Below are 42,728 nucleotides of genomic sequence, written 5' to 3' on the forward strand. Positions count from 1 at the left end.
ATTTACAAAGCAGCTGAAGAAGAATACGGAGTCCCGTGGAATTTGATTGCAGCGCATCACAGAGTAGAAACGGTTTTTTCAACGATTGATCCGATGGTTTCCCCTGTTGGAGCTGAAGGACATATGCAATTTATGCCGTGTACGTGGACCGGTTGGAATCATCCGACATGTGGAGGATTAGGAGCCGGAAACATCCCTGATGGTGAAAAAATGGATCCGGCAGTCATTGCACGATACGGAGGGTACGGGGTTGATGCTAATGGTGATGGAAAAGCTGATCCTTGGGACATAGAAGATGCGATTTATTCTGCAGCAAACTATTTAGCTGCAAGTGGCGCAGCTGATGGACGTATCCGGGATGCCATCTTTGCTTACAATCGGGCTGATTGGTACGTAGAAGAAGTGTTAGGCTTTGCGGATTCCTATGTGGAAGGCTATGTGGCCATTGGTGGCGGCACCGGTGGAAACACAGGTGTTGAGGTTGTAGACGTAGGTAATCAGTGGATCGGCAATTCCGTTTATGTTTTTGGCGGTGGAAGAAATCAAGCTGATATTGCGGCAGGGCGTTTCGACTGTTCCAGTTTTGTTCATTGGGCATTTGCTCAAGTAGGTATGGACTTAGGTCCTCTTACTTCTACCAGTACGGAAACGCTCAAGCACCTTGGGCAGCCGGTTTCTCCGAATGATATGCAGCCAGGGGACCTTGTATTTTTTGATACGTACAAGATCGATGGCCATGTTGGGATTTACGTGGGTGACGGAAAATTCATAGGAGCCCAAACGAATACGGGTGTAGCAATTGCTGATCTATCACAAGGGTATTGGCTACAGCATTTTAATGGTCGTGTGAAGCGTCTTTAAATTACTCTTTGATGTTACAGACTTGGGAAGTTTAACGCTTCCCTTTCTTTTAGCTTCAGCTAGGAGGTTGAGAATGGAAACAAAGCGACGTTATTTTACCGCCAGTGAGATTAACCAGTTTACTTTTTGTAAGGAAAGTTGGCGTTTAACAAAGCTCAAAAAAGAAGGGAAAATTCGTTTGCGAGATCAGGATTATCAAATCCTCAATAATCGCTTCAGAAAAGGAAATGAGCATCACAAAGAATACCATGCAAAACGTGCTTATCAACCGAAATCCTCAAGCGTTGGCCGTGTCCTACTCTATGTCTTTGTATTGGTGGTGATCCTTTGGATAGTACAACATTACTGGTTCTAGTTGCAGCTGCAGCTGCAGCCGTTCTCCTTTATTTTCTTTTTCGTAACGGGAAAAATCTTGTTGTGTATGAGGATCTTAATGGAGCTGAAATCTTGATTGATGATGAGTTCAGAATCAAAGGGAAGCCAGATCAGGTACTGAAAAATTGAAGATACGCTATGGTTATTGAGGTAAAGTCAAAGTTCATTCCAAAAAATCAACGATCTCCCTACCCGGGAGATCGTATGCAGCTTGCAGCTAGTATGAAACTTGCTGAACGTCATTTCGGGAGAGTAAAAGGCGGTTACGTTTCGTATAAGAATCGATCCTTTTATGTCCGGTGGAATTGGTTTTTAAAGAGGGAATTACTGAAGACCATTCAGTTAATGGAACGTGCGGAAGAAGGAGAACAATTAAAGGTGCATGCGAAAAAAATAAGTGTTTTTCTTGTGTGTACCGGGACCGTATTTGTAAAGTAGCAAAATAGTGGCTCGCTGAAGAATATACTATGAAAATATTAAATGGTATAATTGACTTTATTTGTATAAGGAGGAATTTGTTTGAGGTCTAGAAATCATTATGAGTCGCAGCTTAGATTTAATAAAAGAACCAAATCGAGACCATGTGATGGTAAAAGTGTAACAGATGATCCTCAATTGATTTTGGATTATTTGAGTAGAAATACAGAGTTTGATACGTTTATCCGAGGGTGGAAATTAGATGAAGGAATTAAGTGGATTTTAGGATATGATCGTTATATTTTGGATAAAAAATCTCAATTAAATGCCCCATTTATTAATCAAACCTTACCCCCCGGAACAATTGTTTTATGTGATTTTTATGGACATATGGGGACGGAACTTACTTTTGAACATCCTGCTATAGTTTTAACTGAAGTTTATGGTGGAATAGTAATTTGTCCTATAAGTTCTAAGAGTTATCAGGATGGTGTATCATCTCACATTGATCTTCCGCAAGGTGTTCCTACGATGGGTGATTTGCCATATGCTAGTGGAATAAAGTTAGAACAAACGAGATTTATCTCTAAGAGTAGAGTCTTAAAGAAATTTAAGCGAGTATCTGACAATGCTAAACTTATGGAAATAAATTTAAAGTTAACTAAAGAGCTAATGCCTTTCTTCTATAGCGAAATTTTAAAAGATACAGAAAGTAATAATGATATCTTGCATTGGAAGGAACAAGAAATAAGAGCTTTAAAAGAGGAAAAGGTTCTGCTTGAAGAGGAACTTCGGTTAAAATCGGAGAAAATTTTGGAGTTAGAGAAAGCTCATTAATAGTTACCCCTTGAACCAACTCCTAAAGTGTTGTATATTATAAATACAAACAATATTAACGGGTCTTGAACCCATCAAAAAATTAACGGACTATAAGTCCAAACCCCCATTGATTTAATCAGTGGGGGTTATATTTTTGTCTTACCGAAAAGTCCTTTCTGCAAAGTTTCTGCACATTATTTGGGTAGATTAAACGTGAATCAAAATTTTGGAGGGATGATTGTGAAGAAAAATAAGTTATTAATGGGCGCCCTGGCTTTTACTCTTAGCGCAATGCTTGCAGCATGTGGCGGCAACGACGATGAAATGGGTTCAGGTGACATGAATGAGAACATGGATGAAAACATGGAAGAGAACATGGATGATATGGATCATATGGACGAAAGTGACTCAATGGAGGGAATGGACCATTCAGGCATGGAGATGTCTGGATCAGGTGAAATACCTGAAGGGTTAGAAGAAGCAGAAAACCCAACTTTTGAAGTAGGGGATACGGCCATTATCACTGAAGCTCACATGGAAGGGATGGAGGGCGCTGAAGCAACGATTGTAGGTGCATATGATACGGTTACTTACAGTATTTCATATGATCCGACTAATGGAGGTGAACGTGTAGAGGATCACAAGTGGATCATTCATGAAGAAATTACAGACGCTGCAGATGAGCCTTATGTAGAAGGTGATGAAGTGCAAGTAGAAGCTGATCATATGGAGGGAATGGACGGGGCAACTGCTACCATTGACTCTGTAGAAGAAACCACTGTATATATGATCGATTTCACTTTGGAATCAGGCGAAGAAGTGACGAATCATAAATGGGTGACAGAAAGAGAATTGTCTGCTGAATAATCAAAAGCTGAGAGTGAAACTCTCAGCTTTATTTAGTGTTCAGTTATTTTTGTTATTCTGATGGAATGATTTCTTCTGTCAACCAGTTCATTCCGCCATCTTCAGTAACAGCAGCCGTTCCGTCACCAGTTACTGCATAAATCTGATCAGGGTTTGAAGGATTCACTGCAAGATAAAGCACTGATTCCTCTAAAGGGATACCTCCAAGTTCCCCCTCATGGGAGAAAAAAATTTGGTTTTTGACGTGGTAAAATTGATTCTCTGTATATAAAGCGGCACTAGTACCTTCTGTTTTCTCTAATAAGGTGACGGTGTCGCCCGCATCGTTCGATTCAAAAATTCCACGATTAGTCAGAATGGCTAGCTGATCCTGATTTTCAGGGTGAACAGTCAGTCCAAAAACGGATTCTGCCTCCAGTCCTGAAAGTTGGGTAGGTACCCAGTCACGACCCTCATTCTCTGTATAATAAAAGCCAGCATCAAGTTCACTATTGCTCTCCATCAGGATGGTGTAGAGACGTCCGGTGTTTTTGCTGGCTGACATATAGTGATAGTCGGTTTCACCAGAGAAAACAAGTTGTTCAAGCGTTTCGCCTTGATCTGTACTTTTAATCAGACCGAGTGGATTTTCAAGGTCACTTGATGGTTCGGGATGACCGCTTGCATAAAACCCTTCCTTAGTTGCGGTAAACCCCATATAATCATGGTTGTTTGAAGTGGAATGGAGCCATTGCTCACCTTCTTTTTTTAAAAGACCGTAATGTGTTGCGATTAAAAGGTCTTCATCAACGAAGCCCATTCCATGTACGTGGGCGTGAGCTGTATCTGTATTTACTTCTTCGTAAAATGCTTCTTCTTCTGTTGAACATGCTGTTAAAAGTAAAATAGCACTTACAAGACTTACTTTTATTTTATCCATTTATAACCTACTCCCCAAATTGTATGCAAATGTTTTTCGATAGGAAAACCTATCTTTCTAAGCTTGTCCCGAAGATTTCTTACATGTGAATCCACTGTTCGCCCATCTGTCCAGGCCTCATATCCCCAGATGATGGATAGCAGCTGCTCTCTTGAATAAGCCCGTCCTGGATTCTTTAGCAAATGGCCAAGAATCGAAAATTCTTTTGGTGTAACGTTTACAGTCATTTCATTATAAGATAATTCATGAGAAAACTCGTCCCAGACCAGTCCCTTATGTTCAATTCTTCTGGAGAAATCATCAGAAGTACGTCTGAAAATAGCATGAATCCTTGCTACTAGCTCTTCCTCGTCAAATGGCTTGACGATGTAATCATCTGCACCGTCCTGCAATCCTCTAATAATATCTTCTTTTTCATAAAGTGCAGTTAAAAGGATAATCGGAACATCTGAGAATCTTCGAATAATCCGACATGCCTCGAAACCGTCCATACTAGGCATCATGACATCTAGTAAAATAAGGTCTGGCTCTTCATCCTTTACCAGTCTAATCGCATCCTCCCCACTACGAAGTTTAATGCAGTCATAGCCGAGGGGTTTTAAGTAGAGTTCAAGTAAATCAAGCATTCGCTGTTCGTCATCTACAAGTGCTATTCTTTTCATGAGGAAACTCCTTTCAAATCAATGACGATACTTAAGCCGGAACCAGTATTTTCAGCCCAAATCTTTCCCCCATGTGCTTCAGTAATTTCTTTAGCGATTGCAAGACCAATTCCAGTCCCACCCGTTTTTCTATTTCTAGATGTATCAACCCTGTAGAAGCGATCGAACAGAAAAGGCAACGCATCTTCTTTAACTCCGGGACCTTCATCTGTAAGTACGATCTGTTCTTTAGTAACTGCAATTTGAACTTTTTTTCCTGAAGGGGTGTATTTTAAAGAATTGTCCATTAAGTTAGTAATAACCTGTTCAAATCGACGTTGATCTATCTGTTTGTAGAAGGGGATAGATGCATGTATTAGAAGGTGAATTTGTTTTTCATTAAAGACAAGCTGCAACCTCTCTGTAATTCCCATGATAAATGATGTCATTTCCGTTCGTTCAGGTTCTATTGTAAAGCTATGCTCTTCCAGTCGGGCAAGTTCAAATAGATCCTCAATTAGCTTATGAAGCCGTTGTGATTCGTCATAGATAATCTCTCCATATGCTGAATCTTCTTTTTTAAAAAGTCCAGCGTACCCCTTGATATACGTAATGGGTGTTCTTAATTCGTGAGCAATTGAGGTTAAAAATGCTTTTCTTGTTCTTTGTATCTGATGCAGGTCTCCGGATATTTTTGTAATCGCTCGAGCGAGTTCTCCAATTTCATCACTTCTTTTTGTCTCTGGTACGGTGATGACTAACCCTTCACTCAATTTTCCAGCGGCCAGTCTGATCGAGAGAAGTGGTTTTATAATCAAATGACTCAGAAAATAAAGGCTAAGGACTAAAAAACAACCTAACAGCAATGCTGCAATCAAAAAGTGTCGATTTAATTTACTAATCAGGGATTGAACTTGAGCAGTCGGTTCGAGCATAATGACACTTCCGCCCCCATCAATCAGACTGATACTGGCGAGGAAGGGTTCGTTTCGCCAATCGTCTTCTGCCACTCCTTCTTCTGTGATTTCCCATCCCTCAGATAGATGTTCATCTGCCTGATTGGAAGCACCTGCAACTTGTCCATTTTTATTAATAATAACGACATCAGTCATCGCTTTTTCTTCCATCATGACAACATGATCGATTGTTTGCTGATCCATGCTTTCAGACAGGACATCACGATGGCTATCACCACGCTGGTGAAGGTTTTCAAGCTTATTATTCACTTGTTGATCTACAAGTAGATTGTGCATGATAAATAAACACACGACCAGAATGATCGTAATGCCGAATAAATAATAGAGACTGATCTTTAAAGATAACTTACTCATACCCGCACCCCATCTCATATAAAGAGTATACGATCATTTTGTGCAGAAAATATGCAGAAATACGGGTTTTTTTATGAATATCATGAATTTTGTTTACCAGAAAACCCATCGGGAAAAATTGACTAGAACATACTTAAAGGAGGAAGTAAACATGAACCAACAATACCAGGATTGTTTGGAAGCTTGTAAGAGATGTTTGGAGGCGTGTAACCATTGTTTTGATGCCTGTCTTAATGAAGAGGATGTAAAGATGATGGCACATTGTGTCCGTTTAGACCGTGAATGTGCAGATGCATGTGCGCTGGCGATCACTGCGATGCAGACTAACAGCCCACACGTACACGAAATATGCGAGTTATGTGCAAAAATTTGTGAATCATGTGCAGAGGAGTGTGCAAAGCATAATCATGATCATTGTCAACAATGTGCGGATGCGTGTCGTCAATGTGCTGAGGAATGCCGAAAGATGGTTTTAAGTTAATTTTTAAAGAAACTTGGAACAACTAGGGATCTAAATACAAGGCTTTTATTCTCCTGGAAGATGAAAAATTACTCTTTCAGAAGATTTTAATATGTAGAAAGAATGCTTATGGCAGTTTTCTGCGTAGTGTATGTTATCATAGTGAACCGAAAAAGCATCCATTCTTATTATGATGTACTTAACTCACAATGGAATTCTAATAAAAGTAAGAGTTTTTTTAAGCAGCAAAGCTGGCTAGTATGTAACTGGTTTAAACCAGTTACATACTAGCCAGCTTTTGTTAATGATGAAAAATCAATAAAGTGCATGATTAATCTCATAAAATAACATTTTTTAGTTCATCGTTAGCTTTCAACTATCACTGATTTTGTTCTTGGCCAGGTATCGTCGCCGACTTCTACTTGATTGCTAAAATAAAATGGCGATGAGAGAATAATAATAGCCATAATAGCAATTACTAGCTTTTTCAATGTGATTCACCACCTTATGGTTTATATAACATATCACTTATTATTAATAATGTTATATAATTAATAATACATAACAAATATATAGTTTTTTTGAACTTTTTGTCAATAAAAGATTTAGGAGTGACTAGAATGAACTCAGTTGGGGTCAAATTAAAACAAATAAGAAAAGATCAAAACATTACGCAAGGAGCATTAGCTGAAGGCATTACCAATCGCAGTTATATTAGCCAGATTGAAAAAGGCATGGTGAAACCCTCAATAAAACTTTTAAGGAAGTTATGTGAGCGCTTGAATTGTGAGGTAGATGCCCTTTTTGCTGATCAGGAATCAAACGTCATTACATTGGATATAAAGAATAAATTGTCATCAATTGAAAACTATGTAATACACGGTGAAGCCATTGATGGATTAAAAGAAGACATTAAAATTGTAGAAGATAATATTGAATCCCTAAACAATTTGGATTTGGCATTATATTATTTTTGTAGAGGAAAGTATGAAAAACATTATAAAAAGAATAGAAAAGATGCAACTGAATACTTGATAAAGAGCATTGATTTATATAAAAAAAGCAGTTTACACCAAGAGAAAATTCGCAGTGTAAATGAATTAGTTGATATTTACGTCGAACATAATAACTTAAGTGAAGCTTTTGATTACTTAGATACCTCATATAAAGAACTACTTATTCAAAATGTTGGCGGTATTGAACGCATCAAGTTTTTGACTAATCTAGGTATTGCTCACGCCAAAATTGGTGAGTATCGGTCTTCAATTAGATTTTTGCAATCCGCTATTGATCTCAGTGACGGCATGAAAGTATATGTAATGACCGGTCAAGCACATATGGTACTAGGGTTGTGTTATAAAAGAGTTCAAGAATATAAACTAGCTCTGTCGTCATACGAGAAGGCAGTACATTATTTTAAAGGCGTTTCTGACAAATTAAATCTAGCAAACACTTTGACCAATATTGGAATTTTGCATAGGTACGAAAAAAGTTTTGACAATTCCCAAAATTATTTTGCGGAATCTCAACAAATCTACAAAGAATTAAATGACGGGTTTGGCCTTCTGAACTTAATATATGAAATGGCAGTAACTCAGTATTATAAAAATAATTTTAATAAGGTTCTCTTGCTAGCTAAAGATTTTAACGCCAAACTTTACGGAGGTTTCCCACCTAATATCACAATAAAATTCAATTTACTTCAGGGAGATGCCCATTTCTCAATGGGTGAAACAAAGAAAGGTTTAGAATTATATAGGAAAGCTTTTTCATCTAAAGAAAACACTCCGGAAAGCCAAAGAGATATTGCTTATTATGTGAGCCAAAAGGTAGGAAATCTTCCTGAATGGAACTCCATTGTTAGAAAATATTCTTTAGAATTTGAATTTAAATATTAAACCTATGTATATAGAGAATTTCATATTTAGACAGTGAGATATTCTACTTTGTTCAATGGGAAGGCAACACGATTAGCGATACTTCTATGGTCACCCCTAACGTTGTCTGTTTTGCTGTAATAAAAAAATTAGAGCGTTGTTAATGATAACAACGGTCTAATTCAATTTACACCGAAATTCAAAATAGTTTTCTAATTGCAGGTGTTTTTTTAAAGATGTTTTAAGAGAACAGCTGCAGGGATACACGTCAAAATAATAATAAAAACAAGGACCGATTTAATCGGGTCCTTGTTTTTATTAGGGATTGTACATTATAAGACTGTGCCATAAACAGACCAAGAGTTTAATTTAGCAATTCCTTTCATCAAAATAAAAATTCTCCTGTTTTTTTCAATAAAATTTTATGTCCATCCTCGAAATAAGTGATGGCGTTTAAAAGATTACCTTGATCAACCAATATGGTGCCTTTTAAAAGATAACATTCTGAAAGCCAGTATGGGTTTTTTTCTTTGAAGAATGAAATAGCCAATTCTAACTCTTGTATTGCTTTGCTAAATTCCTTCTTTTCAAGATATACCTTCGCTAAAATATATTTAAGCTTAGCCTGTATAAAGTCATCTTCTTTATTAATATCTTTTTCTACATAATCTAGGAGCATTCTAAAGTTTTGTTTATTAAACAAATTAAGTGCCATCTCGAAAGTAGCATTGTTTTTATAATCATTTAGTTCATGTTCATTGCATATCTTAATTGCTTCCTGTAAATATTCAATAGATTTATCGAAATTATCAATCTTTCTGTAACATATTGCTAAGTTGGTTAGACAAGCAACTATATTCGCATAATCCTGTTTTGCTTCAAAATGATTTAATGCATTAGTACTTACAGCTATACTTTTTCTGTAATTCCCTAAATACAAATGAGCTATACCCTCCAACATATCTAGAGAGCCTCCATATAAATATAAATCATATTCTGCGGATACTTTATTTACTTTTTCAATCATTAATAATCCATCTTCAAACTGATTAATGCGACAATAACAAACGGCAAGATTGTATGTGAACTTAATATATAAGAGAATATTATGATCAGATAAATTAAATTTCTCCAGCAAAAAAACCCCATAAACAGAGCCATTGATACTCTCCATGAATTTTCCTGTATATCGATAACTAAATACTAAATATGAATACACTTCTATATAATCGTTTATGTTGGTAGGGGTAATGTACTCTAATGCCTTTACAAGTTCTTGAATTGCTGCCTCATGATTTTTCATCGAGTAAAAAAGTATGCCGTATATTTTGTGGTACATCCCTTTATGCTCTGGAGTCAAATCCGTAAAACTTACGAGTTCAAGTGTTTCCTTAGCTTTTAAGTATTTCTTTTTCACGATAAAATTTTTTGAACGGTTTAACAAAATAACTTGGCTTACTTCTATATCTTCAACTTCTTCTATTAAATCAGATATTTTCACCCCTAAACTCGTAGCAATTTGCTTAAGAGTTTTCAATGAGGGATCAATCTTTCCACTTTCGATTTGGCTAATCACACTACGATTAAGGTTCGGTTTTGCAAGTTCTTCTTGCGTAATCCCTAAGGCAGTCCTATAATTTCTTATATTTTTCCCTAAATCCATCAAAAAAAATCCTTTCAGCATACAAAAGTTGTTATATTATTTATAACAATAAACACTAATGCGTTTTATGTGTAAATTATATTGCTATTTTACATAATTATAGTATAATTGTGGTAATAGAAATTTGATTATTCAAAAAATTCAATGCAGGGAGGGACCTATGTTTAGATGATAAAGCTTTTAATGCTTTCAGATCCTATATGGCCAGATGCTTGCCACGATATAATAGATATCATTTATAATCAATTTATTCATTATCATACCATATAATTAAACATCAAACAGGTTTATTTACATAGAGTTTTGTATGGTGTAATAAAATTTTTAAAAAGGACTAAGACAAATGGAAAATAATTATAAGCTACATATGGAGAAGCATGGAAAAGGCGAGAAGTATTTATTTCTTCCTGGAGTTGTAGGAACGATAAATTACTGGATTGAAAGCTTAAAACCTTATTTCTCAAAAGGAGAATTTATATTTGTGGACCCTCTAGGATTTGGACGGTCTCCAAAACCCAACATTATCTATACGGTTGATGAGCATATTAATGCTATTTATCAGAGAATTAAACTTGAAGGTCCCTTTGTACTAGTGGGGCACTCCATGGGGGGGATTCTCGCTCTAAAATTAGCAAGTCGATATCCAGACCTCGTAAAAAAAGTGATAGTTATTGGATTGCCAGTCTTTTCTGATGAGAATGAGGCCAAGGTTTATTTTCGAAGTCGGATGAGAGGTTCTATCACATATAATTATTTAGCAGCCCTATCATGTCTGTTTTCTCGTGGAATTCTTTCCGGAATTTCCCCATTATTAAAGAAAAGGAAAAAATTTTCACCTTTGTGGAGCCCAACAATGATTGATGAAATGTTGATGCACACTTGGAAATCATTCACATCGAGTCTGTGGGAAGTGGTTTACCGAGGGGATGTAAAAAAAATATCTGAACAAGTAGACAGTAAAATACCGATTGTTTGTTTGCATGGAACTAACGATAAAACTGCTCCAGTTTCTAATCTTCATTCTTTAATGAACCTTCACAAGGAATGGGAGATATTTACTGTTACAGGGGGAGACCATCATATCTTTCTTCATCACACTTCTTGGTGTATGAGATATATATTACAGGAAGAATAGGAAGTACTCCAAAATAAAAAATGAACTGTGTAAGTACTTTACTCTCACAGTTCATTCTCTATAAAAATTTATCTTCAGTTATTATTCAACCCTGCTAAAATTTCTAACTAAAAAAGAAGTAGGTTCAGTTGGGTAATCTGCATTGATCAGATCGCTTGAATTTATTTTCGTTTTTTTCGTAATCGGTAAGTTGGTATAGTTAATTTTAAAAACTATGCTACCGATTAATTTATCTCCCAACCCAAAAGAAAATTCAAATTCAGATTTAATCAATTTAATACTGGCTTTATTATCATTCCATCCTATAGAGTAAGATTCCCAGGCATCAACCCTGTACCGGATGGTTTTTAAAGATTCAAGTTCTAAATTATCTTTGATAACTAAAGTACCCTCAGGACTATAATATAAACAGACTAATGTTTGATTGTTTGTATCTAACAATTCTAATTGTACATTTCTTTTATTGTAATTTTTCACGTAAAATTCAAACTGAATCTTACCTTTATTTCTTCCACATTCCCATCTTTGAAGCATCAGCATTTCGTATGGATCTCGATTTATTGCGGAAATAGTTCCTTTATGATTATCAATTAACTTTATCTCTCCCCATTTTGGCTGAATAAACCCCCAATTTTCAAATTCATCTCTATTTGCAGATTCAAAAGAATGATTATTATATAAATCGACTTTACTTAGCCATATATCTTCTTTATTCATACTATACACAATCCATGTGTAATGGCCAGGAGGGGGATCACTCCCAGCCGTTAATCCGGTGGGATAGCTAGGGCCATAATATTTATGTAGCCCGAAATATTTTCGTGGAGAGACCCAGTTTGTCAGACAATTCATCCCATAATAATTTTTTCCATCATTACTAGTTGTTACTGCTAATGGCCATCTATGAGTATTATCATTCGTTGGATTATATACAAGAGCATACTTTGTATTTGTTATTTTCTCAGCCCAACATTTCCCACCAGCTGTAACGATAGAAGGTTGCTTAGTTAATGGCGCCCAGGTTAAACCTTTATCTTGGCTGATAGAAGCTTTTCCCCATTTCCAAAATCCGATGGTTTCTAAATCAGAAACTTGATAATAAGTAAATGCTTTCCCATCTTCTATAGAGTAAAACCCATCTTTACTTCGATCTTCCTCCCACCATTTTTGTGTAAGAAGTTTATTGCTTAATAATTCTTCGCAATCATTAATGAATTCCAGATCTTTAGAATTCAAATAATAAGGGTAAATTGTATTTTTCTCATCCCATCCTGCATGAAGGTTATAACGAATAAAATAAATTTCGCCTAATTGCCCATTAGGCTGAATTTCTCTAATAACCCTTCCAATACCTTTCCCGTTATTCGGGAATTCCTCAGTATTAAGACTTAATCCATAGAATCCTAAACCATAAAGTTTACGTCTTTTAGATATAAAAAAGCCCATACGATGATGCATATTTGCATATAAACAATATTTATTAAAAGAGACTTTATAAGGTGGAAACAATTCAATGGCTGAACTCCATTTTTCCCCATCTATCGATGTCTTTAATAGGGTTCTAGAAGGGGGGATAGTTTCACTAATCGGGTTATTGATATAAGATAAATAAAATTTATTAAAAATGTAGGCTAACATAGGAGAATGATTAAAAGTTCCTTTATCTCTCTCTGGTTTTTCTTTGTCACGTGAACATCTCGTTACTTGATAATGTTTAATTTTTGGTACAGTACTATATCCACCATCGTGTTGTTCATTACATTCCTTTTGACATACATGACAAATTATTTCACCCATTTTTTTCCTCGCTGATGAAATTTTTACTCCGCATTGAAAGGTGAGCATTAAAAAATGGGATAACATTCTCCCAAAAGTCAGGATCACTCTGTGAGTCTCTATGCCCGTCACTTTTTACATAGAAACTATTTATTTTTACTCTGCTTTTAATATATTCAAGTTCACTTGAAGGTACAAAGTTATCATTGATTGAATGGGTCATTAAAATTGGAGTTCGAGTATTCTCTAATGCTTTTATGCAATCTAAATCTTCTTTCGTTTCGCGCGTTGTAATATTAGCTCTCATAAAAATAAACTTAGTTAGAATGGGAACTAAAGGATATGTGGGAAGTTTTTTCTGTTTTAGAAATGATTCCATTATAGTAGTGAATTTTATCGGGCTAGAATCAATGACAATTGCCTTTGCCGTATTTCCTTTTGATAAAGATAGAATGCTGCCAAAACCACCAAATGAATGTCCAAGCAGACCAATGTTGTTTGTGTCTATATCTTTGCGAGATTTGGCGAATTTCACGGCTGAGATTATATCATCTCGAAACGTTTTTACGGTCAATGCTTTTACGCTACTGCTTTCACCATGGCCCCGAACATCGAATAGTAGAAGAGAATATCCTTCTTCATGCAATCGATCGACATATCTATAAACTGTATCTCGGCTGGAACCCCACCCATGGCATAAAATTATTAAAGGAGGGGTTTCTTCGAATTTAGAGGGTATAAACCAACCTCTTACAATACCTTCCTTGCTAGGAAATTCGATGTTTTCATAAGGAACTGAAGGAACGGAAGTTATTTGTCGTCTTAAGGGCTGTTGAATTTTTTTTGCCATATTCCAAAAAAACAAAAAAACGCCGCCAAATACACCTATGCTACTTATTATGAAAAATAGTAACTTTTTCAACCCTTTCATCCCTTCTCATTCCATATATATTTATCAGTAGATAATCTTTCCTTTAAGGTATTTATTACTTTAAATTCTTTTTCTTCACTATCCGCTTCAAATGTTACAGAAAAGCGTATAAAATTTCCTGCATCATCCCAAGGTACAGTTGAGATAAGTTTCTTTTTTATTAAATATTGTGAGAAGTCTTCGCCAGAATTAAATGTTTCCCCATCTGTTGTTCCTATAGGTGCTTCCACATACAAATAAAAAGATGCTTGAGGCTTTCTCACCTTAAAACCTAACCCCAATAATACATCTGTTAACATTTTATGACGTCTATCGTACTTTTTCCAAGTGCGATAAGTAATTTCGGGATTTCTTAAACAATGAATAGCTGCTTTTTGTATAGGAATGAATTGACCAGAATCGGAATTGTTTTTCACACTTGAAAAAGCTTTGATGGCTTTTTTGTTGCCTGCCAAGAATCCAATTCTCCAACCAGTCATATTAAAAGCTTTAGATAACGAATGCAGGGAGAGACCAACGTCCTTGGCGCCTGGTACGGATAGAAAAGATAGTCTATTTTCATTAGCGGTGAGGGGTGCATAAGCTTCGTCCGAAATTACAAGAATATTATTCTTTTTTGCAAACTTAACTACTGTCTCATAAAATTTCCTTGTAGCAGGTGCACCTGTAGGATTATTGGGGTAGTTGATATAAAGTAACTTTGCTCTATCTAATACTTCTTCATCTATATTATCTAAGTCTGGGTAGAATTCATTCTCTTCCTTTAAAGGTAAACCCACCACATCACCACGAAGCCAAGATGTATGGGTAGCTAGGACCGGGTAGCCAGGTACTGTTACTAGAGCAACATCGCCTGGATTAATAAAAGCATAAGGAAGCAAACTTAGTGCAGATTTCGCTCCAATACAGTGTACAATTTCTTCTTGAGGATCAAGTTTAGAATGTAATCTAAATTCTTTTTCTAAATATTCTGCAGCGGCGAATTTGAAATCCTCAATCCCATTGTCAGAATAACCACGGTTTTTACTTTTTTTAGCTTCCATGTATAAAATATCGATAACTTCACTTTCGGCCATCCAGTCTGGTTCGCCTAATCCCATGTCTATTAATAGCTTATCGGGGTTATTTTTTAAAGCTTCTTCTTTTGCTTCTTTGATCTTACCAAATTTATAGTCTTTATTTTCTTGGCCAAATGTTGCTCCTCCAATACGGTCTGAAAACAGATTATTTATATTGTATTCACTTAAAATTGAGCTCTTCATCTTTTTTCCTCCTTTAAAGTCATCGTTTCTAATTCTTTTAACAACAAATTACGTTTTACTTTTCCTACCCCACTTCTAGGTATTTGATTAATTTTTACGAATTTTTGCGGTATTTTAAAGGATGCTAATTGTTCTTTTACTAAAGGGATTAAATCTGTTTTCTCAACATTATTATTCGTCACATAAAAAGCTACTGGATACTCTGAAATACTTCCTGGACTCTTATAGCCGACTACTGCTGCATCTCGTATATCAAGATGTTTCTTTAAAACGTTTTCTATTTCTACAGGGTCCACTTTCTTGCCCCCTACATTGATACTGTCATCTTGCCTTCCGTACACATAAAGAAACCCTTTCCTCATTTCTGCTATGTCATAAGTATGATAATATCCATCCTCAGTAAGTAAGGAATTGAATTTATTTAAATCCTTATAATAACCTGTGCTCATTGAAGTAGATTTAATTTGAATGATTCCTTTTTCTCCGTCCCTACATAACTTTCCAGATTCGTTTATAATTCTTACACTTACCCCTTCAATTAATTTACCTAGTGAATTGGGAATGGTACCATCATTAAAGGTAGCCGGACCAGCTTCAACAATCCCATAGTAATCACAGATGGGTAGATGAAATCTAATTTTAAATTCTGACTTAGTTGAATTATGCAGGGGTGCAGAGGAAGAAAGACAAAGTCTTAGATTCTTAATTTTTGGCTGATAACTTGTTGAAAGTAAACTGTCATATACAAATGGAAAAGCAGTAATGATAGACACATTTTCTTCTTCAATTACTTTCCAAATATATTTTGGAGTTAATATTTTTTTGCAAATAATAATACAAGCACCGCTCAAAAATGTTGAAATAAACGAAGTATTAAAAGCAAGACCATTATGAAAGGAAGCGGTACATAATATCTTGTCCTCTTTTATTAAACTTGAAGCTTCTGCCCAGTTACGCCCTGCATTTAATACTGCACTCTCAGTAAACATTAAACATTTTGGTACGCCTGTCGTACCTGATGAAAACCTACATGTCATAGTATTCTTCAAATCATTGTTATCTTCTATGCTTTCTACTTTAAATTCTTTAAAAATAATTTGATCGCCTAAACCAAGCTTAATTACATAATTGATACTATACTTTTCGCACAAAGTATTAACTTCGGTATCAGTAAAAGTGTAATCGATTAACATTGGAATAGAACCAGCTTTAATTAAAGCGTAATAGATAAATATATATGTTGGATGGTTTTTCATTTGAATTCCAACTGGACCTTTTGAAGATAATTTCATATTTAATATTTTTTCATGCCTTTCAATTTCTTCCCACATTTGAGAATAAGAATAAGTTTGGTTACCATAACGTATTGCTGGGCGTTTATTATATAATTCGGAGCTTTCCTTTATTTCCTCAATAATCATCTTATTACTCCTTTTATCGATTTAAAAAATATCTATCTCTTTTCAAACCATTAGTTTTGTCCACTCCAATCACTCCTGCATAGAGTATTTCATCCAACGGATGAAGATTTAAAAACTCTTTGACTTCTTCGTCATAATAGCCACCGATGCATGAATAACCTAATCCTATTTCGTTAACTTTTAAATGGATCTCTTGGGCCAACATTCCAGATTCAATAAGAGATTTTTTCCAATGTAAATCCTCATCTTCCATTCCTAAATTAGCACTAAAAAATAAAGCAACCGAAGCATTTTCAAGAATTTCTTGATTGATACATAGTTCCTTTACTTTGACATTAAAATCACCAATTTTTTCTTTTTTTAGATGGCCGCTTTCTAATTTATAAATTCCTGATTCCAGTGAATTTACATTATTAATTACAAAAGTTGTTTCTAACGGAAAATCACAATGAGAGATGAATTCAACAATCTTATCGAAGTCTGATAAGGCTATCTTTTCTTTGTTGAAAGTAGAGGCGGATCTTCTGTATTTAATAAGATTTAATAGTTTATCAAAATTTTGGTTTTCATAACCTAACCGTGATTCAGAAAGCCAAGAAGCTTTTGGGATAAGGTTTTTGGCATATACTTCCTTTTGGAAGCTACTAATTGGTTCCCAATTAAACTGATTACTTTGATCAGGGTCATTTGTATAAGAGTTGCTTAGATGATCTTTACCTACAACCTTAGAATTACTAATTTCTCTACTTTGATTAAAGTTTTTAATTGATATTAAACCTACGGCTTCTTCAATGGCATCTAAATTCAATAGTTTACTTATACTTCTATTGTTACAAATCGTATAAGTGCTTGTATCCATGCCTAGAGTATTTGCTAAAAGTCGCATATTGGTTATCACGTGTCCCGCATCTAGATGACAAAATTGATATCCTCTGTAAGAATATTTCCAACAACTCTTCCAAAGAGCTGCTGTAAATACAATATATATATCATCGTCTGAATCTTGTTCGAGTAAGTTATCATGAAGGTGAATATTCTCGTTGTTAATCTTATATAAGGCCATATCATGAGGGGAATAATAAAATACCCCTTTCTCTAGGGGAGGAGCATTATTAATAACAACATATAGTTCAATGGGGTAACATGCACCAGCTGACGGGTACGACCATAACATTTCTGGTTGGTGGTCATAAAATTTAATAGAGTTCATTCCAAAACCACTTAAAAGAAGACGCTCCAATCGATCAATAGGGTCATTTTTGGGTTTTTGCTTCGCGTAACTTGTTTTTAATCTTATACTATAGCCTTTATATTTTTTATTGCGTTCTGGTCGATCAAATTCGTTAAATCTACTTCCCACGTATTCACGCCCGCGTACATTTTTGACAAACTCTAGTAGCTCCTGACTACCAGTTGTTTTCAAATTATCACTTAACATAAGGAATTCCTCCATTACTAAAATAATGGTCGACCCTTCTGCACCAGTATTTCCAATATTCTTCAATGGCGGTCTTACCAAAGATAATCTTACTCTTTACTTTTACTTCTGCTCCTTCTGTAAATGTATAGGGGGTATTAAATGATTCAGCCATTAATTGAAATTTACAAGCGTTTTCTAAAACAATCGCCCAACAAATGGTTTCAGGAATAGATTTTCCTACAGCTACTATTCCATGATTCTTCAGAAACAGCGTATTTCCTACAGAAAAGGAATCGGCAACCTTACTCCCTATTTTCTGATTAGTTACAGTGTTTGTAGTTAAGTCAAACTTTTTTGTATTCATTACTGGCGTGGCATCGTGAGTTACTGGTTTAAGCTCCAGGTTTGTAGCGCCAAAAAGCATAGAATAAGGGGGGTGGGAGTGTATTAGACAATTTACATCCTTTCTACTCTTATAGATTTCTGTATGGAGTGGCCATTCAGAAGGTATAGCACCCTCACCAACCAAACGATTCCCTTCTAAATCAATTAATATGAAATCGTTTTCCGTTGTTTCCTCCCAACCTAGAAAAGCTCTTCGTATCAAAATAGTATTTTCTGTTATGCGATATGAAATTTGGCCATTGTTGATATCATTGTGTCCTTCTAAAAAGAGAGTTTTTGATCCGTAAGTTAAATCTTTTAAAACAGTAGCATTAATCTCTTCAATTGAATTCAAAGTCATCAAACTCCTTCCAATTGTTCCTGCTTCCTGATAACGAATTGACTCAGCGTAGTTAAAGAATCAAACACTTGAGGTTCTATCTCTTCAATTTCTAAGTCAATATCAAATTTTTCTTCAATCAGTACGATTAAATTTATCTGAACCAATGAGTCAAGACCTAAGTTTCCAATATTATCTCCAACCTCAATTAAATCTTCTTCTGTAACATTATCTTCCGATGCTTCAAGCAGTAATTCCTTTATAATCTCCTTCAATTTCCACCCTCCTTTCACAAAAAATTCAAAAAATTGTAGAAATTATTATAATTTACAGTATAATTAACATTGTTATTATTTTCAACAAAAATTTAAAAAGGAGGAAAATTGTGACGAATAGAGTTGCTTTAGTAACTGGAGGCGCTAAAGGGATAGGTCGAGAGATTTGTCTTGGGCTTTCAAGATCTGGCATGGACGTTGTAGTAAATTACTCTGAAAGTTTTAGGGAAGCTGATCTTCTTTGTGAAGAAATAAAGGATTCCGGAAAGCGTGCTACGGCAATAAAAGCAAATATTCAACATGAAAAAGAAGTAAAGAATATGATAAGTGACATTATTCGAGAATATGGAAAACTTGATGTCTTAGTGAATAATGCTGGTATAACGAATGACAAGCTTATTATTCAAATGACTACACAAGATATTATGTCGGTCTTAAACGTAAATTTGATAGGGGCTATGAACTGCATTAAGTACAGTGTTAAACCTATGTTGAAAAATCGTTATGGGCGAGTTGTAAATATAGCCTCGGTAGTTGGCCTTTCGGGTAATCAAGGACAATCAAATTATGCAGCTTCAAAAGCTGGATTAATTGCGGTTACCAAATCAGCAGCAAAAGAATTCTCATCAAAGAACATTACATTCAATGCTGTCGCTCCAGGTTATATTGATACATCCATGACACAGAAGATGAGCGAAGAATCAAAAGCAAAAATGCTAAGTGAGATACCTTTAGGAAGAGCAGGTACTGGAGTTGATGTAGCAGAGGCCGTAGCATTTTTAAGTACGGATAAAGCAGCCTATATAACAGGACAAGTTCTACAAGTTGATGGAGGCATGTACATTTAATAAAACTAGGAGGGAATATTAATGAAAAATACTTTTGAAGAGGTTCAGAATCTTATAGCAGAGAGATTGGACATTGATAAATTAAGCATTAAAAAAGAATCATCATTTAAGAATGATTTAGGCGCAGATTCTCTGGATGTAGTAGAGATGGTTATGGAAATAGAAGATATTTTTGAAATTGAAATTGCAGATGAAGACTCTGAAAATTTAAAAACAGTACAGGATTTAGTGGAGTATATTGATCAAAAAAATAAAGTGAATCAAGGTTGAGAGGAATGGAGAAAAAGCGCGTTGTAATTACAGGGATGGGAGTAGTAACTGCATTAGGGGAGGAGTTAAACGAATTTTGGAATAACATAGTTTCGGGGCAATCAGGTATCTCACTTGTAGAATCATTTGATACGACAAATTATACGACAAAAATTGCAGGGGAGATAAAAGATTTTAATCCTTTGAATTATATGAGTGAGGAAGAGTCTTCAAATTATGATAGGTTTACTCAATTTGGTTTAGCAGGAACCAAAAAAGCACTTAAGGACGCGGGTTTTGACACACTAAGTGCAATTGATCCAAATCGTATAGGCGTTTTAGTAGGTTCAGGAATCGGTGGTGCTATTACATGGAACCAAGAAATTTATAATTTTAGAAAAAAAATTTCATACGGTTCTAATAAGACTTTTATGACAAAGTTTCAAATATCCCACTGTACAAGTGCGATTGCTCAATATTTAGGTGTGAATGGCCCGTCTGGTACTATGGTTACCGCCTGCGCAGCAGGAAATCATTCTATAGGAGAAGCATACCAGATAATTAAAAATAATAAGGCAGATATCATGATATGTGGTGGGACGGAAGCATCTATAAATCCAGCAGGTTTTGGTGGTTTTACTTCACTCCGAGCAATGTCTACCAGAAATTCCGACCCACAACAAGCTAGTAGGCCCTTTGATAGAGACCGTGACGGTTTTGTTATGGCAGAAGGTTCAGGGATATTAATACTAGAATCTTTAGAACATGCGTTAAATCGAAAAGCTCGTATTTACGCAGAAGTAGTTGGCTTCGGTATGAGTGGGGATGCTTATCATATCACTGAACCTAGACCAGATGGGGAAGGGGCTAAGCAATCAATAATAAGTGCAATGTTGGATGCTAACATCGAGTCAAATCAGATAGACTATGTAAACACTCATGGTACTTCCACACCCTTAGGAGATATAGCGGAAAGTAATGCTATTAAAAAAGCTCTAGGAGCCCATGCATATAAGGCTTCAATAAATTCATCTAAATCAATGACTGGTCACTTAGTGGCAGCAGCCGGTGGAGTAGAAGCCATCATTTCTACTATGGTACTCAATAAACAAATAGTACCACCAACTATTAATATTGATAACCAAGATCCAGAATGTGATTTGGATTATACGCCAAACAAAGCACGTGAAAGGGAAGTTAATTTTTCTTTATCTAATTCTTTTGGTTTTGGGGGGCACAATTCTACTCTAATTTTAAAGAAGTTTAATAAAACCGAGGTGAAATAAATATGAACACGAGTATTGTACCTGTACATGATGATGCTTATTCTTGTTTGGAGGATTTAATATATTCATTATGTGTTTGGAAAGATAACGATTTTCATGCTATGTTCGCCTCTTCTTGGAATTTCGACTTAGATCCATTTGACAGCAAAAGCCCTCTTTCTTTAGCTAAAAGAATTGGAACTGGAAATAAAGAATGGGATAAACTTCTCTCCATCTACCATGGGGTTAAGATATCTGATCAACAAAATAGGTTTTCTGCAAAAGAACTACTACAAAGAATAAAAGATAGATCCCTTGAATTACCACTAATAATAGCTTTTGATTACTATTATTGTCCTTGGAGTAAGGAATTCTATTATAAATATCATGGTGGCGGTGGAGGGTTGTCTCATACTATCTTGTTATCAAGTATCGAAAATGAAGGTTTCATGTGTATAGACCCCCTTTTTAGTACCAATGTAGAGTACCTCCCGTTTAATCATTTTATTAAAGGCTATGAAGGGTACAGAACAGTTTCTTTTACCAAAAATATCTATACAGAAATTGATTGTAACTGGTTGGAAGTTACAAGATACGGTGTTAATAAATCATTAACAAGTAAATTCTTCGACCAATTAACAACTCTTACAAAAGAAATTTCAAATTTAGATTTGGTGTTGGAATCAAAAGGTTTTGAGGATCGGCCAGGTTTATCTCCTATCATGTATCAATTAAAGCTTATTGGTATGGGCAGAAAAAAGTTTTCTAAACTCTTATATAGAACGTATCTTCAAACTAGAAATGAAAAATTTAATATTTTATCTAAGGAAGTTCATAAATTGGGAACTGATTGGGATTATCTAAGCAATCTGATGATGAAAGTCTTTTATACAAAGCATCCAGAAAGAGTACTAAAGAAGCTAGTAGCTAAAATTAATGAAATTAGAATACAAGAAGAAGATAAATTAGCTGAAATTTCTTCGTGTATTAGCAAAAATTTAATAAGCAAAGGGTGAACTCTTATGTACAATTCAGATGTAATTACCGAAGTATTACCCATGGGTAGAGAAGCAATATTACTAGATAGAGTCACTGAAGTGGAACCAGGAAAGATGGGAAGAGGCATAAAAAATATTACAATCACTGAATTACCATTCAAAGGAGATAAAAGAACAAAGCCAAATTATCCTGAAGCAATGCTTGCAGAAACAATAGGTCAACTTGGCGTTTTTATCCATTTAATCCATCCGGAAAATAGAGGGAAAAGTACTGTATTAGCAAAAATAAAAGATTTCGAATTTTTCAATCATGTGTACCCAGGCGACCAAGTGGAATTAACTTACGAGGTAATAAAAAAGCGAGAAACCTCAGGTTTAGGAATTGGAACAGCCAGTGTGAATGGTGTTTTAATCGCACAAGGTGAAATGATTCATTTTTGGGAATAGGTTTTATTTAGAGCTGAAAAGATGAGGTGAATTTTAATGGATAAAAAAAGGGTTGTAGTAACAGGTATGGGAATGGTATCTCCTTGTGGCGATAGTGTTGAAAAAGTATGGGATAAGATAATTAATGGCGATCATCTTTTTTCAAAACTTGATTCGAAGAGAGCTAAAGAAACCAGTATTTCATTAGCAGGAGAAATACCAGAGTTAAATACGGAAGAATATTTCTCCAAAAGAGAAGCAAGGAAGATGGATAAATTTGTCCAATACGCGATGATCGCATCTACTCAAGCAATTAAAGATGCTAAATTAAATCTCGATAGTATAGACAATCATAGGTTTGGGGTAATAATAGGTTCCCAATTTGGTGGTGTTCATACGTGGGAAGAACAAATGCATCTACTCTATGATAGAGGACCTAAAAAAGTTAGTCCCTTTTTTATTCCAATGATGATAGTTAATATGGCAACGGGACAAGTTTCCATGAATTTTGGTGCGAAAGGTCCTAATAACACTCCGGTTACTGGCATGTGTTCAGGTTCAAATGCCATCGGTGATGCTTATAATCAAATTTTAAATAATAGTGCAGATATTATGTTATGTGGTGGAAGTGATGCTGCTATATCCTCCCCATTATTGGGAGGATACATGAGTCAAGGTTTGGTTTCTAATAAAGAGAATGGCAACTATATTTGTCAACCATTTACTGAGGAATCAAGTGGGTTCGTTATGTCTGAAGGATCAGGGGTTTTACTTTTAGAGTCATTGGACCATGCAAAAGAAAGGAATGCAGATATTTATTGTGAAATTGTTGGGTATGGATCCTCAATTGGTTTAGATAAGGAATCTGCTACTCCTTCTGTCAAGGGAATGGTCACCTCTGTTGAGTCAGCATTAATGGACGCTCAATTGGATTTCAAATCAATACAATATATAAACGCTTCCGGTATTGGTGTGGCAAGCTTAGATTCTCGTGAATTAGATAGTCTGAAGAGTCTTTTAGAGAAGTATGAACATGATTTACATATCTCCTCCCTAAAATCAGTGATTGGAAACTTTATGGGAGCGTCAGGCGCTATTGATTCAATCATATCAATAAACACTCTTCATCACGATTTAATTCCTTGTGACGTATATCCTTCATATGAATCAATTGATTCACTTATTTTAGATCAAGAAATATCTGAAAGTTTAGAATATGTATTAAACAATACGATTGATCTAAGCGGATTTAATACCTCATTAATTTTTAAAAGGTGGAGAGATAATGAGTGAAAATACTATAAGTTTGATAAATTCAGAGGAGATCAAAAATTTATTACCTCAAGCGGACAATATGGTCTTAGTAGACGTAATTTGTCAGGTAAACACAGAAAGTATTCAGGGGATTAAAAATGTTGCGATGACTGAGCATTTTTTGGAGGGACACTTTCCCAATGAATCAATGATGCCCGGAGTTTTAATCTTAGAATCAATGATCCAACTGGCGAATCTATTAATTTTGATAAGAGACGATTCAAAAAAAGGATATTACAGTCATCTAAAAAAAGTGGTCGATATTAAGTTCAAAGAAAAAGTAAAACCGGGAGATCAATTATTAATTACTGTTACATCTCTTGAAAGGTTAAAAAGCGCGGAAAGATTTAAAGGAGTAGTCAAAGTAGATAATAAAATAGTAACGGCTGGAGTTTTCGAATTAATTGGTCACACAAAATAAAGGAGGAATTTAAATGAACCTTATCAACGGGAAAAACATTTTAGTAATGGGGGTTGCTAATGAGCGAAGTATTGCTTGGGCGATTGTAAAGTCATTAAATGATCATGGGCAAGTAAATTTTATTTTAACTTATGAAAATGAAAAGATTAAAAATAGAATATTAAAACTTACAAAAGAGATGGATAATGTCAATCTGTTTCAGTGTAATGTTACTGAAGAAATAGATTTAGATAATCTTAAAAATTATATGGAAGATAATTATGGGACTGTCCATGGGATAGTTCATAGTATAGCATTTGCAAATCGTGAAGATTTAGATGGGCGGTATGTTGAAACTAAAAAATCAGGGTACGATCTCGCTCAACATGTTAGTGCCTATTCTCTTTTAGCCGTTACGCAAAGAATATACCCACTTATGTCGGAAGGTGGGAGTATTGTAGCCATGACCTACATTGGATCACAGCGAGTAGTGAAAAATTATAATGTCATGGGAATTGCAAAAGCATCATTAGAGGCTAATGTTCGTTACTTAGCAAAAGATCTAGGCGAATTTGATATACGAGTAAATTCGATTTCTTCCGGTCCAATTCGCACTTTATCAGGTAAAGGTATAGCAGGTTTTAATACATTTATTAAAGCTGTAGAAGATCAAACCATTCTTGGTCGATCTGTAGATCCTGAAGAAGTTGGAAATACAGCTTTATTTTTAATAAGTGACCTTTCTAAGGGGATAACTGGCCAAACAATTTACGTTGATCATGGTTTTAACATTGTTGGTGTGTAATCATGAAGATCGGTACAGATATTGTTAATATTAAAAGGTTTGAATCTCTTTTAAACAATAGATTGTTTTTAGAAAAGGTTTACTCTAACCAAGAACTCAAAAATATTTATAGTCAAGGTAATCCCCAAAGGAAGTTAGAGCTACTAGCCGGTAGATTTTCGGCAAAGGAGGCATTTCTAAAAGCTATAGAGATTGGAATTATGAGTGGTATTCCTCTTAAAAATATAGAAGTCTTATCTACAGTAAGCGGAAAACCTTATATTAGTTTAGATAAATCTACTCTAATGTCATTAAAACAAAAAAATATTTTAATCAAAAATTTGGACTTGAGTATATCACATACTAAGGAAACAGCATTAGCAGTTGTTATATTAAATTTAGAAACGCAAAACCCGAAGGGAGCTGCTTAATGAAAATTGGAATAATTGCTTTTTCTGGTATTACTGTTTAAACTTTATAGGATTTCATGACATTCTTCTTCGAATTAAAGAAAAAGGATTCTTGATCATTATGAAATATGCAGTCGTGAAAAAATCTGTAAGACTTCTAACATAACTATCAGAATAGACAAGACAATCGATAGGTTGGATAAATTCGATTTATTATATGTACCTGGTAGCACAGTGGTTTGCTCTCTTAAGCAGGATGAAACCTTTATTAATTGGCTTCGTACCGGAAAGGAGGTCACCTACAAATTTTCTGCTTGTACTGGATCATTATTGTTGGGAGAAGCAGGATTCTTAATTGATAAGAAAGCAACCACTCACTATAAGCACCTCAGTAGCCTTACACCATATTGTAAAGTGGTTTCAAATGAAAAGATAGTTGAAGATGGTAATGTCGTGACTGTTGGGGGAGTTACTTTTTCAATTGACTTAGGCTATATTTTGCGGAGAAATTTTTCGGAAAAGGTTTAAGAGATGAAGTTCAGGAACATCTTGAGTATCATCCCACTTAAAGGAATTATACAATACTATAATTTCCTTTCCTAATCAACAGTCCGAGAACTTTAATCGGTTTTCGACCGCTAATCCTCAAGGGTTGCATAAAAATATCTAACTAGTTAGATATTTTTCAAAGCGCTGTTGATCCTTTTTGGTTGTGAAGGAATATACAAAAGAGCAACACGTCAAGGTGCTGCTCTTTTGTATTTTATAAATCTTTTCTTACTCTTGTTTGATAATCTAGGAGCCTCACGGGAAAATTTCTTGAACAGAGATAATACAAATTATAACTGTTCTTAAAAACATTTATTTTTTATCTTATTTATCTATAATAAGTGGGTTTTTTACCGAGTTTCTTCTATTATAAATAAACTTATTTTAATCCTTCTTTCTCATATTTCCTAACCAACTTATAAAAAGTAGTTTTCTTCAGGTTTAATTCATCCATCGCTTTGACTGCAGTCAATTCTCCAGTCTTCCAACGATCATATATATGCTTAAACTCTTCTGTGATTATGGCTTTTGGTCTTCCAAAGGCAACCCCGTTCTTTAATGCCATATCAATTCCTTCACGCTGCCTCTTTCGAATGCGTTCTCTTTCCTCTTCGGCCATCCAGGAAAGAATCTGTAATACAAGATCCGCGATAAATGTTCCTAAACTATCTTTGTATTGAGTTGTATCTAGTAAAGGCATATCCATTACGACGATATCAGCTTGAATATTTTTCGTCAGATCGTTCCACTCCTGGAGGATTTCTTCTTTATTTCGCCCAAATCGATCAAGTGAATGGATATAAAGAATATCCCCTTTTCGGATAATTCTTTTTAGCAACTGATAATGAACGCGTTCAAAATTTTTACCACTTTGTTTATCCATGAAGATATCTCGTTCATGAATTCCCATTTTTTTCATCGCTTCAAGTTGACGGCCTTCATTTTGATCTTTGCTGCTGACTCTAATATATCCAAATTTTTTATTATCCATTTATTTACTCCTCGTTTTATTGTTCTTTCTTTTATTCTACCAAAATAGTTCGTAAAAGTATTAACAAAAAGTTGAACGTTCGTAAAATGATTTAGTGTTTTTGCGAACTGAAAAAAAGATTAATTAGTATAAAATTAAATAGTTCGTAAAAGTACACTTTTATGAACGTTAATTTTAATTGAAAAGTTCAAATGTAATAATATTCAAAATATATTTGAGGATTTTGATATACATGTTAAAATTAAAGGAACAAGTGTTCTTTTAGGGGGGAGAGGAAATGAGTATTTCAATGTACAGAAAAAAGATTCAAAATTTAGAAAAAGTTTTGGCTGATTTTGATAAAGGAATAAGTAAAGAACAGAAAAATATAAGTGATGCTATGAAAGCCATCAGTAGGACCAAGAATCAAAGTACTATAAGGATTAAACAGAAAGCTGTTTTAAAAGCCCAAAAAAAGATTGGTGACTTGAGAGATGATAAAGCTAAAGCAATGAAAGCTTATAATGTCACTTTAGGGAATTTGCAGACTCTTGAAAAAAGAGAGAAGAAAAAGGTGAACCGTGAAGAACTAAAACACGTTAAGGCTATTACCTCTGAGCTCTCTAAACAAGAAAGAATAGGACAAAGTTTGAATAACACTATAAATGTCAATTTTCAGGATGTACCCGAACAGATTAATGTTCTTTTCTTAGCTTCAAACCCTGTCGGTGAAGGGCAGCTAAGATTAGATGTAGAAATACGTTCGATTCAAGAGAAAATTCGTGCTTCTCAATACCGTGACTCAATTACTTTACATTCTCGTTGGGCTGTAAGGTCTAGTGATCTTCTTCAAGCAATTAATGAAGTAAAGCCTCATATTATACATTTTAGTGGGCATGGGTCACCGGATCATGACATCATTTTAGAGACAACTGAGGGTGGGCTGAGTTTCTTATCTAAAGAAAAGGTAGCTCTATTGATGAAAACTATGTCTGCCTCAATTAAATTAGTGGTTTTTAATAATTGCTTTTCTAATGGACAGGCTGAAATGGTGACAGAGCATGTAGATTTTGCTATTGGAATGAATGAGGCGATCCTCGATAAAGCAGCTGAAGCATTTGCAGCACAATTCTATTCTGCTCTTGGATTTGGGTATTCTGTCCAAAAATCTTTTGAACAGGGTAAACTTGCTCTAAGCTTGGAAGGAATTGAAGGTCATGAAATACCCGAAATTTATTCAAAAAAAGGATTAAATGCTAATGAGTATATTTTGGTAAAACCTTAACATCATTATTAGAACAACATTAACATATATGTTGATGTTGTTTTTGTCTTATGTGTTAGTAATGTACGTTTAAGATATATAGTTTTTGAAATAAGTTTTGATAGAAAAATTAATTAAAAAGAAGAAGGTTTTCACCTTCTTCGATTTAAAATCAGAAACCATCGTTTTTGATAAACTAATTTCGATTACTATTAAGCTAGATGGTAATAATCATTAAGAGGAATATAATGTAATTATTTTTATGTATTCAATACACATAAAGAGTATAATTAACTATGTAGTAGATCCTTAGACACATAAAAATAATTTATTCCTAGAGGTGATTAAAAATTATGAATAAACGTGAAAAATTAGCACTCAGAAGTCATGATATAACAATTGGTTTAGGCAACAAACAAGTTCCTGAGTTTGAAATAATAACAGAGATAGGAAATATGATTAAACTGGCATTAAATATACGGGGGCTTCCAATGATCCCTTACGAGACTCTAAAAATGGCGGCATACCATTTTTTAGATATTACTCCTCATATGTGTAAGAGTATAGTGGAGAATCTAGGAGAGATTGAGTTTGTAAAGATATCTTCAGAAGGAAAAGAAATTAAAGGCGTTTTACCTACTGTCCCTTTTTATGATGATATATATGAGGGCGTGGGCGAATTTGCTGAAACAAAAAAAATTAATGAAACAGAACAACTCGCAGTAACTATACTTGAGAAGCTAACAACCTCTCCAGTGAGCTCTTCTACAATTTATGAACTTGGCGCTGAGAGAAAGTTAGTGCAACGTAATTTATATATTGGTGAACAAGGAAACTATATCATTAATAAGAGAAGTAGAGGAAAGGATATATTATTAAGCCCCGTATATTTTTCGGAAAATGCCGATTTATTCTCTGATCTTGTTGCAAAATCCGGTGCGAAGAGTGTCCAAAAGATATTAAAATTAATTAAACAGGCCCAGGGAATTCCTTTACATATTGTTGAACAGCAGAAAGAAATACAAGGAGTTAAACTTACTGAAGCTGAAATAAATCTTTTAAAGAGTTTGGCTCACGATAGTATTATAAAGCCACCATCGATAAAAACTTCTCATGCAGGTCAGAATTATTTCCTGTTTACTCCTAAGCCGGGGAATGCTCGTTTAAGTCCAACAAAAAGAGAAGTCTACGAAAGAGCAATGGCACTTGTGTCAGCAGTAAGACAAGGACAATACCTACCAAAGAAATTTGCTATTAGAAACCCTCCTGCTATACTCAGGAAATTAAAAAATGATTATGAAATTGGTGCAAGTACTGAAGCGCTTGAACAATATAGACAATTAACTGTATTAAGAGTAGGAAAACTTGTAACTACCCCATCTGGATGGCACAAATTTAAATTAATTGATACAGAAGAAAATATTGAAGCTATAAATTTGGCTTTAGAGCTAGTATCTGTGGGTGAAGGCCAAGGACTAGAAGTTGATGATCAAATGAGGCTGGCAATAAATCAAGGTCAGACATATGTTGAATCATTAATAAGTGCAGTTAAATTAAAAGAAAGTACGAATGTAGCACTTTCTGAAGAACATCAGGAAGAAGTAGATAATATATTTTTAGGTGGTGTTTAAAATTATTAAAGACAAGGGTTTGAAACTGAAATTGTTAAAGTACTATGTAGCAAATGAATGGTTCCCTCATATGGAAGCAGAAATTTATTTTGAAGAGGGTGTATCTTTCAAAAGGAAGGTAGTAACTGATCTCGATACAGTGGCATTAATACCATCTAACTTTGGAGAACTTAGTTTTTTAATAGGAGATTGTAAAACACTTAAAAATCAATCTCCTATTACTAGGTCTCTTTGGCTAAGTGGACTTATGGGATTACTAAATGCCGAAAAAGGGATAGTTCTTCTCACTAAAGAAATTGAAAGAGACCATAAACAATTATCTTCTAATATGAATGTGAATTTACTGTCCGAAAAGGATTTTGAAATTCTTTCAAATAAAACATCTCCAAATTATAAATTAGTAAACAGTGCCTTATGTGATGGTGATATTTGGGATAAATATTTTGATTTACATAAGAGGTACCCAAATCTAGAAAAAGCAATAAAATTTGTGAAAAATGAGTTTTGGAATATTTCAGATGACAAATTAAAACTTAGAAAGACACTGTACAAGATTAGGGAGATTCGAAGAGAACTTAATCCAGATAATTCTGAGCATGTAGCCCTTCTCATTGATTTGATTTCTCTATTTTCAATAGCTTTAAATAGGGTTACTTTGGATATTTTTAATCAATACCTTCTTCCGGAAACTAAGGAGAACTTATCGAGAGAATTAAAAATATGGCTATGGGGAGGGATGGATCAATATTTATATTGGAATAAGCTATACCAAATAGCTAGCAATAAAGGGAATGATGATGAAATTGAACTTCCAGAATGGGAGGTATTTGTCCAATTAATTAGGCAATTCTTAGAAGAACCTTATTCAACTTCAAGAGTCCCTTTGTTACTCAGAGAATTAGCCTTTGAAACAATGGCTACAGATAAAAGTACTTATGAATTGTCTAGACAATTAGCCAATAAATATAGTCAATCTGGTAAATTCGCCATAATGATTGCTTCATACGTGTGTAAGGCGGCATTGTTACCAAAGGATTTTGATTTAATTATAGGTGAAAAATTAATGAAACTTCAATCTGTTTAAATAAAGATTACAAACGAATTTTGCTGGCCGAAAAACCAATAACACACTTCTGATTTGCCTATCACATTACAAATATCTGAGCGATTTACTGTATATTCAGAATGAAACAACCATTCTCATTTAACATTACTAAAATATAAATTTAAATATATTTATTAGGAGAATCGTTAATGGCAAACCTTGTTGAGTTTGAAGCAATTAGAAAACAATTTATACTTGTTAAGTCTTTGGGAAGTGGCGGTACTGGGGATACATTTCTTTTAAAAGATGAAACAACCGAAATGCTTTTTGCATTTAAAAAATATGTTCCTAAGGATTCGAATTATATAGATGAATATTATGAACGCTTTGTTGATGAGATAAAAATATTATTCAGTCTATCTCACCCTAATGTAGTTCGAGTTTATAATTATTATCTGTATCCTCAAAAGAAGTCAGGCTATCTTCAAATGGAATTTATAGAAGGACAATCAATTGATGAATTTGCACCAGACCCATTTGGCGGCAAAACATGGTCAGAAATTTTCATTGAAACAATAGCTGCTTTTGAGTATTTAGAATTAAATCAAGTCCTACATAGGGATATTCGGCCTGCAAATATTATGATAGATAAAGATGAGAATGTTAAGGTTATTGATTTTGGGTTTGGTAAAAAGTTGGAAGGGTTATCTCAAGATGCTAAGAGTGTTCTTTTAAATTGGCCCGTAACTCAATTGCCAAATGAAACAGCAGATGAAAGTATATATAATCATAAAACTGAAATTTACTTTGTTGGTAAATTGCTTGACAATGTAATTGACCGGAGTATAACTGATTTCAAATTTGAACACATTATTGAAAAAATGATTCAACTGGATCCTAACAATAGATATGATTCATTCGAAGATATATCTATTGAGATTTCTCAAGGTGTTCTTGGGGAGATTGACTTTACAGAAGAACAAAAAGAAATATATGTAAACTTCGCGAACGCACTTTCTTGGTCTATTTTGTTTTTTCAGGAAAACTATTTTCCAATCCGTGACGATAACGAAGTATTAGGTAATCTTGCCAATTTAATAAGAATAAGTTCGTTAGAGAGGATTATTCAAGACAATGCACAATTAATAAGTTGTTTTGTTAATAACGGATACAGATACAGTAACAAAATGGATATTGAAGTAACAGTAATTGTAAATTTTTACCGTCTGATGGACAGCTTAAATTCATATAAGAGAAAAATTGTGTTAGATAACATAGATGCTAGATTATCTAATATAAAAGTAGAGATTAAAGAAGACGATTTACCTTTCTAATTTATAAAATATCATGGATACCTATTTAATTATTGTTTTGAAAGCGATATTTCATTAGCTAATTTCAGCTTATTGAAGTATCGCTTTTTGTCATACTTTATTTACTTTTAGAAAATAAAAATGCAGCGGTTAATAAAGGCGATTACAAAGGAAGATTTAATGGAATAAACAAAAATAGATGGTAAAGTATTACTTTAAATTGTTATAATATAACTAGTTCATAAAGAAAATAATCTGGGAATTAGTTGGTGATGTATGTTTTCTAAAGTAAGAATTTATTATGAAATTTTTCTGCTTGCCCTTATTGTTACCTCTACTATTCTTGTAGTTGTCAACATTGACTATAAAGTATTCGACCAACTCGTATGGGGGGTCCTTTTTTTGATGTTCTTCTACGACTCCTCTTTTTAAAGAATAAGAAAAAATATATAAAAAATAATCCATTTGATTTTATTGCCATCATTCCTCTGGACTCCGTTTTTCAATTTGCTCGATTTTTAAAAGTGCTTCGCCTAACGGTCCTCTTCAAAAAGACACCTGTATTTCATATTTTACAAACGAATGGGTTAAATAAGGTTATTACGATGATGGTTATCTTGATCATTTTTTCAGCTATCCCAATTACAGTTCTCGAACCTGGCATTCAAACCTTTACAGATGGCATATGGTGGGCTGTAGTGACTGCAACGACGGTGGGTTATGGTGATATATCGCCTATTACTACAACCGGAAGAGTTATAGCGGTTTTATTAATGATTTTTGGTATTGGTCTGATCGGTATGGTGACGAGTTCGATTGCTACCTACTTTATAAAAACGAACGATTCTAAGGAGATACAGCCCCCTAATCCTAATCCAACGGTGGATTATGTGAAAGGACAACTAGATAATTATCAAAACTTATCAGACCACGACTTCGAAAGGCTATTATTTCTCGTTAGTTCACTAAGAAATGAAAATAAACTTACTCAAAACAAGTCATGGGAAAGAGTACTAACTCATTAAAATTTAGGGGGAATACTATTGGCCATACGTTTTAGAAAGAGTGTAAAATTAGCGCCTGGCGTGCGTATGAACATTGGAAAGAAAGGTGTGGGCTTCTCTACAGGAGTAAAAGGTGCCAGCGTAAGTACAAGTGCAAGAGGCACAAACCTTAACGTTGGTATTCCGGGGACTGGTCTATCCAGTTCTCATAGGATTATGGGGAAGAAAACCACAAGACCACAGCGAGCAGAGTATGATCGTATTCAAGCACAAAAAGAAAAAGCAGCTGTCGCCGACCATGCAAGGCTTCAAGTTGAGGAATATCAGGCCCACGTGAACATGCTTACCTCTATGCATATTGATTCTACCGAGCCAATTGACTGGGAAAAACGAGCTCTTTCTCCTCTTCCGTTTTCTGAAAAAGAATCTGGACCTTCTTATACAAAAGCCCTTGAAACCATTAAACAATACAAACCAACCGTACGAGATCGCTTGTTTAACAGAATTGAACAAAGAAAAGAAGCTCTTCAAGCTCTTTTACTTGGAGCTGCAGCTGAAGATCAAAAGAGCCTAGACAATCATCATCAAGTGATTGGACAAGCTAAAAGAGTTTTAGCAAATGATCCGAATGAATGGTCTCATATTATAAACGTTCATCAGCCGTTTGAGGATATTGAGAAATTACATGGCAAAGTGACGTATCAAGTCATAAAACCAGGAATCATAGTGGCAAATTTAGAGATTGAATCTGAAGAGACCGTTCCTCAACATGTATTGAGCTTAACGAAAACTGGGAAATTATCAGAAAAGAAAATGGCTAAGGGTAAATACCTGCAACTCTATCAGGATTTTGTTGCTAGTGGAATGCTAAGAATTGCCCGAGAATTCTTTGCCCTCCTTCCTGTAGAAACGGTGATCGTTCATACGTATGGTTATAGCCAGGCTACAGAGCCGGCTGAATATGGTTGTCTTCTCTCCATGAAAGTACAAAGAGGAGAAGTAGAAAACATTGAATGGGAACGTATTGACTGTTCTGATACAGTAGAAAGATTTGAACACAACATGAAATTCTTAAAAACAAAAGGCTTCAAATTAGTACAGGAGGTTCATTTGCCATGACATGGGTGTTAATTATTGGTGCAATCGTGTTGCTCATTCTTTTGTTTCAATATCCACTCTTCATTATTGGTGTAGGAATTGCAATTTGGGCGGCATATGAGTGGAACGTCAATAAAAAGCTACAAGCAAAATCAAAGAAACCGGCAGCCATCCTATCCTTTGGGCTTGTCATGGCTTTAACCGGATGTATCATGACGGTTACTGAACCGGTCGAGGACATAGCCAGCACTGACCTTGAAACCACTGAAGCCTCAGCTGAAGTAGCAAATGCTGTGGATGAACAAGAAGAAGAGGCTAAACAGGAAGCTGAACGCTTAGAAGAAGAAAAGAAAAAAGAGGAAGAAGCGAAAGCAGTAGCTGCAAAGAAAGAGGAAGAACAAAAAGCTGCTGAAGAAAAAGCCAAGAAAGAGGAAGAGCAAAAGGCTGCTGAAGAAAAAGCCAAGAAAGAAGAAGAGCGAAAAGCTGCAGAACAAAAAGCCAAAGAAGAGGCTGAAGCAGCTAAAAAGGAAGAAGAGGAAAAAGAAGCTCTAAAAACTGCAGGTACGACCGACTTAATTCCAGTCACCCTTGTTCGAACAGTCGACGGGGACACCGCAGTGGTCAATTATGAGGGACAGGAACTTACAGTTAGATACCTGTTAATTGACACCCCTGAAACAAAGCATCCGCAAATGGGTGTGCAGCCTTTTGGACCTGAAGCGTCAGATCGAAATAAACAGTTAATTAATTCAGGCCAACTTTCCATTGAATTTGATGTAGGTGAGCGTACAGATAAATATGATAGGCTACTTACCTACGTTTACGTCGATGGAGTTTCTGTTCAAGAAACATTAATAAGGGAAGGTTTAGGCCGTGTAGCGTATGTTTATCCTCCCAATACTCGACACTTAGACGCTTATAAAGCTGCCGAAGCAGAAGCGAAAGCAGCAGGTCGAGGAATATGGTCAGTAGAAAATTATGCGACTTCAGAAGGTTTCAATAGTGATGTGGTAGTTGTAGAAGAACCAGTCGAAGAGGAGGCACCAGCTGAATCTTCTCCACCTCCAGCTCAAGAACAAGAGTATTTTCAAAATTGCACAGAATTAAGAACGGTTTATCCAAACGGAGTTGCATCTGATCACCCAGCTTATCAGCCTAAAATGGATCGTGATAAAGATGGCTGGGCGTGTGAAAGATAATATCATTTCTCGACGTAAACGATTAATACGTCCTTTGGATACTACGTATGTTAACAATAATTATGTTGTTATTATTAACATATGTTTTAATGTTAAATATTAATTTAAAAAAGAGATAATTCTTAAGCTATTTAAGGCTTCTGAATTGTCTCTTTTTTTTACATAAAAATTACTTGAAAAGAATTTCTCTATAAACTTGTGCCCCATTAATTAATCGACTGTAAGTAAAGATAAACTCCAAAGACCAAACCCTCCATTCCTTAAGACGGCAGCACTAACGGTCTGATCTAAAAGCAAAAAGCGCTTTTTGTCAGTCCGTAAGCGTCGCTGTGGTATTAAAGGGCTCGATAACCAAGGGCTGTACGGCTTATGCCTACAGTCCGTTGGTTCCTGATCCCTTTGCCTTCGGCCCATCCCCCACCAGCCGAAAACCGTCAATTCAAGATTAAATCCCATCAAACCCAATCGGAAACCAGCCTGACGGCTGCTATTGAAGAATAGTTGCCCTTTTGTCTTCCGAATCGTAAGACAGAGCAAGGGCTCTACTTTTCCAGCCGGTAGGACACCCGAACCTTTCCGGCAGGAAACTAAGAGCCCTAGGCAGACAGTAAAGGGGCAAAAAACTTTTTGCTTTTTCTATCCTTCTGGAGGAAGCAAAACCTTTTTTATGCTTATCCCTTGACCGCCTGCCTATGCTCGTCTTTCGTAATCTTTGCAAAAAGGGATAAATCTCTTTTTGTCTTACCTTTTTTATCAAAAAAAATAGTATAATATACTTATATACAATCACCGCGTTTTTTGGCGGTAAGTGAGAGTTGCAAAGGGGAGAAATCATGTGAAAAAAGAAGTAATACAAAGGAAATCACTCCGAATAGTTGCTAGTGAGACTCCATTTGAGCATGAACAAAAAGATAAAATTTTCAGTGCTTATTTCGCTATCACCGATTATTATAAAAAATATCCTAATCCCGGAGCTTGTCACCTAATCTCTAGTGTTTTTTATGTTCTTTTAAATGAACAAGGGATAGACAATGATTTATGTATTGGAGAAGTTAAGACAGGCGATAAATACTTTGACCATTCATGGATTGAAATTGGAGGAAAAGTTTTTGATATTGCAATACAACATACCTTAGACGAGTCTAGAAATGCCCCAGTTTACGGAGGATACAATCTATCTACGGGCCATCCGCATAATAGGGTTTATGGATCCCCTTCTCCTAGTGGATTTGATCGAGATGCAAAAAAAGTTTTAAATACTCCTTTTGTAAAATATATGGATGCATACCCGCATTTTAAAGAAGGAGCATGGAAGATTGTCAAAGTGATTGGTAAAGAGCTTCGACTTAAACTAGATTTAAAAGAACTTAAACAAACTTACAGGGATACTGAGCGCAAATTAAAATTGAAATAAAAAGGGAGGATTCTAACAATGACAAATTCTAAAAAAATAAAAGATGATATTTCTAAAACAGATTTTAAAACAGGAAAAACAAATTTTAAAGTAGAATTTGAAGGGATGTCTGCTATTCCTTTCTGGAATGATGATTTAAAGGCGAAAGCTGCTATTGCTTTATTAAAATCAATAGACATTCAAAACTATGTTAAACATAATATGTATGAACAGGCTGAGGAAGACTATCAGGAATTAATAACACTGGTCAATGCAGCCTACGGGAGAGATTTATAATACAGAAGAGACCTTCATACTTGTGGGAATGAAGGTTTTTTTGATTATTTTGATGAAACTCAAATTCAAGGATCTATACAGTTTCTTGTTGAGGTAGAAAAACGCTCATTTGTAAACTTCTAATTCGTAATACTTGTACGAGAAATAGTGTAGTTCCATATTTTGATTATAATTTATAAATAAATTTGAACTTTCATCCTTTGTCGAGTTTCTTCTATTATATATACCTATTTGAGTAACTCTCTTTCGTACTCCCTAACCAACTTATAAAAAGTAGTCTTCTTAATGTTCAATTCCTCCATTGCTTTGACTGCAGTCAACTCTCCAGACTTCCAACGATCATAGAACAATTTAAATTCTTCTGTAAGCACTGCTTTCGGTCTCCCAAATGTAGTTCCGTTCTTTAAGGCCACATCAATTCCTTCTCGGCTGACGTTTTCGAATACGTTCTCTTTCTTCTTCAGCCATCCAGGAAAGAATTTGTAATACAAGATCGGCGATAAACGTTCCTAAACTATCTTTTTATTGAGTTGTATCCAGTTGTAATGAAAGCTATGGTTTCTGTCTGGATCTCTTGCTAAGAATAAGAATGAATATTATAATTGTACTAATAATAATAATAATATATATGTACAGAGTTTGGAATGGATCATTTCTGTACAAACTGAAAGGAGAATAAGGAGAAATGAGCGTGAATGCGATGATGGGTAGAGAAAAACGCCATACACGACGCTTAAGTCAGGTCGGCAATAGTTTATCAACGGTGATTCCAAAAGAAATTGTGGTTGAGATGCAGATGAATAAAGGCGATGAGATGGAGATTTTTTATGATGAGGAAAGAGGCGAAATTGTCATGAGAAAAGCAAATCGTTCCATTCCAAAAGGCATTCGGCCAGACGTCTTAAAAGCCATGAATCGAACCATTACCAAATACGATAATGCATTACGAAATCTACGAGATCGCTAGTCATGGGGAGTGAAATGCATTGTCGGTGAATTATTTATCTGCAGAGGAAATTCTCTTTATCCACTACACCATGATGGATTTTTATGAGGATAGCGACCAGGCAGGGATTAAAAATCAGGACCGTTTTGAAGGAATGGTCGCAAGACCAAAGACCACCTTATATGGAGTCGAAACCTTTCCGACTGTGATTGAAAAGGCTTGTTGCTATTATCATTCAATCGCTAGAGGCGGCCATATTTTTCAAAACGGAAATAAGCGGACCGCTCTTACGGTACTGGAAACGTTTTTAAATATTAACGGGTTAGAGCTCATCTGGAGCGAACAACAAGCAGAAGATTTTACCGTGTATGTAGCGAATGATGACCGATTTAAAGATAATGACTGTATCCATTTTCTAAAAGAAGAACTGGAAGCATTCATTCATCCTTTAAAGGATCCATTATAATTTTAGAGATTTCTTTCGCTAATAGGAAATCGTTTATAAAGAAAGTATTATTTAATCAAACGGGTCGTTTGGAACTCACTAAGTTCCAGACGACCCGTTTTTTATCTTAAAAATAGAAATCTTTTAGCCGGAAGAAACTCGTTTTTAGGTGTAGCCTAACAGCTGACTAGAAGGTCAAGGGTAGTTCCATATAAGCAGATGTGTTATTTGTTTCCTGCAGTAGCTGCCATGTTCATCTCAAGTTCATTTAGAGGGGATACGTGTGGACAAAAAAACGAATCAATGCTTCTTTATCTTCGTGTAAGTTCATCCCATAACCCACTTTCATATAACGCTAATTTGGTTTTTTGCGGATAGCTTTGGATACAGGCTTGGATTTCCTGTTGATCCATGTCCCCTGGGGCCAGATAATCGATGATTCGTTGTTTGGCGGATTCCAGTGGTTTTTCACTGTACTTATCGTAATTCGTGAGTAAGTCCAGGACTTGAAGAAGCTTATAATTATTTTCCGTTACGGTAATGCGCGGTTTCCTCAAGATGACCCGTCTGTTTTTTAAATTAACCACTCTTTTGATATTCGTTTCTTTATTGGTGATGATTTCAATCATGCCAGGTGTTTGAGTCGTTAACTGTAAATCATTCGCAAAAGCGAGTCCTGTTCGATACCCAATCAGTTGATCTTCCTTATACAAGTATTTTTTCTTAATAATTTTATTAACACTTAATGATTTCTTTTTAAGTAAAGAGTCAGGTCTTGGGATAAAGTAGATCCCTTTATCAAAACGGATAATCTGTTCACGATCTGTCAGTCGTTTTAGATTTTGCCGTAGGGTTGTATCTTTCCCCATCATTTTATTGCGGAGATCTTCAGGGAAAATGGGTTCATTATACCCGTAGTTATCAAGTAAATAACTCAATAAATCCATTTTGCTTCACCTCCTGATTACAGTATACCATATTTATATATAATATATATAAAAACGTTACACTTGCTGTTAAGTATAGTATGTCCAGGATACACTTTATTTATACATTTTTTCTGGCTTAGAGTTTCTGGACATAGTTACGAGATTAGCTAAACGATAAATTAAACAAATCAGGAAAAATTCTATGAAAATAGTACATAGTCTAATTACAGTAGTTGTGAGGGTCAAGCGTTCCTCATGAAAAGTACACCAATAAAAAGTGCACTCTTAAATTAGGTCGATAGAAGAAAATCGAAGAAATAGAGGAGATCATTCATTCTCAATGCAGCAGGGTGGCTTACTTAGAGTGAAAAGGGAAAGAGAGGTCCATTGATTATTTCTCTCTTGAGTTTTAATTAATGGATTGTTAACTAGTGAAGACGATCACACCTTTGTATCTTCTTTTAAACCTGTTTTAATTATGCGTAGCCCCCTTTTAGTATTGAAGAGGGGCTTTATTCGTTACATATTTTTATTCCTAATATTGGACTTGGGATCTTTAGTTGAGGTGATTAACATTAATTTTAATGTTAACAATAACAACGTTGTTATTGTTGTTGTTAACATATGTTTTTTGCTAATCAAATCACTGCAGCATCGAGTCTACAAGCACGATAAAAATTTATTAAAAAGTAAAGGAAAAAGTATCATAAACGACGGAAAAATAGTGAAATTATCAAAAGGGCTGTATCCCTCTGGAGACCAGGAATTCTATCGTTATTAGTTCTTACAGGTCTTTGTTGCTTGTATGTTTAATTTTATAACACTTCCATGATACCTTTTTTACTAATACATCCAATCGCCCATTGCTAATGGAATCTATTGGATAGGTATGTCAAGTGTCGAATACAGCTATATTGGGAAGTTTATTTCTCTAACTGTTCAATTATTAAATCTGATGGGCGTTTCCTTGTACCTAGACTTCATGTTTCCCTAAAATGATCCCGTTACCTTTTTCAAAATTCCAAGTGATTTAAGTATCCTGAAGAAAGGGATTCAGCGTCTGTTGGAGAAATAGATCAACCTAGAGAAAACTAATTCATTCACAATACCCTCAAACATTTAATCCTTAGCCAGGTGGCAACACTAATGGTCTTATCCCTCTGCCACCGGCTCATCCTGTACGAGCTGTGAAGCCCAGTTTCAAATTTAAAACCCTAAAACCCAAAAACCCAATTCCAGTCGGAAAGCTGCTTCTGAAAAATAGTTGCCCTTTTTCCTTTCGTGAACGTAAGACTGAGCAAGGGCTCTACGTTTCCAGCCGGCAGGATACCCGAACCCCTCATAGCTGTACTCCCTTAATACTATCGAAGCCTTCGTCCGTTTTGAAATCTCTTGTATTAACTTTTGTCATCACTTTTGTATTCCAGAAGATCTCCAGGCTGACACTCCAATGCTTTACAAATAGCCTCTAAAGTTGATAGCCTGATCGCTTTCGCTTTCCCATTTTTTAATATTGAAAGATTAGCCATCGTGATTCCAACTTTCTCGGAGAGTTCTGTTACACTCATTTTCCTTTTAGCCAGCATCACATCAATATGAATTATAATCGCCATTTTATTCACCTCAGACCGTTAAATCATTTTCCGATTTTATGGTAATTGCTTCTTGTAAAAGTCTTTCGAGAACTGCAGCAAAGACGGCAATGACTAATGAAGCACCCACAATGACCAATCCCATAAGTACGAGACCTGGTGCATCATCCCATTCCGCTATGATAAAAATGAATGGAAGGACCACTACATACAACCCACTGATGATGAGGGCACAAATTTTGATCTTCTTGAGAGATATCACGGAGAGCTCTGTGAACGCCTGACTATTGTCAATATAACGCAGCAGCACTAAAGCTTGATATAGCGCAAAGTAAAAAGGAATGGTCGATACATACATCACGGTTAGTACGCCTAAAATCATATAAGCAAGCTCTGCGCCCGGTTGTATATGCCCAATGGCTTCTTTTATTACCTGCGGCAACCCAAAAACACACAAAGCTAGAACAGGAATTCCCATAAGAATAACAGCTGTCCTCAAGAAGAATGTTGATCCTCGTTTCATAAATAACACCTCACTAATTTATTGTATTTAAAAATTTACCACGTTATTTATCGTTTTACAATAAATATTTATTATTTTATATTTATCTTTTATTCTAAATCAATATTATTTTCATTTCTTAACATAACAAAAAGAGCATCTCATTATTAGGAAATGCTCTTGAAAAATTGAGGATATTAAAATCTTGTTGCTTATTAGCCTAAGGTGGATCCTAATAAAGCTGGCCGGGCATGTGAAAGATACGATCATTTCTCGATACGACTAACTAACACTTATCCTTTGAATAGGATATATGTTAACAATAATCATGTTGTTACTATTAACATATGTTTTAATGTTTGGTATTAATTGAAAAAAGAGATCATTTTTAAGCTATTTAAGGCTTTTGAATGGTCTTTTTTTTGTTGCATAAGAATTTCTGAAAGAATTTCGCCATATACTTGTGCTCCATTAATAAAACCCCTGAAAGTAAGATAAACCCCAAAGGCCACCCTTTCATACCTTAAGACGGCAGCACTAACGGTTTGAGCAAAAAACAAAGGCTAGTTTTTGTCAGTCCGTAAGTGTCGCTGTGGCATTAAAGGACTCGATAACCACGCGCTGTACGGCTTGCGCCTACAGACCGTAGGTTCCTGATCCCTTTGCCTTCGGCCCATCCCCCA

Annotated in this window: 46 protein-coding genes and 1 pseudogene (1 of these 47 cut by a window edge); 30 read left to right on the forward strand and 17 right to left on the reverse strand. The window is 35.1% G+C overall.

The genetic code is table 11. The features are described from left to right. The 6 genes from C4B60_RS19595 to C4B60_RS19615 all read left to right on the forward strand — a co-directional run. Positions 1-861: the 3' portion of a bifunctional lytic transglycosylase/C40 family peptidase gene (locus C4B60_RS19595; protein ID WP_104059654.1), read on the forward strand. It extends 333 nt beyond the left edge of the window; the window shows 861 of its 1,194 coding nt (coding positions 334-1,194); its start codon lies beyond the left edge, outside the window; it ends in the stop codon at positions 859-861. A gap of 73 nt (positions 862-934) precedes the next feature. Then, a complete protein-coding gene (locus tag C4B60_RS19600; RefSeq protein WP_104059655.1) occupies positions 935-1,216 on the forward strand; it encodes a hypothetical protein in 282 nt (93 codons plus the stop codon). After that, the gene (locus C4B60_RS21565; protein WP_167578710.1) at positions 1,189-1,365 is read left to right on the forward strand and encodes a hypothetical protein; all 177 of its coding nucleotides are present in this window, start codon (positions 1,189-1,191) and stop codon (positions 1,363-1,365) included. The genes C4B60_RS19600 and C4B60_RS21565 overlap by 28 nt, the downstream gene beginning before the upstream one ends. A 9-nt stretch (positions 1,366-1,374) precedes the next feature. Continuing rightward, positions 1,375-1,674 carry a hypothetical protein gene (locus C4B60_RS19605; protein ID WP_135122147.1) on the forward strand — a complete coding sequence of 100 codons (300 nt, stop codon included), beginning with the start codon at positions 1,375-1,377 and terminating at the stop codon, positions 1,672-1,674. An 81-nt stretch (positions 1,675-1,755) separates the two neighbouring features. Then, entirely contained in the window at positions 1,756-2,490 is a 735-nt protein-coding gene (locus tag C4B60_RS19610) for a type II toxin-antitoxin system PemK/MazF family toxin (RefSeq protein ID WP_104059657.1), read from the forward strand. 216 nt (positions 2,491-2,706) lie between these two features. After that, positions 2,707-3,339 (forward strand): YdhK family protein, encoded by a 633-nt coding sequence (locus C4B60_RS19615; protein WP_104059702.1) that lies wholly within the window; start codon positions 2,707-2,709, stop codon positions 3,337-3,339. Between the two features lie 52 nt (positions 3,340-3,391). Here C4B60_RS19615 and C4B60_RS19620 read toward each other — a convergent pair whose 3' ends face one another. Genes C4B60_RS19620 through C4B60_RS19630 form a run of 3 tightly spaced genes read right to left on the reverse strand, consistent with a single transcriptional unit; the run spans position 3,392 to position 6,230 of the window. After that, the gene (locus C4B60_RS19620; RefSeq protein WP_104059658.1) at positions 3,392-4,258 is read right to left on the reverse strand and encodes a F510_1955 family glycosylhydrolase; all 867 of its coding nucleotides are present in this window, start codon (positions 4,256-4,258) and stop codon (positions 3,392-3,394) included. Continuing rightward, positions 4,246-4,920, reverse strand: a complete 675-nt coding sequence (locus C4B60_RS19625; RefSeq protein ID WP_104059659.1) for a response regulator transcription factor — start codon at positions 4,918-4,920, stop codon at positions 4,246-4,248. The genes C4B60_RS19620 and C4B60_RS19625 overlap by 13 nt, the downstream gene beginning before the upstream one ends. Continuing rightward, entirely contained in the window at positions 4,917-6,230 is a 1,314-nt protein-coding gene (locus tag C4B60_RS19630) for a sensor histidine kinase (RefSeq protein ID WP_167578711.1), read from the reverse strand. The genes C4B60_RS19625 and C4B60_RS19630 overlap by 4 nt, the downstream gene beginning before the upstream one ends. Positions 6,231-6,381: 151 nt before the next feature. Between C4B60_RS19630 and C4B60_RS19635 the strand changes: the two genes are divergently transcribed. Then, entirely contained in the window at positions 6,382-6,711 is a 330-nt protein-coding gene (locus tag C4B60_RS19635) for a four-helix bundle copper-binding protein (RefSeq protein ID WP_104059661.1), read from the forward strand. Positions 6,712-7,055: 344 nt separating this feature from the next. On the opposite strand, the gene C4B60_RS21925 is transcribed toward C4B60_RS19635, so the two are convergent. Next, positions 7,056-7,181: a hypothetical protein gene (locus tag C4B60_RS21925; protein ID WP_280632287.1), complete on the reverse strand. Its 126-nt coding sequence runs from the start codon at positions 7,179-7,181 to the stop codon at positions 7,056-7,058. A 129-nt stretch (positions 7,182-7,310) separates the two neighbouring features. On the opposite strand from C4B60_RS21925, the gene C4B60_RS19640 reads away from it, so the two are divergent. Next, the gene (locus C4B60_RS19640; RefSeq protein ID WP_104059662.1) at positions 7,311-8,588 is read left to right on the forward strand and encodes a helix-turn-helix transcriptional regulator; all 1,278 of its coding nucleotides are present in this window, start codon (positions 7,311-7,313) and stop codon (positions 8,586-8,588) included. Positions 8,589-8,952: 364 nt separating this feature from the next. On the opposite strand, the gene C4B60_RS19645 is transcribed toward C4B60_RS19640, so the two are convergent. After that, the gene (locus C4B60_RS19645; protein WP_167578712.1) at positions 8,953-10,230 is read right to left on the reverse strand and encodes a helix-turn-helix domain-containing protein; all 1,278 of its coding nucleotides are present in this window, start codon (positions 10,228-10,230) and stop codon (positions 8,953-8,955) included. Positions 10,231-10,573: 343 nt separating this feature from the next. Here C4B60_RS19645 and C4B60_RS19650 point away from each other — a divergent pair, with 343 nt between their 5' ends. Further along, positions 10,574-11,365: an alpha/beta fold hydrolase gene (locus C4B60_RS19650; RefSeq protein ID WP_104059664.1), complete on the forward strand. Its 792-nt coding sequence runs from the start codon at positions 10,574-10,576 to the stop codon at positions 11,363-11,365. An 81-nt stretch (positions 11,366-11,446) separates the two neighbouring features. On the opposite strand, the gene C4B60_RS19655 is transcribed toward C4B60_RS19650, so the two are convergent. From C4B60_RS19655 to C4B60_RS19685, 7 genes are read right to left on the reverse strand one after another with little or no spacing between them, the layout of a single operon-like run. Next, positions 11,447-13,162, reverse strand: a complete 1,716-nt coding sequence (locus C4B60_RS19655; RefSeq protein ID WP_104059665.1) for a hypothetical protein — start codon at positions 13,160-13,162, stop codon at positions 11,447-11,449. Further along, positions 13,155-14,063, reverse strand: coding sequence for an alpha/beta hydrolase (locus tag C4B60_RS19660; RefSeq protein WP_167578713.1), 909 nt, complete (start codon positions 14,061-14,063; stop codon positions 13,155-13,157). Before C4B60_RS19660 ends, C4B60_RS19655 begins: the two co-directional genes overlap by 8 nt. A gap of 5 nt (positions 14,064-14,068) precedes the next feature. Further along, the gene (locus C4B60_RS19665; protein ID WP_104059667.1) at positions 14,069-15,334 is read right to left on the reverse strand and encodes an LL-diaminopimelate aminotransferase; all 1,266 of its coding nucleotides are present in this window, start codon (positions 15,332-15,334) and stop codon (positions 14,069-14,071) included. Then, complete coding sequence (locus tag C4B60_RS19670) at positions 15,331-16,755, reverse strand: class I adenylate-forming enzyme family protein (RefSeq protein WP_104059668.1); 1,425 nt, start codon at positions 16,753-16,755, stop codon at positions 15,331-15,333. The genes C4B60_RS19665 and C4B60_RS19670 overlap by 4 nt, the downstream gene beginning before the upstream one ends. 13 nt (positions 16,756-16,768) lie before the next feature. Next, on the reverse strand, positions 16,769-18,193 hold the full coding sequence (locus tag C4B60_RS19675) for a SagB family peptide dehydrogenase (protein WP_167578714.1): 1,425 nt from the start codon (positions 18,191-18,193) through the stop codon (positions 16,769-16,771). Beyond that, positions 18,183-18,914 (reverse strand): class II aldolase/adducin family protein, encoded by a 732-nt coding sequence (locus tag C4B60_RS19680; RefSeq protein ID WP_245154057.1) that lies wholly within the window; start codon positions 18,912-18,914, stop codon positions 18,183-18,185. The genes C4B60_RS19675 and C4B60_RS19680 overlap by 11 nt, the downstream gene beginning before the upstream one ends. Positions 18,915-18,919: 5 nt before the next feature. Then, positions 18,920-19,174, reverse strand: a complete 255-nt coding sequence (locus tag C4B60_RS19685; RefSeq protein ID WP_104059671.1) for a phosphopantetheine-binding protein — start codon at positions 19,172-19,174, stop codon at positions 18,920-18,922. A gap of 107 nt (positions 19,175-19,281) precedes the next feature. Between C4B60_RS19685 and fabG the strand changes: the two genes are divergently transcribed. The 10 genes from fabG to C4B60_RS19735 all read left to right on the forward strand — a co-directional run bounded on the left by fabG (position 19,282) and on the right by C4B60_RS19735 (position 26,396). Next, the gene (fabG, locus tag C4B60_RS19690; protein ID WP_104059672.1) at positions 19,282-20,022 is read left to right on the forward strand and encodes a 3-oxoacyl-[acyl-carrier-protein] reductase; all 741 of its coding nucleotides are present in this window, start codon (positions 19,282-19,284) and stop codon (positions 20,020-20,022) included. Between the two features lie 21 nt (positions 20,023-20,043). Further along, the gene (gene acpP / locus C4B60_RS19695) at positions 20,044-20,292 is read left to right on the forward strand and encodes an acyl carrier protein (protein ID WP_104059673.1); all 249 of its coding nucleotides are present in this window, start codon (positions 20,044-20,046) and stop codon (positions 20,290-20,292) included. Positions 20,293-20,297: 5 nt separating this feature from the next. After that, on the forward strand, positions 20,298-21,557 hold the full coding sequence (gene fabF / locus C4B60_RS19700; protein ID WP_104059674.1) for a beta-ketoacyl-ACP synthase II: 1,260 nt from the start codon (positions 20,298-20,300) through the stop codon (positions 21,555-21,557). Between the two features lie 2 nt (positions 21,558-21,559). Then, positions 21,560-22,552 carry a hypothetical protein gene (locus tag C4B60_RS19705; RefSeq protein ID WP_104059675.1) on the forward strand — a complete coding sequence of 331 codons (993 nt, stop codon included), beginning with the start codon at positions 21,560-21,562 and terminating at the stop codon, positions 22,550-22,552. A gap of 6 nt (positions 22,553-22,558) precedes the next feature. Further along, positions 22,559-22,981: a 3-hydroxyacyl-ACP dehydratase FabZ family protein gene (locus C4B60_RS19710; protein WP_104059676.1), complete on the forward strand. Its 423-nt coding sequence runs from the start codon at positions 22,559-22,561 to the stop codon at positions 22,979-22,981. Between the two features lie 36 nt (positions 22,982-23,017). Further along, a complete protein-coding gene (locus tag C4B60_RS19715) occupies positions 23,018-24,253 on the forward strand; it encodes a beta-ketoacyl-[acyl-carrier-protein] synthase family protein (RefSeq protein ID WP_104059677.1) in 1,236 nt (411 codons plus the stop codon). Beyond that, the gene (gene fabZ / locus C4B60_RS19720; RefSeq protein WP_104059678.1) at positions 24,246-24,695 is read left to right on the forward strand and encodes a 3-hydroxyacyl-ACP dehydratase FabZ; all 450 of its coding nucleotides are present in this window, start codon (positions 24,246-24,248) and stop codon (positions 24,693-24,695) included. Before C4B60_RS19715 ends, fabZ begins: the two co-directional genes overlap by 8 nt. Before the next feature lie 13 nt (positions 24,696-24,708). Continuing rightward, complete coding sequence (locus C4B60_RS19725; RefSeq protein WP_104059679.1) at positions 24,709-25,479, forward strand: enoyl-ACP reductase FabI; 771 nt, start codon at positions 24,709-24,711, stop codon at positions 25,477-25,479. 2 nt (positions 25,480-25,481) lie between these two features. Next, positions 25,482-25,889 carry a holo-ACP synthase gene (acpS, locus tag C4B60_RS19730; protein ID WP_104059680.1) on the forward strand — a complete coding sequence of 136 codons (408 nt, stop codon included), beginning with the start codon at positions 25,482-25,484 and terminating at the stop codon, positions 25,887-25,889. 123 nt (positions 25,890-26,012) lie between these two features. Further along, entirely contained in the window at positions 26,013-26,396 is a 384-nt protein-coding gene (locus C4B60_RS19735) for a DJ-1/PfpI family protein (RefSeq protein WP_280632289.1), read from the forward strand. A gap of 400 nt (positions 26,397-26,796) precedes the next feature. Here the strand turns inward: C4B60_RS19735 and C4B60_RS19740 are convergent, their stop codons facing one another. Continuing rightward, complete coding sequence (locus tag C4B60_RS19740) at positions 26,797-27,408, reverse strand: recombinase family protein (protein ID WP_104059682.1); 612 nt, start codon at positions 27,406-27,408, stop codon at positions 26,797-26,799. A 277-nt stretch (positions 27,409-27,685) separates the two neighbouring features. Between C4B60_RS19740 and C4B60_RS21790 the strand changes: the two genes are divergently transcribed. The 9 genes from C4B60_RS21790 (at position 27,686) to C4B60_RS19785 (ending at position 37,631) form a co-directional block, all read left to right on the forward strand. Beyond that, the gene (locus C4B60_RS21790) at positions 27,686-28,672 is read left to right on the forward strand and encodes a CHAT domain-containing protein (RefSeq protein WP_245154059.1); all 987 of its coding nucleotides are present in this window, start codon (positions 27,686-27,688) and stop codon (positions 28,670-28,672) included. A 332-nt stretch (positions 28,673-29,004) separates the two neighbouring features. Further along, entirely contained in the window at positions 29,005-30,282 is a 1,278-nt protein-coding gene (locus C4B60_RS19750; protein ID WP_104059683.1) for a hypothetical protein, read from the forward strand. Beyond that, positions 30,275-31,366 (forward strand): hypothetical protein, encoded by a 1,092-nt coding sequence (locus C4B60_RS19755; protein WP_104059684.1) that lies wholly within the window; start codon positions 30,275-30,277, stop codon positions 31,364-31,366. Before C4B60_RS19750 ends, C4B60_RS19755 begins: the two co-directional genes overlap by 8 nt. A gap of 170 nt (positions 31,367-31,536) precedes the next feature. Then, complete coding sequence (locus tag C4B60_RS19760) at positions 31,537-32,661, forward strand: protein kinase family protein (RefSeq protein WP_104059685.1); 1,125 nt, start codon at positions 31,537-31,539, stop codon at positions 32,659-32,661. A 365-nt stretch (positions 32,662-33,026) separates the two neighbouring features. Beyond that, complete coding sequence (locus C4B60_RS19765; RefSeq protein ID WP_104059686.1) at positions 33,027-33,665, forward strand: potassium channel family protein; 639 nt, start codon at positions 33,027-33,029, stop codon at positions 33,663-33,665. An 18-nt stretch (positions 33,666-33,683) separates the two neighbouring features. Further along, on the forward strand, positions 33,684-34,763 hold the full coding sequence (locus tag C4B60_RS19770) for a DUF4236 domain-containing protein (protein ID WP_104059687.1): 1,080 nt from the start codon (positions 33,684-33,686) through the stop codon (positions 34,761-34,763). Next, on the forward strand, positions 34,760-35,941 hold the full coding sequence (locus tag C4B60_RS21930) for a thermonuclease family protein (RefSeq protein WP_280632288.1): 1,182 nt from the start codon (positions 34,760-34,762) through the stop codon (positions 35,939-35,941). The genes C4B60_RS19770 and C4B60_RS21930 overlap by 4 nt, the downstream gene beginning before the upstream one ends. A gap of 835 nt (positions 35,942-36,776) precedes the next feature. Beyond that, positions 36,777-37,355, forward strand: a complete 579-nt coding sequence (locus tag C4B60_RS19780) for a lasso peptide biosynthesis protein (protein ID WP_167578715.1) — start codon at positions 36,777-36,779, stop codon at positions 37,353-37,355. Positions 37,356-37,373: 18 nt separating this feature from the next. Then, positions 37,374-37,631, forward strand: coding sequence for a hypothetical protein (locus C4B60_RS19785; RefSeq protein WP_104059689.1), 258 nt, complete (start codon positions 37,374-37,376; stop codon positions 37,629-37,631). A 227-nt stretch (positions 37,632-37,858) separates the two neighbouring features. Here C4B60_RS19785 and C4B60_RS21805 read toward each other — a convergent pair. Next, positions 37,859-38,171, reverse strand: a pseudogene (locus C4B60_RS21805) (recombinase family protein); the annotation flags it as partial. Positions 38,172-38,316: 145 nt separating this feature from the next. Here C4B60_RS21805 and C4B60_RS19795 point away from each other — a divergent pair. Then, positions 38,317-38,598, forward strand: coding sequence for an AbrB/MazE/SpoVT family DNA-binding domain-containing protein (locus tag C4B60_RS19795; RefSeq protein ID WP_425331182.1), 282 nt, complete (start codon positions 38,317-38,319; stop codon positions 38,596-38,598). Between the two features lie 25 nt (positions 38,599-38,623). Continuing rightward, on the forward strand, positions 38,624-39,043 hold the full coding sequence (locus C4B60_RS19800) for a type II toxin-antitoxin system death-on-curing family toxin (RefSeq protein WP_104059706.1): 420 nt from the start codon (positions 38,624-38,626) through the stop codon (positions 39,041-39,043). 290 nt (positions 39,044-39,333) lie between these two features. Here the strand turns inward: C4B60_RS19800 and C4B60_RS19805 are convergent, their stop codons facing one another. The 3 genes from C4B60_RS19805 to C4B60_RS19820 all read right to left on the reverse strand — a co-directional run bounded on the left by C4B60_RS19805 (position 39,334) and on the right by C4B60_RS19820 (position 42,066). Continuing rightward, positions 39,334-39,969 carry a DUF6088 family protein gene (locus C4B60_RS19805; protein ID WP_104059690.1) on the reverse strand — a complete coding sequence of 212 codons (636 nt, stop codon included), beginning with the start codon at positions 39,967-39,969 and terminating at the stop codon, positions 39,334-39,336. Positions 39,970-41,348: 1,379 nt separating this feature from the next. Continuing rightward, entirely contained in the window at positions 41,349-41,564 is a 216-nt protein-coding gene (locus C4B60_RS19815) for a helix-turn-helix domain-containing protein (protein ID WP_104059692.1), read from the reverse strand. 10 nt (positions 41,565-41,574) lie between these two features. Continuing rightward, positions 41,575-42,066 (reverse strand): DUF2975 domain-containing protein, encoded by a 492-nt coding sequence (locus C4B60_RS19820; RefSeq protein WP_104059693.1) that lies wholly within the window; start codon positions 42,064-42,066, stop codon positions 41,575-41,577. Positions 42,067-42,728 lie beyond the last annotated feature (662 nt).

The organism is Jeotgalibacillus proteolyticus (genome assembly GCF_002926065.1).
Taxonomy (GTDB): Bacteria; Bacillota; Bacilli; order Bacillales; family Jeotgalibacillaceae; genus Jeotgalibacillus; species Jeotgalibacillus proteolyticus.

Coding starts and splice junctions, on each gene's coding strand:
- fabF (WP_104059674.1), top strand. CDS start 20,298: ATGGAGAAAAAGCGCGTTGTAATTACAGGGATGGGAGTAGTAACTGCA.
- C4B60_RS19645 (WP_167578712.1), bottom strand. CDS start 10,230: ATGGATTTAGGGAAAAATATAAGAAATTATAGGACTGCCTTAGGGATT.
- C4B60_RS19805 (WP_104059690.1), bottom strand. CDS start 39,969: ATGGATTTATTGAGTTATTTACTTGATAACTACGGGTATAATGAACCC.
- C4B60_RS19625 (WP_104059659.1), bottom strand. CDS start 4,920: ATGAAAAGAATAGCACTTGTAGATGACGAACAGCGAATGCTTGATTTA.
- C4B60_RS19705 (WP_104059675.1), top strand. CDS start 21,560: ATGAACACGAGTATTGTACCTGTACATGATGATGCTTATTCTTGTTTG.
- fabZ (WP_104059678.1), top strand. CDS start 24,246: ATGAGTGAAAATACTATAAGTTTGATAAATTCAGAGGAGATCAAAAAT.
- C4B60_RS19630 (WP_167578711.1), bottom strand. CDS start 6,230: ATGAGTAAGTTATCTTTAAAGATCAGTCTCTATTATTTATTCGGCATT.
- acpP (WP_104059673.1), top strand. CDS start 20,044: ATGAAAAATACTTTTGAAGAGGTTCAGAATCTTATAGCAGAGAGATTG.
- C4B60_RS19605 (WP_135122147.1), top strand. CDS start 1,375: ATGGTTATTGAGGTAAAGTCAAAGTTCATTCCAAAAAATCAACGATCT.
- C4B60_RS19675 (WP_167578714.1), bottom strand. CDS start 18,193: ATGTTAAGTGATAATTTGAAAACAACTGGTAGTCAGGAGCTACTAGAG.
- C4B60_RS19795 (WP_425331182.1), top strand. CDS start 38,317: ATGAGCGTGAATGCGATGATGGGTAGAGAAAAACGCCATACACGACGC.
- C4B60_RS19665 (WP_104059667.1), bottom strand. CDS start 15,334: ATGAAGAGCTCAATTTTAAGTGAATACAATATAAATAATCTGTTTTCA.
- C4B60_RS19600 (WP_104059655.1), top strand. CDS start 935: ATGGAAACAAAGCGACGTTATTTTACCGCCAGTGAGATTAACCAGTTT.
- C4B60_RS21930 (WP_280632288.1), top strand. CDS start 34,760: ATGACATGGGTGTTAATTATTGGTGCAATCGTGTTGCTCATTCTTTTG.
- C4B60_RS19640 (WP_104059662.1), top strand. CDS start 7,311: ATGAACTCAGTTGGGGTCAAATTAAAACAAATAAGAAAAGATCAAAAC.
- C4B60_RS19620 (WP_104059658.1), bottom strand. CDS start 4,258: ATGGATAAAATAAAAGTAAGTCTTGTAAGTGCTATTTTACTTTTAACA.
- C4B60_RS19740 (WP_104059682.1), bottom strand. CDS start 27,408: ATGGATAATAAAAAATTTGGATATATTAGAGTCAGCAGCAAAGATCAA.
- C4B60_RS19635 (WP_104059661.1), top strand. CDS start 6,382: ATGAACCAACAATACCAGGATTGTTTGGAAGCTTGTAAGAGATGTTTG.
- acpS (WP_104059680.1), top strand. CDS start 25,482: ATGAAGATCGGTACAGATATTGTTAATATTAAAAGGTTTGAATCTCTT.
- C4B60_RS19725 (WP_104059679.1), top strand. CDS start 24,709: ATGAACCTTATCAACGGGAAAAACATTTTAGTAATGGGGGTTGCTAAT.
- C4B60_RS19750 (WP_104059683.1), top strand. CDS start 29,005: ATGAATAAACGTGAAAAATTAGCACTCAGAAGTCATGATATAACAATT.
- C4B60_RS19615 (WP_104059702.1), top strand. CDS start 2,707: ATGATTGTGAAGAAAAATAAGTTATTAATGGGCGCCCTGGCTTTTACT.
- C4B60_RS19650 (WP_104059664.1), top strand. CDS start 10,574: ATGGAAAATAATTATAAGCTACATATGGAGAAGCATGGAAAAGGCGAG.
- C4B60_RS19760 (WP_104059685.1), top strand. CDS start 31,537: ATGGCAAACCTTGTTGAGTTTGAAGCAATTAGAAAACAATTTATACTT.
- C4B60_RS19670 (WP_104059668.1), bottom strand. CDS start 16,755: ATGATTATTGAGGAAATAAAGGAAAGCTCCGAATTATATAATAAACGC.
- C4B60_RS19815 (WP_104059692.1), bottom strand. CDS start 41,564: ATGGCGATTATAATTCATATTGATGTGATGCTGGCTAAAAGGAAAATG.
- C4B60_RS19820 (WP_104059693.1), bottom strand. CDS start 42,066: ATGAAACGAGGATCAACATTCTTCTTGAGGACAGCTGTTATTCTTATG.
- C4B60_RS19715 (WP_104059677.1), top strand. CDS start 23,018: ATGGATAAAAAAAGGGTTGTAGTAACAGGTATGGGAATGGTATCTCCT.
- C4B60_RS19655 (WP_104059665.1), bottom strand. CDS start 13,162: ATGGGTGAAATAATTTGTCATGTATGTCAAAAGGAATGTAATGAACAA.
- C4B60_RS19765 (WP_104059686.1), top strand. CDS start 33,027: ATGGGGGGTCCTTTTTTTGATGTTCTTCTACGACTCCTCTTTTTAAAG.
- C4B60_RS21790 (WP_245154059.1), top strand. CDS start 27,686: ATGAGTATTTCAATGTACAGAAAAAAGATTCAAAATTTAGAAAAAGTT.
- C4B60_RS19710 (WP_104059676.1), top strand. CDS start 22,559: ATGTACAATTCAGATGTAATTACCGAAGTATTACCCATGGGTAGAGAA.
- C4B60_RS19785 (WP_104059689.1), top strand. CDS start 37,374: ATGACAAATTCTAAAAAAATAAAAGATGATATTTCTAAAACAGATTTT.